The organism is Mesorhizobium sp. B2-1-3 (assembly GCF_006442495.1).
Taxonomy (GTDB): domain Bacteria; phylum Pseudomonadota; class Alphaproteobacteria; order Rhizobiales; family Rhizobiaceae; genus Mesorhizobium.
On the sequence record NZ_VFWL01000025.1, the window covers coordinates 1 to 54,166 of the forward strand.

General features: G+C 62.5%; 60 protein-coding genes and 4 tRNA genes (1 of these 64 cut by a window edge). 38 read left to right on the forward strand and 26 right to left on the reverse strand.

The window, feature by feature from the left end; translation table 11 throughout:
- Positions 1 to 91: 91 nt before the first annotated feature.
- The 3 genes from FJ973_RS28320 to FJ973_RS28330 all read right to left on the reverse strand — a co-directional run bounded on the left by FJ973_RS28320 (position 92) and on the right by FJ973_RS28330 (position 2,299).
- Positions 92 to 700, reverse strand: coding sequence for a transglutaminase-like cysteine peptidase (locus FJ973_RS28320; RefSeq protein WP_140558683.1), 609 nt, complete (start codon positions 698 to 700; stop codon positions 92 to 94).
- Between the two features lie 229 nt (positions 701 to 929).
- Positions 930 to 1,547, reverse strand: coding sequence for a PilZ domain-containing protein (locus FJ973_RS28325; protein ID WP_140493689.1), 618 nt, complete (start codon positions 1,545 to 1,547; stop codon positions 930 to 932).
- 119 nt (positions 1,548 to 1,666) lie between these two features.
- Complete coding sequence (locus FJ973_RS28330; RefSeq protein ID WP_140493687.1) at positions 1,667 to 2,299, reverse strand: PAS domain-containing protein; 633 nt, start codon at positions 2,297 to 2,299, stop codon at positions 1,667 to 1,669.
- A 401-nt stretch (positions 2,300 to 2,700) separates the two neighbouring features.
- Between FJ973_RS28330 and FJ973_RS28335 the strand changes: the two genes are divergently transcribed.
- Together FJ973_RS28335 and FJ973_RS28340 are read left to right on the forward strand one after the other, a co-directional pair.
- Positions 2,701 to 3,459 (forward strand): rhomboid family intramembrane serine protease, encoded by a 759-nt coding sequence (locus FJ973_RS28335; RefSeq protein WP_140522115.1) that lies wholly within the window; start codon positions 2,701 to 2,703, stop codon positions 3,457 to 3,459.
- An 87-nt stretch (positions 3,460 to 3,546) separates the two neighbouring features.
- Positions 3,547 to 3,978, forward strand: a complete 432-nt coding sequence (locus FJ973_RS28340; protein WP_140493682.1) for a CBS domain-containing protein — start codon at positions 3,547 to 3,549, stop codon at positions 3,976 to 3,978.
- Between the two features lie 45 nt (positions 3,979 to 4,023).
- Here the strand turns inward: FJ973_RS28340 and FJ973_RS28345 are convergent, their stop codons facing one another.
- A complete protein-coding gene (locus FJ973_RS28345; RefSeq protein ID WP_140493680.1) occupies positions 4,024 to 4,281 on the reverse strand; it encodes a YjhX family toxin in 258 nt (85 codons plus the stop codon).
- Between the two features lie 279 nt (positions 4,282 to 4,560).
- On the opposite strand from FJ973_RS28345, the gene gatB reads away from it, so the two are divergent.
- Together gatB and FJ973_RS28360 are read left to right on the forward strand one after the other, a co-directional pair.
- The gene (gatB, locus tag FJ973_RS28355) at positions 4,561 to 6,060 is read left to right on the forward strand and encodes an Asp-tRNA(Asn)/Glu-tRNA(Gln) amidotransferase subunit GatB (RefSeq protein ID WP_140493678.1); all 1,500 of its coding nucleotides are present in this window, start codon (positions 4,561 to 4,563) and stop codon (positions 6,058 to 6,060) included.
- A gap of 4 nt (positions 6,061 to 6,064) precedes the next feature.
- Positions 6,065 to 6,559 (forward strand): GNAT family N-acetyltransferase, encoded by a 495-nt coding sequence (locus tag FJ973_RS28360; protein WP_140558684.1) that lies wholly within the window; start codon positions 6,065 to 6,067, stop codon positions 6,557 to 6,559.
- A 57-nt stretch (positions 6,560 to 6,616) separates the two neighbouring features.
- Here the strand turns inward: FJ973_RS28360 and panC are convergent, their stop codons facing one another.
- Positions 6,617 to 7,468, reverse strand: a complete 852-nt coding sequence (gene panC / locus FJ973_RS28365; protein WP_140558685.1) for a pantoate--beta-alanine ligase — start codon at positions 7,466 to 7,468, stop codon at positions 6,617 to 6,619.
- A complete protein-coding gene (panB, locus tag FJ973_RS28370) occupies positions 7,465 to 8,307 on the reverse strand; it encodes a 3-methyl-2-oxobutanoate hydroxymethyltransferase (protein ID WP_140558686.1) in 843 nt (280 codons plus the stop codon). The genes panC and panB overlap by 4 nt, the downstream gene beginning before the upstream one ends.
- A gap of 232 nt (positions 8,308 to 8,539) precedes the next feature.
- On the opposite strand from panB, the gene FJ973_RS28375 reads away from it, so the two are divergent.
- The 3 genes from FJ973_RS28375 (at position 8,540) to FJ973_RS28385 (ending at position 10,069) form a co-directional block, all read left to right on the forward strand.
- Positions 8,540 to 8,938 (forward strand): NADH:ubiquinone oxidoreductase subunit NDUFA12, encoded by a 399-nt coding sequence (locus tag FJ973_RS28375; RefSeq protein WP_140493670.1) that lies wholly within the window; start codon positions 8,540 to 8,542, stop codon positions 8,936 to 8,938.
- 116 nt (positions 8,939 to 9,054) lie between these two features.
- Positions 9,055 to 9,612, forward strand: coding sequence for a DUF2155 domain-containing protein (locus tag FJ973_RS28380; RefSeq protein ID WP_140558687.1), 558 nt, complete (start codon positions 9,055 to 9,057; stop codon positions 9,610 to 9,612).
- A 73-nt stretch (positions 9,613 to 9,685) separates the two neighbouring features.
- Positions 9,686 to 10,069, forward strand: coding sequence for a hypothetical protein (locus FJ973_RS28385; protein ID WP_140558688.1), 384 nt, complete (start codon positions 9,686 to 9,688; stop codon positions 10,067 to 10,069).
- A 12-nt stretch (positions 10,070 to 10,081) separates the two neighbouring features.
- On the opposite strand, the gene aat is transcribed toward FJ973_RS28385, so the two are convergent.
- The 6 genes from aat to FJ973_RS28415 form a co-directional block, all read right to left on the reverse strand.
- Complete coding sequence (gene aat / locus FJ973_RS28390) at positions 10,082 to 10,699, reverse strand: leucyl/phenylalanyl-tRNA--protein transferase (RefSeq protein ID WP_140517639.1); 618 nt, start codon at positions 10,697 to 10,699, stop codon at positions 10,082 to 10,084.
- Between the two features lie 27 nt (positions 10,700 to 10,726).
- Positions 10,727 to 12,070, reverse strand: coding sequence for an acetyl-CoA carboxylase biotin carboxylase subunit (accC, locus tag FJ973_RS28395; RefSeq protein ID WP_140493663.1), 1,344 nt, complete (start codon positions 12,068 to 12,070; stop codon positions 10,727 to 10,729).
- Positions 12,071 to 12,080: 10 nt separating this feature from the next.
- Positions 12,081 to 12,542 (reverse strand): acetyl-CoA carboxylase biotin carboxyl carrier protein, encoded by a 462-nt coding sequence (gene accB / locus FJ973_RS28400; RefSeq protein WP_140493661.1) that lies wholly within the window; start codon positions 12,540 to 12,542, stop codon positions 12,081 to 12,083.
- Positions 12,543 to 12,568: 26 nt separating this feature from the next.
- A complete protein-coding gene (gene aroQ, locus FJ973_RS28405) occupies positions 12,569 to 13,003 on the reverse strand; it encodes a type II 3-dehydroquinate dehydratase (protein ID WP_140558689.1) in 435 nt (144 codons plus the stop codon).
- 145 nt (positions 13,004 to 13,148) lie between these two features.
- Entirely contained in the window at positions 13,149 to 13,952 is an 804-nt protein-coding gene (locus FJ973_RS28410; RefSeq protein WP_140558690.1) for a DsbA family protein, read from the reverse strand.
- A gap of 62 nt (positions 13,953 to 14,014) precedes the next feature.
- Entirely contained in the window at positions 14,015 to 15,406 is a 1,392-nt protein-coding gene (locus tag FJ973_RS28415) for a M48 family metalloprotease (protein WP_140558691.1), read from the reverse strand.
- Between the two features lie 146 nt (positions 15,407 to 15,552).
- Here FJ973_RS28415 and FJ973_RS28420 point away from each other — a divergent pair, with 146 nt between their 5' ends.
- The gene (locus FJ973_RS28420; RefSeq protein ID WP_140558692.1) at positions 15,553 to 16,701 is read left to right on the forward strand and encodes an aminotransferase class I/II-fold pyridoxal phosphate-dependent enzyme; all 1,149 of its coding nucleotides are present in this window, start codon (positions 15,553 to 15,555) and stop codon (positions 16,699 to 16,701) included.
- A gap of 4 nt (positions 16,702 to 16,705) precedes the next feature.
- Positions 16,706 to 17,635 (forward strand): glutaminase, encoded by a 930-nt coding sequence (locus FJ973_RS28425; protein WP_140558693.1) that lies wholly within the window; start codon positions 16,706 to 16,708, stop codon positions 17,633 to 17,635.
- 96 nt (positions 17,636 to 17,731) lie between these two features.
- On the opposite strand, the gene FJ973_RS28430 is transcribed toward FJ973_RS28425, so the two are convergent.
- Entirely contained in the window at positions 17,732 to 20,680 is a 2,949-nt protein-coding gene (locus FJ973_RS28430; RefSeq protein ID WP_140558694.1) for a ribonuclease E/G, read from the reverse strand.
- A 650-nt stretch (positions 20,681 to 21,330) separates the two neighbouring features.
- Between FJ973_RS28430 and FJ973_RS28435 the strand changes: the two genes are divergently transcribed.
- The 7 genes from FJ973_RS28435 (at position 21,331) to FJ973_RS28465 (ending at position 28,931) form a co-directional block, all read left to right on the forward strand.
- Positions 21,331 to 22,581 (forward strand): N-acetylmuramoyl-L-alanine amidase, encoded by a 1,251-nt coding sequence (locus FJ973_RS28435; protein ID WP_140493640.1) that lies wholly within the window; start codon positions 21,331 to 21,333, stop codon positions 22,579 to 22,581.
- Between the two features lie 213 nt (positions 22,582 to 22,794).
- Positions 22,795 to 25,251: a penicillin-binding protein 1A gene (locus FJ973_RS28440; RefSeq protein ID WP_140493638.1), complete on the forward strand. Its 2,457-nt coding sequence runs from the start codon at positions 22,795 to 22,797 to the stop codon at positions 25,249 to 25,251.
- A gap of 113 nt (positions 25,252 to 25,364) precedes the next feature.
- A protein-coding gene (prfB, locus tag FJ973_RS28445; RefSeq protein ID WP_140493636.1) for a peptide chain release factor 2 occupies positions 25,365 to 26,496 on the forward strand; the annotation gives its coding sequence in 2 pieces (ribosomal slippage) (positions 25,365 to 25,430 and positions 25,432 to 26,496; 1,131 coding nt in all).
- Between the two features lie 37 nt (positions 26,497 to 26,533).
- Positions 26,534 to 26,953 carry a GFA family protein gene (locus FJ973_RS28450; protein ID WP_140517633.1) on the forward strand — a complete coding sequence of 140 codons (420 nt, stop codon included), beginning with the start codon at positions 26,534 to 26,536 and terminating at the stop codon, positions 26,951 to 26,953.
- 308 nt (positions 26,954 to 27,261) lie between these two features.
- Complete coding sequence (locus FJ973_RS28455; RefSeq protein WP_140493631.1) at positions 27,262 to 27,633, forward strand: hypothetical protein; 372 nt, start codon at positions 27,262 to 27,264, stop codon at positions 27,631 to 27,633.
- A 126-nt stretch (positions 27,634 to 27,759) separates the two neighbouring features.
- The gene (locus FJ973_RS28460; protein ID WP_140493629.1) at positions 27,760 to 28,128 is read left to right on the forward strand and encodes a GFA family protein; all 369 of its coding nucleotides are present in this window, start codon (positions 27,760 to 27,762) and stop codon (positions 28,126 to 28,128) included.
- A 152-nt stretch (positions 28,129 to 28,280) separates the two neighbouring features.
- Positions 28,281 to 28,931, forward strand: coding sequence for an OmpA family protein (locus FJ973_RS28465; protein ID WP_140493627.1), 651 nt, complete (start codon positions 28,281 to 28,283; stop codon positions 28,929 to 28,931).
- 103 nt (positions 28,932 to 29,034) lie between these two features.
- Here the strand turns inward: FJ973_RS28465 and FJ973_RS28470 are convergent, their stop codons facing one another.
- Positions 29,035 to 29,619, reverse strand: coding sequence for an HXXEE domain-containing protein (locus FJ973_RS28470; RefSeq protein ID WP_210239750.1), 585 nt, complete (start codon positions 29,617 to 29,619; stop codon positions 29,035 to 29,037).
- Between the two features lie 54 nt (positions 29,620 to 29,673).
- Here FJ973_RS28470 and FJ973_RS31655 point away from each other — a divergent pair, with 54 nt between their 5' ends.
- Together FJ973_RS31655 and FJ973_RS28475 are read left to right on the forward strand one after the other, a co-directional pair.
- Positions 29,674 to 29,805, forward strand: coding sequence for a hypothetical protein (locus FJ973_RS31655; RefSeq protein ID WP_263483010.1), 132 nt, complete (start codon positions 29,674 to 29,676; stop codon positions 29,803 to 29,805).
- Positions 29,806 to 29,960: 155 nt separating this feature from the next.
- Positions 29,961 to 30,566: a hypothetical protein gene (locus tag FJ973_RS28475; RefSeq protein ID WP_140494984.1), complete on the forward strand. Its 606-nt coding sequence runs from the start codon at positions 29,961 to 29,963 to the stop codon at positions 30,564 to 30,566.
- A gap of 71 nt (positions 30,567 to 30,637) precedes the next feature.
- On the opposite strand, the gene FJ973_RS28480 is transcribed toward FJ973_RS28475, so the two are convergent.
- Positions 30,638 to 32,221, reverse strand: a complete 1,584-nt coding sequence (locus FJ973_RS28480; RefSeq protein ID WP_181167385.1) for a DEAD/DEAH box helicase — start codon at positions 32,219 to 32,221, stop codon at positions 30,638 to 30,640.
- 203 nt (positions 32,222 to 32,424) lie between these two features.
- A complete protein-coding gene (locus FJ973_RS28485; RefSeq protein ID WP_140558695.1) occupies positions 32,425 to 33,198 on the reverse strand; it encodes an NAD kinase in 774 nt (257 codons plus the stop codon).
- Between the two features lie 318 nt (positions 33,199 to 33,516).
- Between FJ973_RS28485 and FJ973_RS31060 the strand changes: the two genes are divergently transcribed.
- Positions 33,517 to 33,681 carry a hypothetical protein gene (locus FJ973_RS31060; protein ID WP_181167386.1) on the forward strand — a complete coding sequence of 55 codons (165 nt, stop codon included), beginning with the start codon at positions 33,517 to 33,519 and terminating at the stop codon, positions 33,679 to 33,681.
- Positions 33,682 to 33,699: 18 nt separating this feature from the next.
- On the opposite strand, the gene FJ973_RS28490 is transcribed toward FJ973_RS31060, so the two are convergent.
- From FJ973_RS28490 to FJ973_RS28510, 5 genes are read right to left on the reverse strand one after another with little or no spacing between them, the layout of a single operon-like run.
- Entirely contained in the window at positions 33,700 to 34,461 is a 762-nt protein-coding gene (locus FJ973_RS28490) for an MBL fold metallo-hydrolase (RefSeq protein WP_140558696.1), read from the reverse strand.
- Between the two features lie 2 nt (positions 34,462 to 34,463).
- Positions 34,464 to 35,528, reverse strand: coding sequence for an ABC transporter ATP-binding protein (locus FJ973_RS28495; protein WP_140558697.1), 1,065 nt, complete (start codon positions 35,526 to 35,528; stop codon positions 34,464 to 34,466).
- Positions 35,525 to 36,307 carry an ABC transporter permease gene (locus tag FJ973_RS28500; protein WP_140558698.1) on the reverse strand — a complete coding sequence of 261 codons (783 nt, stop codon included), beginning with the start codon at positions 36,305 to 36,307 and terminating at the stop codon, positions 35,525 to 35,527. The genes FJ973_RS28495 and FJ973_RS28500 overlap by 4 nt, the downstream gene beginning before the upstream one ends.
- Before the next feature lies 1 nt (position 36,308).
- Complete coding sequence (locus tag FJ973_RS28505; RefSeq protein ID WP_140517631.1) at positions 36,309 to 37,148, reverse strand: ABC transporter permease; 840 nt, start codon at positions 37,146 to 37,148, stop codon at positions 36,309 to 36,311.
- A gap of 9 nt (positions 37,149 to 37,157) precedes the next feature.
- Positions 37,158 to 38,249, reverse strand: a complete 1,092-nt coding sequence (locus FJ973_RS28510; RefSeq protein WP_140558699.1) for a spermidine/putrescine ABC transporter substrate-binding protein — start codon at positions 38,247 to 38,249, stop codon at positions 37,158 to 37,160.
- A gap of 91 nt (positions 38,250 to 38,340) precedes the next feature.
- Between FJ973_RS28510 and FJ973_RS28515 the strand changes: the two genes are divergently transcribed.
- From FJ973_RS28515 to FJ973_RS28525, 3 genes are all read left to right on the forward strand, one after another.
- Positions 38,341 to 38,955: a TetR/AcrR family transcriptional regulator gene (locus FJ973_RS28515; RefSeq protein WP_140517629.1), complete on the forward strand. Its 615-nt coding sequence runs from the start codon at positions 38,341 to 38,343 to the stop codon at positions 38,953 to 38,955.
- A gap of 205 nt (positions 38,956 to 39,160) precedes the next feature.
- On the forward strand, positions 39,161 to 39,526 hold the full coding sequence (locus FJ973_RS31065) for a hypothetical protein (protein WP_210240119.1): 366 nt from the start codon (positions 39,161 to 39,163) through the stop codon (positions 39,524 to 39,526).
- Between the two features lie 51 nt (positions 39,527 to 39,577).
- Entirely contained in the window at positions 39,578 to 40,147 is a 570-nt protein-coding gene (locus FJ973_RS28525) for a DUF2569 family protein (protein WP_140517627.1), read from the forward strand.
- Positions 40,148 to 40,252: 105 nt separating this feature from the next.
- Here the strand turns inward: FJ973_RS28525 and FJ973_RS28530 are convergent.
- Positions 40,253 to 40,328: transfer RNA gene (locus tag FJ973_RS28530), tRNA-Thr, on the reverse strand.
- A gap of 159 nt (positions 40,329 to 40,487) precedes the next feature.
- Here FJ973_RS28530 and FJ973_RS28535 point away from each other — a divergent pair.
- The 4 genes from FJ973_RS28535 (at position 40,488) to FJ973_RS28550 (ending at position 42,184) form a co-directional block, all read left to right on the forward strand.
- Positions 40,488 to 40,658 (forward strand): hypothetical protein, encoded by a 171-nt coding sequence (locus tag FJ973_RS28535; RefSeq protein WP_140517626.1) that lies wholly within the window; start codon positions 40,488 to 40,490, stop codon positions 40,656 to 40,658.
- Positions 40,659 to 40,874: 216 nt separating this feature from the next.
- The gene (locus tag FJ973_RS28540; protein ID WP_140558700.1) at positions 40,875 to 41,084 is read left to right on the forward strand and encodes a hypothetical protein; all 210 of its coding nucleotides are present in this window, start codon (positions 40,875 to 40,877) and stop codon (positions 41,082 to 41,084) included.
- A 219-nt stretch (positions 41,085 to 41,303) separates the two neighbouring features.
- A complete protein-coding gene (locus FJ973_RS28545) occupies positions 41,304 to 41,609 on the forward strand; it encodes a BA14K family protein (RefSeq protein ID WP_140558701.1) in 306 nt (101 codons plus the stop codon).
- A gap of 215 nt (positions 41,610 to 41,824) precedes the next feature.
- Positions 41,825 to 42,184: a hypothetical protein gene (locus FJ973_RS28550; protein ID WP_140493579.1), complete on the forward strand. Its 360-nt coding sequence runs from the start codon at positions 41,825 to 41,827 to the stop codon at positions 42,182 to 42,184.
- Here FJ973_RS28550 and bhcR read toward each other — a convergent pair whose 3' ends face one another.
- The gene (gene bhcR, locus FJ973_RS28555; RefSeq protein ID WP_140493574.1) at positions 42,185 to 43,006 is read right to left on the reverse strand and encodes an HTH-type transcriptional regulator BhcR; all 822 of its coding nucleotides are present in this window, start codon (positions 43,004 to 43,006) and stop codon (positions 42,185 to 42,187) included.
- A gap of 214 nt (positions 43,007 to 43,220) precedes the next feature.
- On the opposite strand from bhcR, the gene gcl reads away from it, so the two are divergent.
- The 3 genes from gcl to FJ973_RS28575 all read left to right on the forward strand — a co-directional run bounded on the left by gcl (position 43,221) and on the right by FJ973_RS28575 (position 46,932).
- Positions 43,221 to 45,002 (forward strand): glyoxylate carboligase, encoded by a 1,782-nt coding sequence (gene gcl, locus FJ973_RS28560; RefSeq protein WP_140558702.1) that lies wholly within the window; start codon positions 43,221 to 43,223, stop codon positions 45,000 to 45,002.
- Positions 45,003 to 45,023: 21 nt separating this feature from the next.
- Positions 45,024 to 45,821: a hydroxypyruvate isomerase gene (gene hyi, locus FJ973_RS28565; RefSeq protein WP_140558703.1), complete on the forward strand. Its 798-nt coding sequence runs from the start codon at positions 45,024 to 45,026 to the stop codon at positions 45,819 to 45,821.
- A 223-nt stretch (positions 45,822 to 46,044) separates the two neighbouring features.
- The gene (locus FJ973_RS28575) at positions 46,045 to 46,932 is read left to right on the forward strand and encodes a 2-hydroxy-3-oxopropionate reductase (protein WP_140558704.1); all 888 of its coding nucleotides are present in this window, start codon (positions 46,045 to 46,047) and stop codon (positions 46,930 to 46,932) included.
- 46 nt (positions 46,933 to 46,978) lie between these two features.
- Here the strand turns inward: FJ973_RS28575 and FJ973_RS28580 are convergent, their stop codons facing one another.
- A complete protein-coding gene (locus tag FJ973_RS28580; protein ID WP_140558705.1) occupies positions 46,979 to 47,824 on the reverse strand; it encodes an RNA methyltransferase in 846 nt (281 codons plus the stop codon).
- Between the two features lie 197 nt (positions 47,825 to 48,021).
- On the opposite strand from FJ973_RS28580, the gene FJ973_RS28585 reads away from it, so the two are divergent.
- Together FJ973_RS28585 and FJ973_RS28590 are read left to right on the forward strand one after the other, a co-directional pair.
- Positions 48,022 to 48,106, forward strand: a tRNA-Tyr gene (locus FJ973_RS28585).
- Between the two features lie 90 nt (positions 48,107 to 48,196).
- A tRNA-Gly gene (locus FJ973_RS28590) sits at positions 48,197 to 48,270 on the forward strand.
- Between the two features lie 84 nt (positions 48,271 to 48,354).
- Here FJ973_RS28590 and FJ973_RS28595 read toward each other — a convergent pair.
- Positions 48,355 to 48,813, reverse strand: coding sequence for a YidB family protein (locus FJ973_RS28595; protein ID WP_140525527.1), 459 nt, complete (start codon positions 48,811 to 48,813; stop codon positions 48,355 to 48,357).
- A 129-nt stretch (positions 48,814 to 48,942) separates the two neighbouring features.
- On the opposite strand from FJ973_RS28595, the gene FJ973_RS28600 reads away from it, so the two are divergent.
- The gene (locus FJ973_RS28600) at positions 48,943 to 49,200 is read left to right on the forward strand and encodes a GlsB/YeaQ/YmgE family stress response membrane protein (protein ID WP_140525526.1); all 258 of its coding nucleotides are present in this window, start codon (positions 48,943 to 48,945) and stop codon (positions 49,198 to 49,200) included.
- Between the two features lie 237 nt (positions 49,201 to 49,437).
- On the opposite strand, the gene FJ973_RS28605 is transcribed toward FJ973_RS28600, so the two are convergent.
- On the reverse strand, positions 49,438 to 50,325 hold the full coding sequence (locus FJ973_RS28605) for a DMT family transporter (protein ID WP_140493546.1): 888 nt from the start codon (positions 50,323 to 50,325) through the stop codon (positions 49,438 to 49,440).
- A 293-nt stretch (positions 50,326 to 50,618) separates the two neighbouring features.
- Between FJ973_RS28605 and tuf the strand changes: the two genes are divergently transcribed.
- The 6 genes from tuf to rplK all read left to right on the forward strand — a co-directional run.
- Positions 50,619 to 51,794 (forward strand): elongation factor Tu, encoded by a 1,176-nt coding sequence (gene tuf / locus FJ973_RS28610; protein ID WP_140515452.1) that lies wholly within the window; start codon positions 50,619 to 50,621, stop codon positions 51,792 to 51,794.
- A 206-nt stretch (positions 51,795 to 52,000) separates the two neighbouring features.
- A complete protein-coding gene (locus tag FJ973_RS28615) occupies positions 52,001 to 52,483 on the forward strand; it encodes a group II truncated hemoglobin (RefSeq protein ID WP_140558706.1) in 483 nt (160 codons plus the stop codon).
- A 211-nt stretch (positions 52,484 to 52,694) separates the two neighbouring features.
- A tRNA-Trp gene (locus FJ973_RS28620) sits at positions 52,695 to 52,770 on the forward strand.
- Positions 52,771 to 53,170: 400 nt separating this feature from the next.
- The gene (gene secE / locus FJ973_RS28625; protein WP_013531408.1) at positions 53,171 to 53,374 is read left to right on the forward strand and encodes a preprotein translocase subunit SecE; all 204 of its coding nucleotides are present in this window, start codon (positions 53,171 to 53,173) and stop codon (positions 53,372 to 53,374) included.
- Between the two features lie 27 nt (positions 53,375 to 53,401).
- Complete coding sequence (nusG, locus tag FJ973_RS28630; protein ID WP_140501620.1) at positions 53,402 to 53,929, forward strand: transcription termination/antitermination protein NusG; 528 nt, start codon at positions 53,402 to 53,404, stop codon at positions 53,927 to 53,929.
- A gap of 175 nt (positions 53,930 to 54,104) precedes the next feature.
- Positions 54,105 to 54,166: the beginning of a 50S ribosomal protein L11 gene (gene rplK, locus FJ973_RS28635; protein WP_140501622.1), read on the forward strand. 367 nt of this gene lie beyond the right edge of the window; only the first 62 of its 429 coding nucleotides appear in the window; it begins with the start codon at positions 54,105 to 54,107; its stop codon lies off the right edge, out of view.

The following is a 54,166-nucleotide window of genomic DNA, read 5'->3' on the forward strand; positions in this document are numbered from 1 at the left end:
GAGGGTGGGGACTCGACCGGGTTTCTCCTTAGGCGCATCGCGTTGATGCGTAGCGCCTGGTCTCTGGTTCACGCGTGCCGGATCGACGCCTTCAGCGGACGCTGGCGACCGCGTCGGCGCGGCCGTCGTTGATCGTCACCCAGACGCCGGAATTGGTATCCGACTGTCGCTTGAGGTAGGTGTAGTCGGTGTCCGTCCAGGACAGGACCTTGGTTTCCAGATTGTCGAGGATGAATTCGCCGAGGCTGGTGCGCACGGTCAGCACCGCGTGGCCGTCACCGTTCGACTGGCGCGCGACCGTCATCAACAGGTTGCCGGCCGGAACGCCGGCGTCCATCAGCTCGCGGCGCTTTTCTAGCGCGTAGTCCTCGCAATCGCCATAGCCGTTGTCGGGATAGGCCCAATATTCCTCGACGCCGTTGTTTTCCATGTCGGTGCGCGGCTTGACGCGGGTATTGACCGAATTGTTGATGCTGAGGATCGTCGCCCACAGCTTGCGGGTCAGTTCGACCGGCGCCCCCTTGGGTGTCCGCTCGCTGCATTCGCCCGGCATGCGCTGGCAGAATTCATAGTGGCCGACAGGCTGTGTGGTGCGGCCGCCGGTGTGCATATAGGCCGGTCCCGCGGCATATGCTGATCCCCAAGCGGAAAGCTGCATCGCCATCGCCATCAGCAACAGCTTGCCCCTCGTTTTCTTCATTGTTTTTGTCTCCCCGTTCGAGGGAGACATTGCCACAGGTGGATTTATTCGACGCAAAAGCGCGCAGTAGACATTGAGTAAAACGCCCCTAGAATAAGTATCAAATTTGAAACTTTTGAATGGTCAATCGTTTAACGTTTCGGGGACTGAAGTGACTCGAATTGCGCTGTCGTGAAATACAAAAAAACCGGCCGCGAAGGCCGGTTTTGATCTGGACGCTGTTCGGCCTTCAGGCGCGCGGCGTGTTGAATTCCGAATCGAGCGTCTCAGGCCGCTGGATGACGGCGAATTCGATGGCGACGCCATCCTCGAAATGACGCACGATCTGTCCGCGCATGGTGCCGAGCATGACCTGGACGCCGATCGCCGGCTTGACGTCGATCTCGATCGCGGCGCCGGAGAGCGACAGGTCGATGATGCGGCACTGGTACTGACGGCCGTCGGTGAGCTGCAGGATGCTGGTCGGGTTGCGGGGGGCGACGCGCTCGTGGCGGCGGTCTTCCGGCAGATCGAGCTCGTGCTTGTTGGCGAGCCACGTCAATTGCGCGGCGAGCTTGTCCTTCTTGCGGTCCGACGCAATCACCGTCATTGCGAAACCGTCCTGCAAGGTGCGGGTGACGACGCCTTCTATGCGGCCGATATGGTCGACATAGGCGATGACCTTTTCACCGGGCATGCCGATGCGGTCCGTGCGAAACGCGACGTTACCCGGCGACATATCGACGACCTGGCAAGGATGTTCGGTGCGGTCTTCCAGCATGAAGCGCCCGTATATCTTGACCCGGACGCGCTGAAAGTTACGTCTCTCAGCTTGGGACGGCGCGTAGTCGACCGCCGCTGACCTCATGACTGCCTACACCCCGTTTGGCATCCCCGCGCGCCGATGCCAGGGACTTCATCCCAGAACTACAGCAAAGCGGGTTAACAAAGGGGAAAAACGGGCAGGCGGGGCTGTAGGATCGTCAACTATTCCTCGCGCCCGCCATCGAAGACGACGAGGTGGCGGATGCGGCGCGCTCGGCCGAGCGCGGAGATGGTTTCGGGCGCCTCCAGTTCGGCGGGAACAAGCGAGGGAACGTCGATCGCCGGCCGGCTCGCCAGCAACTCTTTTTCGGGATCGATGACACGGATCGAATCGATCAACGCGTCCGTGAGCGGGTCGGCGCCCAGCCAGAACGGCTTCTCCACAGCGCTGATCACGCCAAGGCAACGCGGGTTTTCGACGCCGCCATCCAGCGGTAAGGCAAGCAGTTCGAACTTGTTGGAACGGCCGTTGCGGCTGAAGCCCTCGAACATGATCAGCACGACGGATTTCTGGTCGAACACGCCATGGATCAGCTTCGAGACCAGCCGCTGGTCCTTCTCGCGCCATAGCGAGGGAAAGGAGAACCCCTTGAGTTCGCGGCCATAGGAGGCGCAGAGCCTTGTGCCGGCCAGCCGGAACACCGCTTGCCCACGCGTGTCCCTTTCCAGGATGAAGGTGTCGGCCAGCAGCGACTTGATATCGGCCGGCTCCACTTCCGAGCGCTTCGGGGCAGGGCGTCCATCACGCAAGCGGTTCCAATACTGGAACAGCGTGATCGATCCGTTCTGGTTCATGCTAAGCAGCTCCGCGCATTCTGTCGTCTGATGTCCCATCGGTGAACAGAAGGGCGCCCTCCGATGACCTACATGCGTTGCGGAGCAGGAAGCGTGCCAGCGTCGTTAACACTTGTTCACGGGTCGGGGCCGTTAAGGTTAACAAGTGGTTTACGTTGCGCCCGGTCGAGCCGCGTGGCACACAAAAACCACTCCAGAATCGGTCGTTTCGCGACGATCGGCAGCACTTCAGTCAAGAGTTCGGGGGAACAGGGGACTCGACAGCCGTTCAAGGGAAACCTTGGACGGCTTTCTTTTGATTCGGCACTTTTGATTCGCGCTCGGCGATTCGCCCTTTGTGGTCCGGCGGGCAGTGGTCTAGATGCTCGCAACGACGAATCCTGGACCGAGTGCTAGTGCGCATGAGTGAACCTGTAAGCCCACCGGAAATAGAACAGGCGGATCGCGAGCCCGAGCCGCGTCGCGAGCCGATCTTCAACCTGCCGCCGATCGTGCTGGCGGTGATCGCCATTTGCGTGGCCATCTACCTGTTGCAGCAATACGTGCTGAGTGATGCTCAGCAAATGACACTGCTTTACGATGGGGCCTTCATCCCTGTCCTCTACACCGGCCAATACGGCTTCGACTGGTTCCTGTTCACGCGGCCCTTCACCTATGCCTTCATGCATGGTGGATTTGCGCATATCGCCATCAATATGGTCTGGCTCGCTGCCTTTGGCTCGCCGTTGGCCAATCGGCTCGGAGCGTTCTGGTTCGCGTTGTTCTTCGCCGCGACGGGACTGGCTTCAGTGGCGCTTTTCTGGGCCATGCATCCATATGGCGAAGCGCCGCTGGTCGGGGCTTCCGGTGCGATATCGGGCATGATGGGAGCAGCGGCACGCTTTGGCTTCCGTACGGATCGTTCGGCGGGCAAAGCCGCTTTCGCCGGCCCCGTGCTGCCGATCGCAATGGTGCTGCGCTCGCGTGGCGTGATGATCTTCCTTGCCGTTTGGATGATGATCAATCTTGTCACCGGCCTTGTCGGCTTCGCCCCCGGCGTCGACAGCCAGATCGCCTGGGAGGCTCATATTGGCGGCTTTGTCGCCGGCTTCTTCGGCTTGCGCTGGTTCGACAGGCGTTGGCAGCCGCTCGATTGGGAGACGACCGACCACCGCACTTGAAATGCAACCGATCGCGGCGCACGATGTTCACTCTTACGTGAAAGCCGGTCAGGGCAGGAACCGGTTGGCAAAGTAGAGGAGGACGCCATGACGGTTAAGGCCATTCTCGAGCAAAAAGGCCACGACGTGTTGACGCTCGGGCCGAACGAAAAACTGAGCGAAGCCATCCGCATCCTTGCCGAACACAGGATCGGGGCGTTGGTCATCACCAATGGAGACCGCAAGATCGTCGGCATCCTGTCCGAGCGCGACATCGTGCGCGTCGTCGCCAGGGAAGGCGCTGCCGCGCTCGACATAGCCGTTCGTTCCGCGATGACGCCGAAAGTAAAGATCTGCAACGAGAATCACACCGTCAACGAGGTGATGGAGATCATGACCCGGGGCCGCTTCCGCCATCTTCCGGTGGAAAAGGACGGCATGCTCGACGGCATCGTTTCGATCGGCGACGTGGTCAAGCGTCGTATCGAGGATGTCGAGCGCGAGGCTGAGGAAATCCGCGCCTATATTGCTACCGCCTGAGCGGCAAGCAACCGCCGGCCGCGCAAACGGCCGGCGGGCGATAGGCTACCTGTTGTCGAGTTCGGAGCGGACGAGTTGGAGCCCGCGCCGCGTGATGCGGTAGGGGCCGCCGTCCGACGACGAAACCGCCTTCTTGCGCTTCAGCTTCCGAAACAGGTCGAGATCGACGCCGGGGTAGTGCCAGCCGTCGCGGGTCAGGCATTTGACGGACGCGATCCGCTTCTTCTCACTTTTTTCGATCTCGATGCGTCCGCCCTGCGCGAGCAGGTGCAGAACGCGTTGTTCAATACGCGAAATATCCATGGGAGAGTTTCCGGGAAAACAACAAAAGCCGCCGCCGCGAAGCTTCGCGGCACGGGGTTTCAGGTTTTCTGCCCTGCCTCGCTGCGAGGTCAGGGCCTTACCGGGACTGAGCGTAAGTGGACATCCACTCTCCATTGGGATGGATGGCCTATAGGCGAAAGCGGCGGAAAAGGCCAGCGAGCGGCTTTACGCTTGTCTCGCGAGGCGGTTTGCACTAGCGAAGTTGCAAATCAGGATGTGCAAAACGCACGTTTCCATCGTTCTACTACGCAGGCCACCATGAGCATCATCGATACCCGCACGCCCGACGCGAAACGCCTGATCCCCGGCGCCACCGGCGACTGGGAAATCATCATCGGGCTCGAGGTCCATGCGCAGGTGACATCGGAAGCAAAGCTGTTTTCCGGCGCTTCGACGTCGTTCGGTGCCGCCCCTAACGCCAATGTCAGCCTGGTCGATGCCGCAATGCCCGGCATGCTGCCCGTCATCAACGAGGAATGCGTCAAGCAGGCGATCCGGACCGGCCTCGGGCTGAAGGCGCAGATCAACCACAAGTCCGTCTTCGACCGGAAGAACTACTTCTACCCGGACCTGCCGCAGGGCTACCAGATCTCGCAGTTCAAGCAGCCGATCGTCGGCGAGGGCACGGTGATCGTCTCCGTAGGGCCCGACCGCCAGGGCGAGTTCGAGGACATCGAGGTCGGCATCGAGCGCCTGCATCTGGAGCAGGATGCCGGCAAATCGATGCACGACCAGCATCCGACCATGTCCTATGTCGATCTCAACCGCTCCGGCGTGGCGCTGATGGAAATCGTGTCGAAACCGGACATGCGTTCGGCCGACGAAGCCAAGGCCTATGTTACCAAGCTGCGCACCATCGTTCGCTATCTCGGCACCTGCGACGGCAACATGGACGAAGGCTCCATGCGCGCCGACGTCAATGTTTCGGTGCGCCGGCCGGGCGGCGAATTCGGCACGCGCTGCGAGATCAAGAACGTCAATTCGATCCGCTTCATCGGCCAGGCGATCGATTTCGAGGCGCGCCGGCAGATCGCCATCATCGAGGATGGCGGCACGATCGACCAGGAAACGCGGCTGTTCGACGCCGTCAAGGGCGAAACCCGTTCGATGCGCACCAAGGAAGAGGCGCACGACTACCGCTATTTTCCCGATCCCGATCTGTTGCCGCTGGAGTTCGACCAGGCCTATGTCGAAGCGCTGGCCAAGGAGTTGCCGGAACTGCCCGACGACAAGAAGGCGCGATTGATCTCCTCGCTCGGCCTCTCGACTTACGATGCTTCGATCCTGGTGTCGGAAAAGCCGATCGCCGACTATTTCGAGAAGGTGGCCGCCGGCCGCGACGGCAAGCTCGCGGCCAATTGGGTCATCAACGACCTGCTCGGACAATTGAACAAAGCTGGCAAGGACATTGAAAACGCTCCGGTTTCGCCAGACCAGCTCGGCGCTATCATCGACCTGATCAAGGATGGCACCATCTCCGGCAAGATTGCCAAGGACCTGTTCGAGATCGTCTGGAACGAGGGCGGCGACCCGCGCCAACTGGTCGAGAGCCGCGGCATGAAACAGGTTACCGACACCGGCGCTATCGAAAAAGCGGTGGACGAGGTGATCGCCGCCAACCCGGACAAGGTCGAGCAGGCGCGCGCCAAGCCGACCATGGCCGGCTGGTTCGTCGGCCAGGTGATGAAGGCGACCGGCGGCAAGGCCAACCCGCAGGCCGTCAATGACCTGGTCAAGGCCAAGCTGGGCATCGAGTAACGCCATGTTCGTGCGCACCGCCGGGGATCGCGACCTCGCCGCCATCCGGGCGCTGCTGGTCGAGACCTGGCATGCGACTTACGACGCCATCTACGGCGCCGAACGGGTGACAGAGATCACCGATGCGTGGCATTCGATCGCCTCGCTCGCGGCGCGGCTGGCAAAGCCGAACAGCGAGTTCCTCGTCGCCGACGATGGCCAGCGCATTGGCGGCATGGCATTTGCCGAAGCGGTCGATGGCGGCGGCTTGATCATGCTGAAGCAGCTTTACGTGCAGCCCCGCCTGCAGGGCCGGGGCATCGGCGGCATGCTTCTCGACGAGATCATCGAAAGCTTCCCTGAGGCCCGCGCCATCCGGCTGGAAGTGGAAGAGAAGAACACGCGCGCAATTGCCTTCTACCAGGCGAACGGCTTCGTCCAGACCGGCCGCACCGACAATTGCGGTTCGGCCCAATCCGCTATCCCGGCCCTCGTCTATGAAAGGCCGCTTGCCGCATAGCGGCGGACCTTTTCGGGTGCGCAATCCGGCGGTCGAATTCAGCGGTCGAGCCGCAGCCTAAGTGGTGGAGACGTCCACATTGTCGATCAGCCTGGTCTTGCCCAGCCAGGCGGCGGCGAGCAGGCGGCCCTCGTGCCTGCGGCGCCACGGCGTCAGCGTCCGGCTCTCGCGAGCTTCGACATAATCGATCTTGTGGAAGCCGGCCGCGAGTAGGGCGCGGCTGGCTTCGCCTGTCGCGCCGTTCTGGTCGGCGCCGGCCGCCAGCGCCGCGGCTGCCTTGCGCAGGATCACGTTGAGCCGGCGGGCGATCTGGAGTTCGGCCTCGCCGAGATAGGCGTTACGCGATGACATGGCGAGGCCATGCGCGTCGCGGATCGTCGGCGCGCCGATGATTTCAACGGGCAGGTCGAGGTCGCGGCAGAGCTGCCTGACGACGCACAATTGCTGATAATCCTTTTCGCCAAAGACCGCGACGTCGGGCGACGCCTGCAGGAACAGCTTCGCCACGACGGTGGCGACGCCTTCGAAAAAAGTCGGTCGAAAATCCGATTCGAGCCCGGCGGAGGGACCGCCGACCGAGATTTTGGTGGCAAAGTCGGCAGGATACATCTCACCAACCCCAGGCGTGTAGGCAAGATCGGCTCCGGCCAAAGCCAGATGGTCGAGATCGCGGGCGAGCTGACGTGGATATTTGTCGAGATCCTCGCTCGGCGCGAACTGCGTCGGGTTGACGAAGATCGAGACGATGCAGCGATCGGCTCTTTCAAGCGCGATCCGGATCAGCGACAGGTGCCCTTCGTGCAAGGCGCCCATTGTCGGCACCATGGCGACGCGAAGGCCGTCGCGCCGCCAGTCGCGGATCCGCGCGCGGAGGCCCGCGACCGTGTCGACGACGAGGGGCCGGCTCATCTGTTGTCCTTGCCCAAGGTGGCCGAAAACACATTTTCGGGACCGGGGAATGTCCGGTGTCGTACCTCGCTGGCGTAACGTGCGGCCGCCTGCGAGACCGCGCTGCGCAAATCGGCGTACTCCTTGACGAATTTCGGCACGCGGTCGACGGTGAGCCCGACCATGTCGTCTATGACCAGGATCTGGCCGTCGCAAACGCCGCTGGCGCCGATGCCGATGGTCGGAATGGCGATGCTGCGGGTGATTTCGGCCGCGACCGCTTCGACCGTGCCCTCGATGACCACCGAAAACGCGCCCGCTTCTTCGACGGCGCGCGCATCGGCAAACAGCGCTGCCGCATTCTCGTCGGTCCGGCCCTTGATCCTGTAGCCGCCATCCTTCTCAACGGATTGCGGCAGCAGGCCGATATGGCCCATGACCGCGATGCCGGCATCGACGACCGCGGCGATCTGCCGGGCCATACCGACGCCGCCCTCGAGTTTCACAGCCTGGCAGCCGGTTTCGCCAACGATACGCCGCGCCGAGGCAACCGCTTGGGCAGCCGAATCCCCATAGCTGCCGGCTGGCATGTCGACGACGACGCAAGCCCTGGCCGAGCCGCGCATCACCGCTTGCCCATGCGCGATCATCATCTCCAGCGAGGCGCCCAGCGTCGTTTTGTGGCCATGCAGGACCATTGCGACGCTGTCGCCGACGAGGAGCAGATCGACATGCTCGTCGAGCAGGCGGGCGATGGGGTAGGTATAGGCGGTGAGACAGACGATCGGCACGTCACGCTTTCGGCGGCGAATGGCGTCGGCACCGATGCGAATGTCGGCGGTCGGCGATTTCCTGGCCAATCGTCACCTCCCTCGGCCAACGGTCGGCCGGATACCCGCACGGGGCGCGCGCGCAGAGCTTTAGAAAGGCTGAGGGTGGTTGGCAAGCACCATACGGCGCCGGCAATGCATCACCGGCTTGTGTCGCCTTACCGGCGCGCCATTTGCGCCCTCTTGGCGGCAAGCCCCTTGCCTTCACGAAGGGCTGACGCCATAAGCAGGAAACGGACGCCATCGGCGCGAGGGTTTGAAGATGAAGACTTTCCTTACGCAGTTTTTCACCTGGTGGAACGGCCAGACGCTTGGCACGCGCCTGCACACCTGGCGGCACGGCAGGAAGGTCGGGCAGGACGAGGTGGGCAACGTCTACTACGAAGGCGGTGTCGATTCCGAAGGACGCACGCGCCGCTGGGTCATCTATCGCGATTATTCCGAGGCTTCTTCTATCCCGCCCGGCTGGCACGGCTGGATTCATCACCGCGTCGACGTCGCGCCGCCGAGCGACGATTACAAGCCGCGCGACTGGCAGAAGCCACATCAACCGAACCTGACCGGCTCGCCCTCAGCCTATCGTCCGAAGGGCTCGGTGCTGACCAACCAGCACCGCCCGCAGGTCACCGGCGACTACGACGCCTGGACGCCCGGATCATAAGCGGGCGTCGGTCCTTTATCGCCACAATTGGTGTCTAGCAGCTTGCTCATCAGAAAACGGCGACTAGCCTTTGTGATAGAGAGAATCACCCGGGCGCTAACCACCGGTATCCCTGCATGAGCATTTTCAGCCTGACATCGATGGGCGCACTGATAGTAGCCGCCGGGCTCACCTTTGGCACCGCGGCACTTGCCGCTTCGCCAACGCCGGCCGCACCCGCGCCGGCGCCGGGATCGGACCGAATCACCAACCCGGTCGCCGAATTCGCCGGCATCGACAAGATCACCGGCCGCATCATCACCTTCGACGTCTATATCGACGAGACGGTGCAGTTCGGTGCTTTGCAGGTGACGCCGCGCGTCTGCTACTCCCGGCCGCAGAACGAGGAGCCGAAGACCGATTCTTTTGTCGAAGTCGACGAGATCACGCTCGACCGCAAGATCCGCCGCATCTTCACTGGCTGGATGTTTGCCGAAAGCCCTGGTCTCAATGCCGTCGAGCATGCCGTCTATGACGTCTGGCTGAAGGCCTGCAAGCAGAAGTCGGATGTGCCAGCGCCCGATTCGGCCAAGACCGATGCGGCCAAGCCCGATACGGCCCAGCCGAATGCCACGGCCGCTCCGGCTGCGGCCGAACCGGAAGCCACGGAACCGCCTACGACCAGCACCAACTGATCCTTCGGAACCGCCCTGAGGGCAACGCGTTGGGCCCTGACGGCCACACGATGCGCGCCGGGAGGATTTTCCGATGTCTGCCAGAAAGCGGATCACCGCCAGCATCAAGGAACTGCTTGAGCTCGAAAAGGGCTTCTGGACAGGCGATTCGGCATTTTTCGCGGCCAATGCCGACACCGAGTGCCTCGTGGCATTTCCGCGGATGGCCCAGACCATGAGCAATGCCGATCTCGCCGAAACCGCCGCCGATCCCAAGCGATGGCGTGATCTCGAGATCGATCTCAAGGGCGTGGTCGAACCAGGCAGCGACATCGTCATCCTGGCCTATGAGGCGCATGCCGTGAAGGGCAATGGCGAAGCCTACGCGGCGCTGGTCAGCACCGGCTATGTCCATCGCGTCAACGGCTGGAAGATGATGTTCCATTCGCAGGCTCCGCTGGAAACGAAGGTCCGCTGACGGGCTGGATCATCAGGGGAAAAACACCGCTTCACCCTTCAGCGCGTCGGCCAGCATCTTCTCGTATTTGCCGCGCGGCACGTCGATTGCGCCGAAGCGCTTGAGGTGTTCGGTGGTGAACTGCGTGTCGAGCAGCGCGAAACCGCGCGCCTGCAGGCGTTCGACGAGATGCACAAGGCAGATCTTCGAAGCATCCGTTTCCCGGGAAAACATGCTTTCGCCGAAGAACACCCTCCCCAGGGAGACACCGTAGAGGCCGCCGACCAGCCGCTCCTCGCGCCAGGCCTCGACAGAATGGCAATGGCCGATGCGATGCAACTGCACATAGGCCTCCCGGATCGGCGCGTTGATCCAGGTGGAACGGCGCTCCTCGCGCCTTTCGGCGCAGCCATCGATCGTCGCCTCGAAATCGAAGTCGAAACGGATGTCGAAGAGGTTTCGCCGAAGCGCCTTCTTCAGACTTTTCGGCGTGTGGAAGCGGTCGAGCGGAATGATGCCGCGCGTCTCCGGCCGCACCCAGAACACTTCCGGGTCGGCGGCGCTTTCGGCCATCGGGAAGACGCCCGAGGCGTAGGCCTTGAGCAGAAGGTCGGTCGGGATACGATAGCCTGGCGCGTAGGGGCGAGTCATCGCTTCATTATAGCGGCAAGTCCGGGGCTATTCGCCTTTGGCCAGATATTTTTCCAGCCAGTGGATGTCATAGTCGCCATTGGCGATGTCGGCGTTGCCGACGAGGTCGCGAAACAGCGGCAACGTCGTCTTGATTCCGTCGACGACGAATTCGTCCAGTGCCCGGCGCAGCCGCATCATGCATTCGACGCGGTTGCGCCCGTGCACGATCAGCTTGCCGATCAGGCTGTCGTAGTAAGGCGGGATCTTGTACCCTGAATACACGCCGGAATCGACACGGATGCCAAGGCCGCCTGGCGTGTGGAAATGGGTGATCGTGCCGGGCGAGGGCGTGAAGGTGCGCGGATCCTCTGCATTGATGCGGCACTCGATGGCATGGCCCTGGAAGCGGATGTCTTCCTGCTTGACCGAAAGACCGCCGCCCGAGGCGACACGGATCTGCTCATGCACCAGATCGATGCCAGTGATAGCCTCCGTCACCGGATGCTCTACCTGCAGGCGCGTGTTCATCTCGATGAAATAGAACTCGCCATTCTCGTAGAGGAACTCGATCGTGCCGGCGCCGGAATAGCCGAGGTCGGCGATGGCGTTGGCGCAGATATCGCCGATGCGCGAGCGTTCCTCGGCGTTTAGCGCGGGTGAGTTGGCCTCTTCCCAGACTTTCTGGTGGCGACGCTGCAAGGAGCAGTCGCGCTCGCCGAAATGCACGCCCCGGCCAAAGCCGTCGCCGAACACCTGAACCTCGATATGGCGCGGCTTTTGCAGGTACTTTTCAATATAGACGGCGTCATCGCCGAAGGCCGCGCCTGCTTCCGAGCGGGCCGTCTGCAAGGCGACTTCGAGGTCGGCCTCGGTATGCGCCACTTTCATGCCGCGTCCGCCGCCGCCGGCCGACGCCTTGATGATCACGGGATAGCCGATCTCTGCGGCGATGCGCTTGGCCTCCTTTTCCTCGGTCACCGCACCATCGGAGCCGGGAACCACCGGGATGCCGAGGCGCTTGGCGGTGCGCTTGGCTTCGATCTTGTCGCCCATGATGCGGATATGGTCGCCGGTCGGACCGATAAAGGTAATGTTATGCGCGGCCAATATGTCGGAAAACTTGGCGTTCTCCGACAGGAAACCGTAGCCGGGATGCACGGCGTCGGCGCCGGTGATCTCGCAGGCGGCGACGATCTGGTGGATATTGAGATAGCTGTCGCGCGATGGCGGTGGCCCGATGCATACGCTCTCGTCGGCGAGCCGAACATGCATGGCGTCGGCGTCGGCGGTCGAATGCACCACCACCGTCTGGATGCCAAGCTCCTTGCAGGCACGCAGCACCCGAAGCGCGATTTCGCCGCGATTGGCGATGAGAATCTTCTGGAACATTAGGGCCGCTCTACTCGATCACGACGAGCGGCATGCCGTATTCGACCGGCTGTGCGTCCTCGAACAGGATCGCCGTCACCGTGCCGGCGCGCGGCGACGGGATCTGGTTCATCGTCTTCATCGCTTCGATGATCAGCAGCGTCTGCCCTTCCTTGACGTTCTGGCCGATCTCGATGAACGGCTTGGCATCCGGCGAGGGCGCCAGGTAGGCGGTGCCGACCATGGGGGAGGCCACGGCGTTTTTCGACACGTCGGCCGCGGCCGGAACGGCTGCGGTGGCAGGTTGGGCCGCTGGCGCCGGCGCAAAGGCCGGCTGCGGCGCGGCTATCGCGTGAACCGCCGGCGCCTGCCGCGATACGCGCACCTTCAGGTCACCCAGCTCGACTTCGATCTCCGTGAGATTGGTGTCGTTCAGTATGCCCGCGAGGTCGCGGATCAGCTGCTGGTCAACACCGGTCTTCTTTATCGACATTTTCGAGCCTTCTGTTTGTTGGCCGGTCATAGGCGTGCGGCCAGCGCCTGAAGCGCCAGCGTGTAGCCGAGCGGCCCAAAGCCACAGATCATGCCGACAGCGACCGGCGCGACCATGGAGACGTGGCGGAATGATTCCCGCGCATGGATATTGGAAAGATGGACCTCGGCGACCGGCAGCGGCGCCACGGAACGAATGGCGTCGTGAATCGCGATCGACGTGTGGCTATAGGCGCCGGGATTGATGACGATGCCGACGGCCTTGTCGCCGGCTTCCTGGATCCAGTCGACGAGGTCGCCCTCGTGGTTCGACTGGCGGAAATCGATTTCGAGCCCGAGCGCCGCGCCGGCCTCTCTGCAGTCGTCCGCGATGGTGGCAAGCGTCTTGCCGCCATAGATGCCAGGCTCGCGCTTGCCGAGCGCGTTGAGATTGGGACCGTTCAGGACGAAAACCGTTTTCAAAAAATGCCGACCTTTTCCGGCACCGGCGTCAAACCGGCGCTGGGCCCTCTATAATGGGCATAGACGCCCGCGGAAAGAGCGCAAGTGCGTTCTTTCACTGTCCACAACAGGCGGAAATGCGCCCGTGAAGAAAACCCGCGGCCGATCAAAGCGCGGCTTTCGCCGCCTCGATCTTCTCCGCCAGGACTTCCTGTCCGAGCGCCCCGAACACGACCTCGTTGCCGACGACATAGGACGGCGTTCCTGTGATCGCCAGCTTGTTGGCGAGATCGTAGGTCTTGGAGAAGGCTTCGGTGATGGACGGGTCCTTCATCTTTTCACGCAGCGTCGCTTCGTCGGCGCCGAGCGAAAGCGCGACCTTGATCGCCGCCGCCTCGGTGGCACGTCCCTGGCCGCCGAGCAGCGCATTGTGGAACTCGCCGTACTTCTGCGGCATCATCAGGTGGAAGGCCATCGAGACGACGCTGGCCTTCTGCGAATCCGGGCCGAGGATCGGGAACTCCTTGAGCACGAAACGCAGGTCCGGATCGGCCTTGGTCAGCGCCTGCATGTCTTCGATGGCGCGTTTGCAGAAGCCGCAATTGTAGTCGTAGAACTCGACGATCGTGACCTTGCCTTTCGGGTTTCCGACCACGCCGTCGAAGGAGGAGTTGAAGATCTGCTCCTTGGCGCCCTTGATGACGCCGAGATGGGCAATGCGCTGCTCTTCTTTCTGCTTGGCCTCGAGCGCATCCTGGACTTCCAGCAGCACTTCCGGATTCTTCAGGAGATAATCGCGGATGATGCCTTCGACCTCGGTGCGGTCGATCTTGGTATCGTCCGCTGCCGTCTGTAGCGGTTGCGCCGCACCGGCTTCCGCGATTTGCGGGCTGCCGGCCACGAAACCGAACGCCAGCATGGCAAGGGCTATCGCAACTCCCGTGGTGCCCAGCAGCAGTGCCTTTTTCATCGTTCCGTTCCTTTGCCTGTTTTCTGGCCTGGCTGCGTCGCAGCGCACGGCCGGAAGGTTCATTATACCTTGCCCGACGGCTTGTAGTTTATGATGTCCTGGGCGCGAATCCATCGCGGCTCGCCGCGTTTGAGTTGCTGCTGCGCTCGCATGGCGAAGATCTTCGCATCCTTGTAGTTACCGGAATAGAAATGACCCTCGGCCGTGGCAAGCTCGGCGCCTGGTATGTCTCCCAGTTCGCCATAGGCCTGCGCCAGATAGCGGTATCCCACGGAATTTTCCTTGTCGCGTCGCAAGCCGTTGTTGATCTGCACCACGGCCTTTTTCAGAGCGTCTGGGGTGCCCGTCGCCATCAACGCCTGGCCGAGCGAAACCGGCAGCAATCCGGATCGCGCCTTGTCGAGGCTGACCGCCTTGGCGTAGGCATCGGCAGCTTCCTTGGGCTTGTTCGCCTTCATCAATATATCGCCGCGCAATTCCTGGAAATAGGCGTTGCCGGGCTGGGCCTTGATCAAGGCGTTGGTCTTGGCGAGTGCGGTGGCGATGTTGCCGAAAAGATAGGCCGATTGGGCCTCGCCATACTGCGCGGCAAGGCTGCCCTGCATCTTTCGCATCAGCCGCGACGCGGCGGCCTGGCCTTCCATGTAGACAGCGATCTTCACCCGCATCATGTCGTGGCGCAATTGCAGTGCCGGCGCATCGACCTTGTCGAGATAGGGGCTCTGCTTGACCAGCACTTCGAGGTTGGAGATTCGATCGCGCGGCATTGGATGGCTGATCCGGTAGGGATCGACCTGCGCGCCCGACAGCGACAAGGCCGTCTGGAAACGCTGAAACGTCTTCAGCATGCCCATGCCGGACTGGCCGGTGGCGTTGAGATAGGTGATCGCCGAGCGGTCGGCCGTCATTTCCTCGGTGCGCTGATAGGCGAGAATGCTGCGCTGCGCCATCTCGCCGCCGCCAGCCGCCACGCCCACGCCGGCGCCGGCAAGTCCGCGGCTGTTGGTGGTCGCCCCGGCGACCATGGCGCCGGCGCCCAGCAAGGTTGCGATGATGGCCATCGTCTTGGCGCGCTCGAGCTGGTCACGCAGTTTCTGCTGGTGGCCGCCGGCGATATGGCCGGCCTCGTGGGCGATGACGCCGATGATCTCGTTGGGCGTTTCGGCTTCCATCAAGGCGCCCGTGTTGATGAACAGCCTGCGTCCGGTGACGAAGGCATTGAAGCTCTGGTCGTTGACCAGGACGATGTCGATGCCGTCATTCGCCAGACCGGCGGCCTTGAAGATCGGGCGGGCGTAGTCGCGCACCAGCGCCTCGATCTCGGCATCGCGCACCACCGGCACGTTCTGGGCCAAGGCGCTGATGGAACCAGACACCGCGACGGCGACGCCAAGCGAAAGCGTCGCAAGGACGCGCGCTACCCAGGCAACCATCGATTTGGGTCGGCTCAACATGACGTGTCCACTGGTAGACGAGCGGGCGAAAGATGAAAAGTCGGCACCGGAAAAACTTCCTCAACTTGTGATCCTCACACCAATCGGGCATTTGTGCGGCGCATGCGCCAGGACGTGGTGCGCTCAATCGTCGGATCGAGGTCAAAATGGTCGTTTCGCTCTCACGCCGTGGCAATGTCGAACCCTTCCACGCCATGGATGTGCTGGCCGAGGCGAACCGGCTGAGAGCGACGGGCGCGCCGGTCATTTCCATGGCCGTCGGCCAGCCGTCCGATCCGGCTCCGGCCCGCGTTCGTGCCGCGGCGGCCAGGGCTTTGCAGGACGGGCGTATTGGCTATACCGATGCGCTGGGCCTGGCTGGATTGCGCAAGGCGATCGCGGAACACTATGGGGATCACTACGGGCTTGATGTCGCGCCCGACCGGATCGCGGTCACCACGGGATCCTCGGCCGCCTTCAATCTCGCCTTCCTGGCAATGTTCGATCCCGGTGACCGCGTCGCCATCGCAGCGCCCGGCTACCCCGCCTATCGCAACATCATGGCGGCGCTGGGCATCGAAGTGATCGAGATAGAGCTCGGCGATGCGGCATATCTTCATGCCGCTCACCTGGAGACCGCGCATCGCGAAAAACCGCTGAAGGGCGTGCTGTTCGCAAGTCCCGCCAACCCGACCGGCGCGGTCATTCCGGCCGATGATCTCGCGGACCTGGTCCGGACTGCGGAGGCGCTCGGCATTGCCGTCATCTCCGACGAGATCTACCACCGGCTGGCCTATGCGGCGCCCGACACCACGGCACTCGCCTTTGGCACCGGTGTCACGGCGATCAACTCCTTCTCGAAATACTATTGCATGACCGGCTGGCGCATCGGCTGGATGGTGCTGCCGGAAGCGCTGGTGCGGCCCATCGAGCGCATTGCGCAGAGCCTCTACATCTCGCCGCCGGAATTGTCGCAGGTCGCTGCAATCGAGGCCTTTGCCGCTACCGAGGAGCTGGAAGCGGTCAAGGGTCGCTATGCCTGGAACCGCGAGCTCCTGATGAAGCGTCTGCCGGAGCTCGGCTTTCCGCTGGCCGCACCGATGGATGGCGCCTTCTATGCCTTTTGCGACGTCACCCGGCACAGCAATGACAGCATGGCTTTCGCCCGCAAGATGCTGGCCGAGGCGCATGTCGCGGCCACGCCCGGCCGTGATTTCGACACCCAGGCCGGGCACCGCACCATGCGTTTCTCCTATGCCGGCAGCCATGACGACATGGTCGAGGCATTGGCGCGCATCGAACGCTGGCTGAGGTAGATCCATGCCGGAACTCGAGCACGCCCTGGCCGAAGTCGCGGTCGAAATGGCCGAACGCACCGATCGCGGCGAGGTCGCCACCTATATCCCGCAGCTCGGCAAGGTTGATCCCAAGAAATTCGGCATCGCAGCCGTCACCAATGACGGCCGTGTGCTGATGGCGGGCGACGCCGACCAGCCCTTTTCGATCCAGAGCATCTCGAAAGTGTTCACCTTGACGCTGGCGCTGGGCAATGTCGGCGACGCGCTGTGGAAGCGGGTAGGGCGCGAGCCTTCGGGCAATCCGTTCAACTCGATCGTGCAGCTCGAGCATGAGAACGGCATTCCGCGCAATCCCTTCATCAATGCCGGCGCCATTGTCATCTCCGACATCCTGCTTGCCGGCCACCAGCCGCGCGAGGCGATCGGCGAGATCCTGCGCTTCATCCAGTTCCTCGCCGACGACGAGACCATCATCATCGACCGCGAGGTGGCAGCGTCGGAGCGCGCCACCGGCTATCGCAACTTCGCGCTCGCCAACTACATGAAATCCTTCGGGAATCTTCATCATGCGCCGGAGCTGGCGCTCGGCGTCTATTTCCATCATTGCGCCATCGCCATGAGCTGCCGGCAGCTGGCGATGGCCGGCCGGTTCCTCGCCAATGGCGGCAAAAATCCGGCGACCGGACATTCCGTGGTGTCGGTCGAGCGGGCACGCCGCATCGGCGCCATGATGCTGACCTGCGGCCACTATGACGGCTCCGGCGATTTTGCCTTCCGCGTCGGCATTCCGGGCAAGAGCGGCGTCGGCGGCGGCATATTGGGCATCGTGCCCGGCGTCGCCTCGCTCGCCGTCTGGTCGCCCGGCCTCAACGCCAACGGCAATTCCAAGCTGGGCTCGATCGCCCTGGAGAAGCTCGCCAGGATGATGAACTGGTCGATCTTCGCGCCGTAACGCTCTGTCGGAAAAGCTGGATATGAAAAATCCCGCACCGTCTTTCGACCGGCGCGGGATTTTTTGTTCAGGAAGTCAGTTCAACGGGCTGAAATCTCAGAAGAAGCCTTTCCGCTGCCACCAGCCGGCGCGCTTCGGCTTCTCTTCGGTCTTGGTTTCCGGCTCTTCGGCGACGGTCGAGGAAACCACCGGCACGACCGGCGCATCGATGGCCGCCGGCTTGCGTCGTGACGGACGGGCCTTCGGTGTTTCCTCGGCGGTCGCTGCCGCTGCCTCGTCCGATGGCGTGGCTGGCGTCTCGGCGGGTGCCGGAACGGCCAGTTCAGCGATCGGCTCCTCGGCGACAGCCTCGGCGGCTGCCTTCTTCGGCTTGGCTGCGCGCCGCGGCTTCTTGGGCTTCTCGGCGGTCGTCGCCTCGTCGCTCACTGGAGCCACCGGCTCTTCCGCAGCCACGACGGTTACCGGCTCGATCGCAGGCTCGCTTTCGGAAGCATCGACCCCGGAAGGTTCGGTCGCTTCATCGGCGCTTGCCTCGGCCTCGCCTTCGCCGTCCTCGCGCCGGTTGCGCTTGCCGCCGCGCTTGCCGCGGCGACGCTTCTTGCCCTGGCCCTCGTCGGATGCTTCCGCCGTTTCGGCAGTTCCGGCCGCGGGGACCGGAGCCTCGTCGCCGGCTTCCGCCTCGTCACGGCTCAACAGGTTTTCCGATGTGGACAACTCGTCGGCCTGCGCCAACACGGAAGCACCGTCGGTGTGGCCATGTTCTCGATCGCGATCCTTGCCGCCGCGGCGTCTGCGACGCTTGCGGCGCTTGCGGTCGCGGCCTTCGCCCTCTTCGCCGGGCCTCTGCTGGTGCTGACCTTGCTGCGGCTGACGCGGCTGTTCGGCCTGGGCCGGTGCTTCGTCTTCCTCCTCGACGATGGTCTCATCCTCGAGCTCTTCCGGTTCGACATAGGCCGGCAGGGTGCGTGCCTCGACGAAGCCTTCAGGCTTTTCGGCCAGCGCGCCGCGGAAGATCGCATAATGCTGCGAACCGACCGTGTCGTCGGCCTCAAGCGTGATGGTCAGGCCGAAGCGGCTTTCCAGTTCCACCAGCGTGCCGCGCTTGTGGTTGAGCACATAGAGCGCGGTCGCCGCGGGCGTGCGAACTGTGATGTGGCTGCGCGAATCCTTGAGCAGGAACTCCTCGATCGCCCTGACCACCATCAGCGCGACAGACGAATCGGAGCGCACATGGCCGGTGCCGCCGCAATGCGGGCAAGGCTTCATGGTCGATTCCAGCACGCTGGCGCGGATGCGCTGGCGCGACATCTCCATCAGGCCGAAATGCGAGATGCGGCCGACCTGGATGCGCGCGCGGTCGTTCTTGAGATGATCCTTCAACCGCTTCTCGACGGCACGGTTGTTGCGGTTCTCCTCCATGTCGATGAAGTCGATGACGATCAGGCCGGCAAGGTCGCGCAGCCTGAGCTGGCGGGCGACTTCCTCCGCCGCTTCCAGATTGGTGTGGAGCGCGGTGTCCTCGATCGAGTGCTCCTTGGTCGAGCGGCCCGAATTGACGTCGATGGCGACCAGCGCCTCGGTCTGGTTGATGATGATGTAGCCGCCGCTCTTCAGCGTCACTTGCGGCTGCAGCATGCGGTCAAGCTGCGCCTCGATACCGTTGCGCACGAAGATCGGCGTCGTATCTCGGAACGGCTGAACCACCTTGGCGTGGCTCGGCATCAGCATGCGCATGAAGTCCTTGGCCTCGCGGTAGCCCTCTTCGCCGGAGACGAGGATCTCGTCGATGTCCTTGTTATAGAGGTCGCGCACCGAACGCTTGATCAGGCTGCCTTCCTCGTAGACGAGGGCAGGGGCCGTGGACTGGAGCGTGAGATTGCGCACGTTCTCCCAAAGCCGCATCAGATATTCGTAATCGCGCTTGATCTCGGCCTTGGTGCGGCTCTCGCCTGCGGTGCGCAGGATGACGCCCATGCCTTGCGGCACTTCGAGATCGGCGACCACTTCCTTGAGGCGCTTGCGGTCCACAGCACTGGTGATCTTGCGCGAAATTCCGCCGCCGCGCGCCGTGTTCGGCATCAGCACGGAATAGCGGCCGGCAAGCGACAGATAGGTGGTGAGCGCTGCGCCCTTGTTGCCGCGCTCTTCCTTGACAACCTGCACCAGCAGGATCTGGCGGCGCTTGATCACTTCCTGGATCTTGTACTGGCGGCGCATCGGCTTACGGCGGTTGCGCGCTTCCTCCAGGGCATCCTCGGCGCCGACCGATTCGACCTCGTGATCGTCCGGATGCGAAGACTGAACCTCTTCCAGCATGCCGCGATCATCGTCGCTGGATTCACTGCCCTGTTCCGTCAGCGGGACGGGTTCGGAAATCACGTCGGCGTCGACGGAGGCGGCGATCGACGTCGGGCCGCCCTCGCGGGTCTCGCCTTCGTCCTGTCCGGACGATTCGTCGCTCTGCTCGGGGGAGGCTTCGCCATGATTGGATGCATCCGCGGCCTGTTCCGGGATATCGGCCGCATGTTCGATGGTTTCCGAACCGTGGGAAGTGTTCTCCGAGACGGCGTCGTTGCCATTGTCGGCGTCGCCTGCCTCGCCGGCCGTTTCGGTTGCCTCGTCGGCATCGGCCCCGCTCGCATCGCGCTTGTGTTCTGCGCGGTCGCGGCCCTTGCCGCCGCGCCGGCGCCCGCGCCGGCCGCGATCGCGGCTCTGGCGGTCGTCGCCTTCGCCGTCCTCATCGTCCTCGTCCTCGGCTTCCTGCGCTTCGGCGCGCAGCAGCGCCTGACGGTCGGCGACGGGGATCTGGTAGTAGTCGGGGTGTATTTCACTGAAGGCGAGGAAACCGTGACGGTTGCCGCCATATTCGACAAAGGCTGCCTGAAGGGAGGGTTCGACGCGCGTTACGCGGGCGAGATAGATGTTTCCTTTGAGCTGCTTCTTGTCCTGTGATTCAAAGTCGAATTCTTCGATACGATTACCGCGTACGACGACAACGCGTGTTTCCTCCGGGTGGGAGGCGTCTATCAGCATTTTGTTGGGCATTATTTCGTTTCCCCCCGGCAGCCGTCAGCCGCAGCTTGCGGCGCAAGGGCCGCTGCTGTGTGTCTGGATGAATGTGGGTGCCGGATGTCTGAATGTCCGCCGGACGGTGCCTGCGCGCCATGGCGGTGCCGCCCGCAGCCATATTGGCGCGGTTTGATGCGGACCTTTCCATGATTGCGCTTGAAGCCATCGTCACCAGCAGAACCTTTTGAACCAAAGCCCGGAAACCGGACCAGCTTGTTTGCTCATACAGAGCCGGCGCGGGACAAACCCGGCCGTTTTCCTCACGCAGGCGATTCCCCCGCCACGGGCGCACACCTGCGAAATTCGTCGCGATCACCTGAACCCTTCTCGCATGGAGCGAAAGGAGCCGCCTTTCGTCTCACCTGTAGCGGGAAGCTGCGGAGGAGGGCGGTTCCAGGATTGCAGTGATCCACTATCGCTTTTATGATTTGGCGGGTTGGAAGGCAACCCCGATTTCCGACGCCGGCAAAAGCGGTTCCGCCACGTAAGCACGGGTCCGGGCCTCGCGTGAAAAGGCTTGGTTAACCTTCTCTGGATACCAATCGTTAATCGAGTTCGCGGCCTAACCGGCACTTCGACTACATGACCGGGCGCCTTGGCGCCAAACCGGGAGCGACTGCAAAGAGATGGGACTGGCAGGCTTCACAGACAAGGGCAGTCGTGCCGGCGGCCGTTTGCTCGCGATCTTCTGCCTCCTGCTGTCGATGACCATCTCGTTGGTCGCCAACGCCGCCGATGCCCCGCTCACGGCAACCGGTTACAAGATGGCGGGCGATGCCACCAAGATGCGCATCGTCATGGATTTCGACCGTGAGCCCGACGTCAAATGGTTCCTTTTGCGCGGGCCCAATCGTCTGGTCATCGATCTGGCGAATACGAAGTTAGCCATCGATGCCAAGGATTTGAAGCCTCGCGGGCTGGTCAAGGGCGTGCGCCTGGGTGAGTTGGAGGCAGGCGTGTCGCGGCTGGTTCTCACCGGCAAGGGGCCGTTCGCGGTCGACAAGCTCGATGTTCTCAAGAACGAGGACGGCGCGGGCTACCGCATCGCCATCGACATGTCGGCGGCCTCCGAACGCGAGTTCGACACTGCCCTTGCCAATCAGGCGCTGACCACCGGTTCCACGGTTTCGACCGACAAGGGCGGGCGGGTCGGCACCGGGCCGGTCTCCAATCCGGGCCATCGCTTCACCGTCGTCATCGATCCGGGCCATGGCGGCGTCGATGGCGGTGCCGAGGGCCTGAACGGCACCGTCGAAAAGAACGTCACGCTGGCTTTCGCCACGGAACTGCGCGACAAGCTCGCCGCCGTCGGCAGATACGATGTCTTCATGACGCGCGACACCGACGAATATTTGCGGCTGGACGACCGCGTGCGCATCGCTCGCCAGCATGAGGCCGACCTGCTCATCTCCATTCATGCCGACACCATCAGCCTCAAGGGCATCCGTGGCGCGACCGTCTATACCGTTTCCGACAAGGCTTCGGATCCGGAAGCGCAGGCGCTTGCCGACCGTGAAAATCTCTCGGACCAGTTCGCCGGCATGGTGATCAAGGACGACAACAAGGAAGTCACCGATATCCTGATCGACCTGATCCGCCGCGAGACCCACACCTTTTCGATGAGTTTCGCCCACACGCTGGTCGGCCAGTTGTCGACCAGCGTCGGCCTCATCAACAATCCGCAGCGTTCCGCGGGATTCAAGGTGCTGAAAGCGCCTGACGTCCCCTCCGTGCTGGTCGAACTAGGCTATCTCTCGAATGCCAAGGACGAGGCGCAACTGCTCGACGCCGACTGGCGCGGCAAGGCGGCGCAAAGCATCACCAACGCCGTCGCGCTGTTCGCTTCCGCGCGTGCCGGAACGGGAACCGGGGGCTGAAATGCCTGACGACGCCTGCAACCACAGGCAGCGTTGCGCGGCGACAACACCCGACGCTTTTATTTCCGACTCACGGCCGCGAAATCCGGCCTTGCCGTATTTTGCCCACATGGTAGCGACATGGGTTTTCGATTACGGGTTGGGACCGGCTCGAATGCTTGCGCGGAAGGCGGCTTCGTTTAGGAAATTCCCGAACCAAGGACTGGAGCGGGCATGATTCGTCTCATTGGCTATTTCTTCGGTATCGGCACGACGCTGGCCCTGCTGGTCGCGGCGGGGGTTGCCATCTATATCGGGCATTTGTCCAAGGATCTGCCCGACTATGAGGTGCTGGCCAAGTACGAGCCGCCGGTGACCACCCGAATCCATGCCTCGGACGGCGCGCTGATGGCCGAGTACGCGCGCGAACGGCGCCTGTATTTGCCGATCCAGGCCATCCCCGACCGCGTTAAGGCGGCCTTCCTGTCGGCCGAGGACAAGAATTTCTACAACCACCCCGGCATTGACGTGACCGGCCTGGGCCGCGCTATCATCGTCAACCTGCAGAATTTCGGCTCGGGCAGGCGTCAGGTTGGCGCCTCGACGATCACCCAGCAGGTGGCGAAGAATTTTCTGCTGACCTCGGACCAGACCTACGAGCGCAAGATCAAGGAAATGATCCTCGCCTTCCGCATCGAGCAGGCCTATTCCAAGGACCGCATTCTCGAACTCTACCTCAACGAAATCTTCTTCGGTTTCGGCGCCTATGGCGTGGCGGGTGCCGCGCTCACTTATTTCGACAAGTCGGTGAACGAGCTGACCGTGGCCGAGGCCGCCTATCTGGCCTCGCTGCCCAAGGGGCCGAACAATTATCACCCCTTCAAGCATGCCGACCGCGCGCTTGAGCGCCGCAACTGGGTCATCGACCAGATGGTCGAGAACGGCTACGTTACGCGCGAGGAAGGCGACAAGGCCAAGGCGGAGCCCCTCGGCGTCACACCGCGCCGCAACGGCACCTATCTGTTCGCCGGCGAATACTTCACCGAGGAGGTGCGCCGCCAGATCATCGCCCGCTACGGCGAGAACGCGCTCTATGAAGGCGGCCTGTCCGTCCGCACCACGCTCGACCCGAAGATCCAGCTCATCGCCCGCAAGGCGATGCAGAACGGCTTGATCAAATACGACACGCTGCGCGGCTACCGCGGGCCGCTAAAGACGATCGACGTGTCCGGCGACTGGGGTGTGCCGCTGGGCAATGTGAAGGGACTGGAAGACGTTCCCGAATGGAAGCTCGCAGTCGTGCTCGACAGTTCGGCATCCGGCCTGTCGATTGGCTTGCAGCCGGCACGCCAGGCGTCGGGCGACATCGTCAAGGAGCGCGTCGAAGGCACCGTCAGCAAGGAAGACATGGGCTTTGCCATGCGCCATGTGGTCGGCGGCAAGACGGTCAGGGCCAAGTCGCCGGCCGATGTGCTGAAGCCGGGCGACGTCGTCTTCGTCCAGAAGAACGAAGGCTCCGACGACGCCTACAGCCTGCGCCAGGTCCCCGAAGTGGAAGGCGGCCTGATCGCCATGGATCCACACACCGGCCGCGTGCTGGCCATGGTCGGCGGCTTCTCCTACGCGCAGTCGGAGTTCAACCGCGCCACCCAGGCCATGCGCCAGCCCGGCTCTTCGTTCAAGCCGATCGTCTATTCCGCGGCGCTCGACAATGGCTATACGCCGGCGTCGGTGATCATGGACGGGCCGATTACCATCCAGAGCGGCAACACGACCTGGACGCCGAAGAACTACGACGGCACGGTCGCCGGTCCGGCGACCCTGCGCTCCGGCATCGAAAAGTCGCGCAATCTGATGACTGTGCGCCTCGCCAACGACATGGGCATGAAGCTGGTCGTCGAATACGCCGAGCGCTTCGGCGTCTATGACCATCTGGCGCCGTATTTGCCGATGGCGCTGGGCTCCGGCGAGACGACGGTGATGCGCATGGTTTCGGCCTATTCGATCATGGCCAATGGCGGCAAGTCGATCAAGCCGACATTGATCGACCGTATCCAGGACCGCTACGGCAAGACCGTCTTCAAGCAGGACGAACGCGGCTGCGAAGGCTGCAACGCGGCCGAATGGCAGAACCAGCCCGAACCTGAGCTTGTCGATAATTCCGAACAGGTTCTCGATCCGATGACCGCCTACCAGATCACCTCGATGATGGAAGGCGTCGTCCAGCGCGGCACCGGCGCCACCATCGCCGAGCTCGGACGCCACATCGCCGGCAAGACCGGCACCACCAACGACGAAAAGGACGCCTGGTTCATCGGTTACACGCCAAACCTCGTCGTCGGCCTCTATATGGGCTACGACACGCCGCGCGGCCTTGGCCATGGCGCCACCGGCGGCGGCCTCGCCGCTCCTATCTTCAAGGATTTCATGCGCGTGGCGCTGGATGGCACGCCCAATGTCGACTTCAAGGTTCCCGAAGGCATGAATCTGGTCGCCATCAACCGCAAGACCGGCATGCGGGCCAATTCGGGCGATCCCGGCACCATCATCGAGGCCTTCAAGCCGGGCACCGGGCCAGCCGACAGCTATTGGGTGATCGGCATGGGCGCCGACGGGTCCAATGCCTCCGGCGGCGCGCTGTCGCCTCAGGCCAACCAGGCCATCCAGTCGGGCGGCGGCGGCCTCTACTGACGGGTATGCATGCAGGATTGGGCCGGTCCAATTTGCTTTACAGGCGGCGGCGCCGTCCCTATGTATCGCGCCGACCAGGCGTCACTTTCAGCAACAGGATAAAACATCAGGCCATGCGCGCGGAAACGCAGAATATTGTCGACGAGATCAGGCAGGCAATTACCCTGCTGAGGAGGCATCTTTGACTGGGATCAGGCCATAAAGCGGCTTGAATATCTCAACGTCCGCGCCGAGGACGCCAGCCTCTGGAACGAACCGCTGGAAGCGCAGAAGCTGATGCGCGAGCGCCAGGGCCTCGAGGAAGGCATCGCGGCGGTCAGGGGCCTGACCCAGGCGCTGGAAGACAATATCGGCCTGATCGAACTCGGCGAGGAAGAGGGCGACGAGAGCGTCGTTGCCGAGGCTGAGGCAGCGATCCGCTCGATGCAAGGCGAGGCGAAGGCCCGCCAGGTCGAGACGCTGCTGTCGGGCGAAGCCGACGCCAACGACACCTATCTCGAAATCCACGCAGGCGCCGGCGGCACCGAAAGCCAGGACTGGGCCTCGATGTTGCTGCGCATGTACACGCGCTGGGCCGAGCGCCGCCGCTTCAAGGTCGAGGTGCTGGAAGTGCATGACGGCGAAGAGGCCGGCATCAAGTCTGCGACGCTGCTGATCAAGGGCCACAATGCCTATGGTTGGCTGAAGACGGAATCCGGCGTCCATCGCCTGGTGCGCATTTCACCCTATGACAGCAACGCGCGCCGGCACACATCCTTCGCCAGCGTCTGGGTCTATCCCGTCATCGACGATACGATCGAGATCGACGTTTCCGAATCCGACGTGCGCATCGACACCTATCGTTCGTCCGGTTCAGGCGGCCAGCACGTCAACACCACCGATTCGGCGGTGCGCATTACCCATCTCGCCACCGGCATAGCGGTCGCCTGCCAGGCCGAACGTTCGCAGCACAAAAATCGGGCAAAGGCCTGGGAGATGCTGCGCTCGCGGCTTTACGAGGAAGAGCTGAAGAAGCGCGAAGCCGTCGCCAACGCCACCGAAGCATCGAAGAGCGACATTGGATGGGGTCACCAGATCCGCTCCTACGTGCTGCAGCCCTATCAGCTGGTGAAGGATCTGCGCACAGGTGTCGAAAGCACCAGCCCGTCGAGCGTGCTCGATGGCGACCTCGATGACTTCATGGAAGCCTCGCTGTCGCAACGCATCGAGGGTGGTGCTGGGGAAGCGGTGGCGGACCTGGATTAGGGCCGGCGCCTACAGTGCCACACATTTGGATTGGATGATGGCTCGCAAGCTTGTTGGAAAGTGCTTCTGCGGCGCGGTGCACTATGCGGTCGCTGACGAGTTCCTGTACGCGGCGAATTGCCATTGCTCGAACTGCCGGCGCACGACAGGTTCGGCTTTCAAGCCCTTCGCGGGCATCGAACGCGCCAAGTTTGTCCTGACCAAGGGCCACGACATGTTGCTGGTCTTCGGCGACGACAACGGCCATGACGCGCACTGCAAGCGGTGCGGTTCGCTGCTCTATTCGGTCGTGCGCCAGGGCGCCTTCGTCCATGTCGCGATGGGAACGCTCGTCGACAACCCGAGCATCCGCCCGACCGAGCATATCTTCGTCGGTTCCAAGGCGCCATGGTACACGATCAGCGACGGCCTGCCGCAGTATGACGAACACGTGATCACAGGACCTGCTGGCGAATAGGCCGGAACTTCTCTCGCTGAATCTCGTTATCTGCGATCCCGTCTGCTGGGCATGGTTGTGCCTGCCTATCCAATCGAGAGACGGCGCCTGTTTTCTGTTGCCGATGCGCGGCATTCAGCCTGCGACATCGGCATGCAGTGGTTTCTTGCGCCGACTCACAAATCGGCCCACCATCCATGGTCGAGGGGAGACAAAAGCATCTATGGCCGGGCGCGGCAGAAATGCCTGCTGACGATCCGGCCGCTGGGAAGACACGTTTCAGGAACGGGCAAGCGAAACGCTTGATGCTCGTCGAAAGGAGCGCTTCCATGTCTGCTGCCCCATCAAAATCGGCTCGGGCCGCGGTGGGCCGACTCATGCTCTGCCTGCTTGCAATCGCAGCGATTGCGTTGCCGATGGCGCCTGCCTTCGCCCACGACGCCAAGCCTACAGCGGCGAAGCCGCTGGGTTGGAGCTATCCATTCGCATGCTGCGCTAACTACGATTGCCGCACGGCCCATACGGGCGAGGTTTTGGAAAAACCCGAGGGTTATGTGATCGCCGGCACGGGGGAAGTTGTCCCCATGACCGATAAGCGTGTGAAGGACAGCCCGGACGGCGAATTCCACTGGTGCGCGCATCAAGCGGGTCTCGACGCGGGTAAGACGATCTGCCTGTTCGTGCCGCCGCGTTCCTACTAAGCCCGAAAGGCGCAGCGGCGACCGGCCCGGACCGCGATGGGCGGGGGCCTGCTGACGGACGGTTGCCAGGACCGCTCCTTTGTGTTGCGTTGCCTGCGGGCGGCGGACAAGGGAGAGGTGACGTCCATGACCATCAAGGGAAGCTGCCACTGCAAGGCGACGATATTCGAGGTTTCGCAAGCGCCGCAGACGCTGACGCAGTGCACTTGTTCGTTCTGCTCGAAACGCGGCTCGCTTTGGGCCTACTACACTCCTGCGCAGTTCAAACTCCTCACGCCGCAGAAGAATGTTTCCTTCTATCAGTGGGGATCGAAGACCGTTAAGCACGGTTTTTGCGACACCTGCGGCTGCGGGACCTTCACCGAAACACCGGACTGGTCGAGCGGAGAGCCGGATTTCGACAATCCCAAGATCAGCGTCAACTCGCGGTTGTTCGACGATTTCGACCTGGACAAGGTCGAAGTGGTGGCCATCGACGGCAAGAATCTCTGGTAGATTCCTGGACGCCCAATCGGGAAAATCGTGCCCCGGGGAAAAGCCGTTGCCGGTGTTTTCCCGTTCCGCTTTTCGCCGCATTTCATGGTACAAGTCGCGCGAAGGGCTGATTTGGCGCCATCGCAAGGCGTGACTTGGAGAGGGACAATCCTATGAAGAAGACCGTGCTCGTCGTCGTGGCGACGGCTGTGCTGGTGAGCGCCTGCACCACCACCGATCCGTATACCGGCGACCAGAAAATTTCCAACACGGCGGCCGGTGCCGGCCTCGGCGCCTTGGCCGGCGCCAGCCTTGGCCTGCTTGCGGGCGGCAATGATCGTCGCAACGCGCTGATCGGCGCCGGCATCGGGGCGCTGGCCGGCGGCGCCATCGGCGCCACCATGGACCAGAACGAAGCCGAACTGCGCCGGCAGTTGGAGGGCACAGGCGTCAGCGTCACCCGCTCCGGCGACCAGATCATCCTCAATATGCCGTCCGATATCACCTTCAACGTCGATCAGGATGCGGTGAAGCCCGGCTTCTACCAGGTGCTGAATTCGGTCGCGCTGGTGCTGAAGAAGTTCAAGCAGACCACGGTCGACGTGTTCGGCCATACCGATTCGACCGGCGGCGACCAGCATAATTTCGATCTGTCGCAGCGCCGCGCGCTGGCGGTCGCCAACTACCTGGCTGGCCAGGGCGTCGATTCGCGCCGCTTCGCCGTCACGGGATTCGGCAAGACCCGTCCGGTAGCGTCCAATGCCACCGCCGAGGGTCGCGCTCAAAACCGTCGCGTCGAGATCCAGCTTTCGCCGCTCACCTGAGCAGCATCGATCAGAATGCAAAAACGGCCTCGCAAGGGGCCGTTTTTTGTTTGCAAAATGCGACCGACGGCCAGGCCTGCGGCCCCCGGGTTCTTCCATGATCTTACGGTGAGGTCGGCTTATCGACCGTCGCTCGTTGGGTCAGGCGCTGCCGCCGGACGACATGGGCAACGATCAGTCCATGAATGAGCAGCCCGACCGCAAGTCCAAGGATATGGAAGCCCGTTCCCGAACCGGAAAGCGTCAGGATCGACCAGATGGATGCGGGTACGAACAAGACAATTGCGGTGATGAGCCCGGGGTTGTAGCTGCGCATCCTGATGGCCTGCGCGACGTGAACCAAAGCGTTGATCAGGGTGGTGTAGGCGGCGATCAGCCCTATCCCGGCATTGACCGTGACAGCGAGGGTGAAAACCAGGGAGTAGATGCCCCATACACCCGGTACGTTGATCACAAAGACATCGAAGCGGGTAAGCAGCGGCGCCCCGCCGCCGAGCATCTTATTGACGAAAAGCCGGAACCGGTCCTCGGCGTGCTCCTCGTATTGGTGGAGCATGTAAATCGGGATCAGCAGGAAGACGGCGAGCTCGGCTGTCTCCAATCGAGCAGCCAGCCCGATCGCCACCACGCACAGGGTGAGGCCGGCGAGCACGCCACCATAGACCCAATCTTCCACCAGACGCTTCATCACGCCACCTTCGGCGAGGCCGCGCGTCCTTGCAACACACGACGATATCAGACCTTGGCAACGATGCGCATGAAGGCCGGCGTGTCGTCGCCGAAGCCAACGGTGGTGTCGCTCGGCGATGACGGCAACAGCTTCACCGGCCGCGACCGCCGCGCTCAGATTGAGATTGGCGTGCCAGAGAATTAGCCAGTCCTAAATAACCGCTTTCCCGCAGCCATGGAAAGGAATAGCATCGTCGCTGTTCCGGAGGGGATGAGGCGGTACACTTGGCCGCGCAATAAGCATTTTCTTTTTCAGCCTCGGTCTTGCACGGCCAGATCAAAAAAATCTGGGAGGAATGCATGACAAGAACAGCCAGCCTTGGGCGCTGCGGCGTCTTCGCTTTAACAGGTCTTGTAAGCGCATGGTTGGGCGTCGCGGCGGCTCGAGCCGAGGATGCCAACAAAGCTGACATCGAGGCCTTGAAAAAGTCGCTCGCCAAATATGAGGACTACACCGCGGCTGTCCGCGACCTTTATCTGTCGACGGTCGGCTGCGTCTACTATAGCGGAGAAAAGATATCCGGAGCGATGTACTACCCGAAAGGCGCCATGGGCATCCATTTCGTCAACGTCCCAAGTGTCGGCCAAAAACTCGACCCGATGCGCCCCAATGTGCTGATCTACGAGCCGACGAAAAACGGTCTGCGCCTGGTCGGGGCGGAATGGCTTGTGCCGCTGACGCCGGACGTCAAAGAGCCACCGAAGCTGTTTGGCCAAACCTTCATGGGTCCGATGGAGGGACACTATCCGCTCATCCCGAGGGAGTTCGTCCACTACGATCTTCACGCCTGGCTGGGTGATAATCCGAACGGCATGTTCAGTCCGACGAACCCGAACGTGAAATGCAACAAGGCCGAGTTTCCGATGTTGGAGAAACCGACCAAGATGATGCCTGGGCCGATGTAACGGCCAGCCCAGCCAGGAGCTTGCCGGGAGGGCAAGCCGGATGGCCGTCTTGTCTTGGAACCACTCGTCGGTCAGCCCTTGGCGACGATGCGCATGAAGGCCGGCATGTCGTCGCCGAAGCCAACGGTGGCGTCGTTTTCGTCTTCTCGGTTGCGGGCAGGGCGACGGTCATCGCGCTGCGGCCTGGTGTCGCCGCGCTCCGGTGCACGTCGCTCGCTGCGCGCCGCGGAGCTCTTGCGCTCGGAATTTTCCGAGCGGATAGCGTCCTTGCGCGTGCGCCGCTCACCAGTGCCGGCGACCGTTTCCTCGGTCGCGACCGGCTGTTCCTCGCGCACGGTTTCCGGTGCCGCGTCTTCGCCGTGCTTGGCCTGGCGTCCGCCTCTCTTGCGCTCGCCCCTGTCCTTGCGGTCGTCGTCCTTGCGGCCGGCGCGCCGCGGCGCACCGCGGCCACGGCGCGGTGCTTCGTCCTCGCCTTCGCTGGCCACCACCGTCGACAGGTCACCGTCATGCCACTCGATCTTGGTGCCGATCAGCCGTTCGATGGCGTCGATGTACTTGGTGTCGGACTTGGTCGCGATGGTGAAGGATTTTCCGGAGCGCCCGGCGCGGCCGGTACGGCCGATTCGGTGGACGTAATCCTCGGCATGGATCGGGACGTCATAGTTGAAGACGTGGCTGACATCGGGAATGTCGAGGCCGCGCGCGGCCACGTCGGAGGCGACCAGATACCGCAGCTTGCCGTCGCGGAAATTGGCCAGCATCTGCATGCGCGCGCGCTGGTCCATGTCGCCATGCAGCGCGCCGGCGTCGAAGTCATATTTCAGCAGCGAGCGGAACAGCTCCGACACCTCGATCTTGCGGTTGCAGAAGATGATGGCGTTCTTCAGCTCCGCATCCTCGGCCTTGATCAGGTTGCGCAGCGTCTCGCGCTTGTCCCAGGGTTTGGAACCGGACTTCACCAGCCGCTGGATGATGTTGGTCGCGGCGGAGGCGGCCTTTGAAACCTCGACGCGCACCGGCGCGTGCAGGAACTTTTCGGTCAGCTTGGTGATCTCGGGCGGCATCGTCGCCGAGAAGAACAGCGTCTGCCGGGTGAAGGGGATCATCTCGCAGATACGCTCGATATCGGGAATGAAGCCCATGTCGAGCATGCGATCGGCTTCGTCGATGACGAGGATCTCGACGCCGTTGAGCAAGAGCTTGCCGCGCTCGCGGTGGTCGAGCATGCGGCCGGGCGTCGCGATGAGCACGTCGGCGCCACGCTCCAGTTTCTTGTCCTGTTCGTCGAACGACACGCCGCCGATCAGCAGTGCGATGTTGAGCTTGTGGTTCTTGCCGTATTTGATGAAGTTTTCCTCGACCTGCGCCGCAAGCTCGCGGGTCGGCTCCAGGATCAGCGTGCGGGGCATGCGGGCGCGGGCGCGGCCCTTTTCCAGTCGTGTCAGCATCGGCAGCACGAAGGAGGCCGTCTTGCCGGTACCGGTCTGTGCTATGCCAAGCACATCCTTGCCCAGAAGCGCGTGCGGAATGGCGCCGGCCTGGATCGGCGTCGGCTTGAGGTAGCCGGCGTCGGTGACTGCGGAAAGGACCTTCGGCGATAGGCCGAGGTCCGCGAAAGTCAACGCTTCTTGAGCGGTCTGGGTGTCTGAGGACAAGTTCTGGCTGTCTTTGGCTGTTCGGGGAAGCGCAACGGCATCCGTCGCGGCAGGCGCCGCGCGCCCGCAAGATCATCACTGCAACTAGGCGCAAGCCCGCGATTTGTCAACACAAACGGCCGGCAATGGCTCGATTGTGAAGTCGTAACCTTAATTACTATGTGTGATCCGGCCGCTTATCCGCGCGCCGGCTCAATATCGGGTCAATAACGGAACTGTTCCGCCAGTATGCGTTCGTTCCACGAGTGATTGGGATCGAACAGCAAAGTTGCGGTCGCCGTCGCAGATTCCCTCACCGTCACGGAAGCTACGGCCTTGACCTCCGTATGGTCGGCGGCGGCGTTCACCGGCCGCTTTTCCGCCTCTAATATGTCGAAGCGCACGGTCGCCTTGTTGGAAAGCAAAGCGCCGCGCCAGCGGCGCGGGCGAAACGGGCTGACGGGGGTAAGCGCCAGCAGCGGCGCGTCGAGCGGCAGGATGGGCCCATGCGCCGAAAGATTGTAGGCGGTGGAGCCAGCCGGCGTGGCGATCATCACGCCGTCGCAATTCAGTTCCTCGAGCCGTACCTGGTCATCTATGGTGATGCGGATCTTGGCCGTCTGATAGGACTGGCGCCATAACGCCACTTCGTTGATGGCCAGCGCCGAGACGGTTTCGCCATCCGAGGTAACGGCCTGCATCTCCAGCGGACGGATCGTTTCGGCGACCGCGGCCGCGATGCGCTCGGCGAGACCTCCGGAACGATATTCGTTCATCAGGAAGCCGATGGTGCCACGGTTCATGCCGTAGACCTTTTTGCCGGTTCCCATTGTATCGCGCAAAGTTTGCAGCAGGAAACCGTCGCCGCCCAGGGCCACGACGATATCGGCTTCCGCGACCGAATGCTGGCCATAGCGCGCCGACAGGCTTTCCAGCGCCGCTTTGGCGTCAGGCGTGCCGGACGAGACGAAGGCGATGCTGTTGGCGGCTTTGCTCATGGCTCCCCGACGGTGACCGGTTGGCGGCTGGGCCGGGGTAGCATGGGCGGGCCTGTGTGCAAAGAGAGCCCACAGACGTGCGGTTCGAACCGGCAGTCGCGAATCATATCAGGGAACGAGCCAATGTGATGGTTAAGGCCGGGCTTAAACTCTCGTAAAGCCGCATCGATCATGTTAGCCGGCATGGTGGCGTGGGGGCGCCCACAGCGATTTTATGCCTTTCAGGATACGAAAGACGCTGTGGCACTTTTGATCGTGCGTGAATCCTTCGAGAGTCGAGCCCGATTCCGGGGACACGCGCCAGCCGGGACCAACATATTGCTGGTAACACGCCTGATCATCATCTCCGTCGTGCTGGGAAGCTTCGCGCTTGTCTTCGCCGAACTGGTGCGCCGCTCGGAAGAAACAAGCCTCAGGCCCTTGCCCACGGCCTCGCGCTGCGGCGATGCTGCCGGAATGCCTTGTCCGCAAAGGGCGCTGTAGATCAAAACAAGCTGATTGTTAGGAGCGTGGTTGCAGATGGCAGCCGGCCTGGCGTTTCTGTGCCAGATACTCGTCGATCAGCTGGCGATAGCGCATCTTGCCGAAACTCGGGAAATGGCCGCCATGCACGACCGAGACGTCGAGGTCGCGCATGGCAAGCAGCGTCTGCAAATAATCATCGATATCGGAATGGTAGACGTCGTCGATCAGCGGGCCGTCATAGATGATGTCGCCGGAAAGCAGGATGCGGGTCTTCTTCTCGTACAGAGCGATACCGCCTGGCGAATGGCCGGGCGTGTGGATCACCTCGAAGGCGCGATCGCCGAGGTCGACGATATCGCCATGTTCGAGCAGGCGGTCCGCCGGGGCGGGCATGATGCGATAGCGCGCCGTATCCCAACCTTGTGGCTGGCGATCGAACATCTCTTCATTGGCGTAGCGGTCAGCCACCGTCCATTCGTTGCGCGGATCGGTCAGAATCTCCGCCTCGGCGCGGTGCACGCAGCGGTCGGGAAATTCATGGTGGCAGCCTATATGATCGAAATGCGTGTGGCTGGCGACGCAGGTGAGCTTGCGCTCGCTGACCAGCGGCACATGGCGCCTGAGGCTGAAATGGCCAAGCCCGGTATCGAACAGCAGGTCGCGGTCGCGACCGCGCACATGCCACATATTACAGCGGAAGAACGGTTTGATCCATGGCTCGTGGATCAGCGTGACACCGTCGCCCATGCGGATGGTTTCGTACCAGTCAGGTGCGTCGACGACCGCAAGCATGCCCATGTTCAATCCGTCAGCAGGATGATCTTGTCTGTATCGCAGGAAACCGAGACCGTGTCGCCCGGCTGCACGACGGACGTCGCGGGCAGTTTGGCGATGAATTGCAGCGTGGCGTCTTCAGTGGAGACCGCGAGCACGCGCTTGAAGCTGCCCTGGAAAACGACATCGCTGACCTGCGCCTTGCCCAGCTTTGTGGCGCCTGAGGTCGCGCCCAGGGCAAGGTGCTCCGGCCGGATGGCCAAGGCAACCGCCGATCCCACCGGCAACGCTCCGGACGCCGAGACCGGCCCGACCTGTGTTGCGACAGTGCTTGTCCTGTCCATCATCTCCGCCACCGTTCCGCGAAGAATGGTGCTCTCGCCCATGAAAGTCGCCGAAAAGCGTGTCTTTGGGCGCGCATAGACGCGTTCGGGCGGCCCTTCGTCCTCGATGCGGCCGTCACTCATCACCACGCAGTGGTCGGCCAGCGCCATCGCTTCTTCCTGGTCGTGGGTGACATGGATGAAGGCGGTGCCGACGCGCTTCTGGATCGCTTTCAATTCGTCCTGCATCTGCCGGCGCAGTTTGAGGTCGAGCGCGCCGAGCGGCTCGTCGAGCAGCAGCACCGCCGGCTCGATCACCAGTGCGCGCGCCAGCGCTACGCGCTGCCGCTGGCCGCCGGAGAGCTGGTGCGGCTTCTTGTCGAAGGCGGCATCCAGCCCGACCAGCGCCAGCGTCTCACGCGCCCGCGCGGCGCGTGCCGCGCCATCGACGCCTTGCATGCGCAGGCCAAAACCGACATTGCCGCCGACGCTCATATGCGGAAACAGCGCATAATCCTGGAACACCGTCGTTGTCGGGCGCTTTGCCGGCGGAACGGCGGTGCAGTCCTCGCCTCGGATGAACACCTTGCCTTCGCTCGGTGTGACGAAGCCGCCCAAAATCGACAAAAGCGTCGTCTTGCCGGAGCCCGACGGTCCGAGCAGGATGGTGTAGCTACCGGGCTCGATCCGCAGCGATACGTCTTTCAGCACCGCCAGCTGGCCGAAACGGTGCGAGACCCCGCGGATGTCGACCAGGGGCGCGCTCATGCCGGCTTCCTCCGCAGCAATGTCAATTCGAACAGCACCACCAGCACGATGGAAACGGCGAACACCAGCGAGCCGACTGCGTTGGTCTTGGGGTTGAGGCCAGAGCGCAGCAGATTCCAGATTTCGACCGGCAGCGTGGTTTCGAAGCGTGTCAGCAGGAAGGAGATCACGAATTCGTCCCAGGAAAAGGTCATCGACAGGAAGAAGCCGGCGAAGATGGCCGGCGCCATGACAGGCACAGTAATCAAGAGCAGCACTTTCCATTCCGGCGCGCCGAGATCGCGCGCGGCGCGCTCGATGTTGATCTGGTGGTCGCCCATCTGGCTGTAGACGATGGCGAAGCAGAGCGGCAGGTTGATCACGACATGGCCGATGCCGGCGGCCATCAGCGATTTCGGCACGCCGGCCCAGTTGAACAGCACCAGCAGCCCCATGCCGATGATGAGATAGCTGACGGTAAGCGGTAGCGTGATCAACCCTCGCAGCAGGGCCGAACCCGGCAGCACGAAACGCGCGAACGCCCAGGCGCTGAGGAAGCCGAGCGTGACGGCCGCGAGCGACGAAAGGACGGCCACCAGCAGCGAGTTCACCAGCGCCGAGGTCAGCCGCGCATCGGACAGGACGGCCTGGTACCAGCGTAGCGACGGGCCGGTGAAGGGCGGGATGGGAAAGGAGGTTGCCTGCAGCGAGAACAGCACGAGCACGACCACCGGCAGGAAAATGAAGCCATAGATGGCGATCGCGTAGAGACAGAAAGCGGTTCGGACGATCCGGCGCATCTCAGGCCCGCTCGATCTTCAGCCAGCGGGCGCAGGCGAGATAGGCGATGGTCACGACCGCCATCAGGATGATCGAGAGCGCCGAGGCCAGCGGAAAGTCGCCGCGCCGGCCGATCTGCATCATCACCAGCTGCGGCATGACCAGCTCGTTGTTGCCGCCCAGAATCTGCGGCGTGATGTAATCGCCGATGCACAGCACGAAGGTTAGGAAGGCGCCGACCATGATGCCGGGCAAGGTCAGCGGCAGGATGACGTGCAGGAAGGTGCGCACCGGCCCGGCGCCGAGATCAGCGGCGGCCTTGCGGTAGCTCGGACTGAGCTGCTTCAAATTGGCGAAGATCGTCAGCGTCAAAAGCATGACGAAGAAATGCACGAAGCCGGTCACGGTGGCGAAGCGCGTATTGGCGAGCTGCAGCGGTTCGCTGGTCAAGCCGATGCCGGTCAGCGTCCGGTTGATGACGCCGTTCTGCGCCAGCACCAGAAGCCAGGAATAGGAGCGCACGACATAGGACGTCCAGAACGGCAGCACGGCCAGCATCAGCGCCAGCCGCTGCCAGCGTTCCGGCACCTGTTCGGCCAGGATCCAGGCGAAAGGATAGGCGAGCAGCACCGAGACCACGGTTACGATTGCCGTCACCTCCAGCGAATTCACCATCGCTTGCCAATAGGCAGGATTGGTGAAGAACTGGCTGTAATTGGCTGATGTGAAGCCGCCGCCCTCATGCGACGTCAGGCTGGAAAGCCCCATGGCAATGAAAGGCAACACGAAGAACAGCAAGGTCCAGCCGAGCGCCGGCGTAACCAGCGCCCAGGGCAGGGCCTTGTTCGCGGTGCTGCTCACGACGGCCGTCTACTGCGCCTGCAGCATCTCGGTCCACATGTCCTGCATCTTCTTGTCGAGGTCGGCGTTCGGCGCCGGATAGGCCTGGGCGCGGGCAAGGAATTCGGGCTGCTCGTCGAAGCGCAGAATCTTCTTCTGGTCGTCGGTGAGTGCCGCCTTGCTGTTCGCCGGCATGCCCCAATAGCAGGAGGATGTGGCAAGACGGGCCTGGCCTTCCGGGCTCATAATGTACTGAATGAATTTCAGCGCCACGTCCTTGTTCTTGGAGTCCTTGAACATGGCGAGCGACTGCGACCACAGCACCGCTCCCTCCTTGGGGATCGAGAAGTCCAGCGCCGGGTTCTCCTTGGCCAGGCCCGCCGTCACCCATTCGCCGCCGCCGACCAGAATATCGACTTCACCGGTGGCGAGCGCTGTCTGGCTGGCGGTCACCTCGCCGACCAGCTTGGCGTTGGCCTTCATCTTGAGCAGTTCGGCCTTGAGGGCGGGAAGATCGGCCTCGGTGAGTTCAGCCGTTTTCTTGCCGATGGCGAGTGCCGCCATGCCGATGACCGGCAGGTAATAATCGTAGATGGCGACCTTGCCCTTGTACTTGTCGCTTGTCAGCGACGCCAAGGATTGCATGTCGGCCGGGTCGACCTTGGTCTTGTTGAAGCCGATCGTGTTGTAGCCGAACTTTTCGGTGATGCCGTAGCGCTTGCCGCCGACCACGGTAGAGTTGTCCATCTTCACCTGCGGAAAGAGGTCGCCCAACGGCAGCTTGTCCTCCGGCAGCGGCTCGAACAGGCCTTTTTCCACGCCGCGCGGCACGTCGATGCTGTCGATCACCATCACGTCCCAGTCGCCGGGTTGCGACTGTTCGACGATGGCGAGCCCCGCGCCGGTGCCCTCGAATTCCTTGACGTTGACCTTGACGTTGTTGGCCTCTTCGAAGGGCTGCAGCAGCGCCGGGTCGGCATGATCGCACCAGATCAGGGCGTTGAGATCGGCGGCCTGGCTGGCGCCGGCTGCTGAGAGCACCAGCGCCGTGGCGCCGCAAGCGGCGCCCAGATGTCTCTTCAGGATTGAAAGCGGATTGTTGGCTGCGGATCGTGCGGACATCGAGTGTTCTCCCTTGCCTTTGTGGCTTCTTGCAAAAAGTTGAACCAATTCTAAAATTGAGTCAATTCTGTTTTTGTGGCAGACAGCCGGTATGAGTGGATTGAGGGCAAGGCAAAAGGCCGACCGGCACCGCCGCATCATCGAGGCGGCGGCCGAGCTTTTCCGCGAGGCCGGCTATGAAGGCGCCAAGATCGAAACGATCGCCGCCCAGGCCGAAGTGTCGATCGGGACGATTTACAATTACTACCAGAATAAGGGCGACATCCTCGGCGCCATCGTCTCCATGGAGGTCAACGAGGTGCTGAATGCCGGGCGAGGCGTGGTCGACAGCCCACCGGCCAATGTCGGCGATGCGCTGGACACGCTGATCGGCATCTATATCGAGCACTCCTTGCACTATCTCAGCAAGGAGATGTGGCGCCAGGCGATGGCGATCTCGACGCAACTGCCCGACAGCCCGTTCGGCCAAGCCTACACGGCGCTCGACCGCGCTCTGACGCAACAGATCCGTGCCCTGATCGCAAGGCTGCAGGAGATCGGCCTGGTGCGGCGCGACATCGACGGGCAGGCGGTGGGTGAGCTGGTCTTCAACAACATGAACATGATGTTCATCGAGTTCGTGAAGCGCGACGAGGCAAGGATAGCGGAACTGCGCGCGGCGATCCGACGGCAGAACCGGATCCTGGTGGCGGCGATCGGGGTGTGAGGATGGAAGCGACCGCGGCATGAAACCAGCTTCCGCTGCCAGTGTGACTGACGATGAGTGCCAACGGCGGCGCCCGTCTACACCGCCGGGCCCCGCGCACGGTATGGCCTAGCGGCTTGACGTTGGGGGGGATTGACAGCGTAGCCGCTGGACCTAGCGATCCCTTCGAAGCATCGACTGAAGGGAAAGCAGACGCGCGGCCGCAGTGGCGCAGGTAAAATCAGTGATCGGTCGGATCGATCTTTGTCAGGCGCTCTCGCGCTTCGGTCACGCGCCGCTGCGCGGACCTTATCCTGCTGCAGAGCGCGAGATTGATGCCGACGCCACAGTCTCCGTCCAGCATTTCTTCCGCTCGTTTGAGGGCGAGTTCCGCTCGGCCAATTCGCTGCCTGGCTCTGGCCAGTTCTATGTCCAAGAGTTCGATCATTGTTCCGCTACAGAGTTTGCGGTCCCTTCGATCGTTAACCGTCTCCGGCCGGGTTTGGTTCCGGGTTGGGGCTCGAGACACAGGACAGCAGGAGAAAGTCGCCGCTTCGGCACCGACCTCATTGCACGCGAAGTCGCCTCTTGAGTTGAATTTGAAATCTGATACAACTTATAGGAGTGCGAAGGGGAGAGGTTAATGGGGACGTTTTCAATCTGGCATTGGGCGATCGTACTGCTGATCATCGGCGTGCCTGTTTTCTTTGCGGTTCGCTCAGCCGTGAAGCCGTCACAGGGCCCGGCGGCTCTTGTAGGATTCGGTGGCTGGCTTATGCTGCTTGCGATCGGTCAGGTTTTGTCGCCGCTGCGCACGCTCGCCGACTTGGCCAATTCGGTCGAGGGTTACCGGCAACTCTTGCCCCTGCCAAATGGGCTGCTTGCGGTGTATAGCGAGGTTGCCCTCAATCTGGCATTTCTGGCGCTTCAACTGGTTGTGCTCATTTCGATGCTGCGGCGAAGCCGACGCTTTCCACAATTGTTTCTGTTTCAGTGGATTGCGATACCGGTTGTGCTCGTCCTGGACACGATCTTGATCTCATCAACTCTAGGCGTCCCGGTGAGCCAAATCTTTGCTGGAGATGCGCTGATGACACCCGTTCTGTCGTTCATCCTCACCGGAGCCTGGGTCGCCTACGTCTACAAATCCGTCAGGGTGAAGAACATGTTCTGCGGCGAAGTGGCAGCCGGCCAGGTCGCGACGGCCGCCTAGCGAGAGTCCGCTGGGTTTCGGAGGACACTTCTTCGTTTCGCGAGATCTGGTGTTCTTATAACGGGCTCTGGGTGGCCTGCCACCCGAAGCTCGAAGAGCGAAGGGTGGTGCCCCCGGCAGGAATCGAACCCGCGACCTTCGGTTTACAAAACCGCTGCTCTACCAGCTGAGCTACAAGGGCATGCGGCACCGGTTAGCCATATTTGCGGCGCCAGTAAAGACAAATGTCGGTTTTGAGGCGCTCATGAACGCTGCCGGGCAACAGACACGGCATCCTGAAAACGGCCAATTCGCTTCCTATATCCTATGGCAGGTGCAATCGCTCGGGCGAGGCCGTCGCATGATCAGATTTGTCATCATCCTGCCGATCGTCGTCATAGCCTGGATGCTGCTGGTGAAGCTCATCAGGAACCTCAAGAACGCCAATATCGACTGGACCGGCGTCACCACCATCATCGGCTTCATCGCGCTCGCCTTCTGGCTGCGCCATGTCACGGGCATGGGGTGGTGAATAGTAGTCAGTAGTCAGTAGTCAGTAGTCAGTAGTCAGTAGTCAGTAGTCAGTAGTCAGTAGTCAGTAGTACTCACTACTCACTACTCACGATTCATCCCATCTCCGGCCTTGCCGAAAAAAATCTCCTCCACCTTTCGAACCTTTTCCCGCGCCGCGCCGACTGATGGTCAGAGGCGAATGGGTCGCCTCGATCAAAAGATCCAGGAGATCATCATGTTCCAGCGCACTCTCGTTTCAGGCCTCGTTGCCATTTTCGTCGCCACCGGCGCGCTCGCCGGCACCGTCGGCACGTCGTCGGCCCACGGCATGCACGGCCACCATCATCATCACCACCACCATCACAAGAAGCACTTCAAGAAGTTCTGGTGGAAGCACCACAACCATCATCACCACAAGCACGGCAAGGTGATCATTTTCCTTTGATGGAGGGACCCAATTCTCCCGAAAGGGCGGCTTCGGCCGTCCTTTTTCGTTGGGCGAAATGGGACCGGTCATCAATGTCTAGCCAGGCCCTTGCAGGCCGCCGTCAGCACGACCTCCTCGGTTCACGTTCAAAAAAGATTCGAACCTTTTTCTTGTGCCGAACGACAGATGATCAAGAGGCGGATGGGTCGCCTCTCCAAACGAAGCAAGGAGATCATCATGTTCAAGCGCGCACTCGTTTCCAGCCTCATCGCCACCACCGTCGCCGCCACCGCTTTGGTCGGCACCGTTCAGTCCTCGGCGGCTCATTCGCATCACCACCACCATGGCATCGGCATCGGCATTGCCGCCGGCGTCGGCGGTTTTGTCCTGGGCAGCCTGCTTGCCCAGCCCCGCACCGTCTACGTCGACGAGGGCGGCGGCTCGTGGCACGTCCGCCGCTGCTTCGATCGCTATTCGAGCTACGATCCGGACTCCGACACCTACATCGGTTACGACGGCTATCGCCATTACTGCCGTCTCTGAGAGGAGGAGCACCGTTCAGCACCAGAAGAGGGGCTCAGGCGAGCCCCTTTTCTACGCTTGGATGGCGGCACACCTGTTGGATTAGCCGACTTTCACGGAGACGCCTGAACCCTCGGTCATCGGCTTTTGTCGATGCGATCGGCAATGTACAGGCATTTCCCGAAGGCCTAATCTGCTTGGCGATAATCTGCGGGCGATATGGGGGAGGGTGATCCTTGGACGAGCAGGACCCGAAAGAGGAACAGGTCGAGATTATTTTCCGCAACGGCACGGTCACGGCCGTCGGCATCCTGCTGGCGTTTTCGCTGGGATTCATCACGCATTGGGCCGCCAATCCGATCCCGTGGCAGACCTATCATCTCGTCGCCGTGCTGCCCATCCTGGCCGGCATCGCCTTACAGATGCGGGCACTGTCGCTTCTGCTCGACACAAAGTGCCTGCGGCTGAGCGCCTATGAACGCGCCAACCGCATCTTCATCACCGGCCTCGTCTTCACCGCCTGCGGTGTCGGCATGGCGATCCTGCTCGATTTCTTCGATCTTGCGAGCAGAAGCGCGCTGCCCGGAGCAGGTTGATCATCCGGTTTGCACGCCGCCGATCATCTTTGTGACCTCGGCCGCGGCGCTGTGCACCAGCGGGCCGATCTCGGCCAGCCTCTCAGGCGTCACCCGAACGGTCGGCCCCGACACCGAGACACCGCCGATCGGCTCGCCGAATTCGTTGAAGATGGCTGATGCCACGCAGCGCATGCCTGGGTGCCGTTCCTCGTCGTCGACCGACCAGCCGCGCAGCTTGATCGTCGCGAGATCATGCGCGAGGGCAGGGATGTCGGACAGCGTCCTGTCGGTAAAGCGCTGCAGGCCGGCCTTGCGCAGGATGGCTCCGACGCGCTCCGGCTCGAGATGGGCCAGCACCGCCTTGCCGATGCCGGAGGCGTGAAAAGGGCTGCGCGTGCCCGGTCGGAAGAAGGCGCGAATTGCCTGGTGCGTCTCGACCTGGCTGACGAACACCACGCAATCGTCCTCGGCGACGCCGAGATTGGCGGTCTCGCCGGTTTTCTCCATCAGCTCCTGCATGACGATGCGCGCGCGGTCGACCAGCTTGCGGCGGCGCAGGAACGCCGCGCCCATCCGATAGGTCTCGACGCCGATCGACCAAAGCTGGTCCGAACTGTCGAACTCGACCATGCCGTGGTTTTCGAGCGTCGTCAGCATACGGTAGGCGGTGGAGGCAGCCAGGCCGCTGTGAGCCGATATCTCGCTCAGCGACAGCCCGCTGCCTTCGGCAACGATGGCCAGGATGCGCAAGGCCCGGTCCAACGACTGCACCGAAGCCGCTTCCGACGGGCCGTTGAAGGCGCGCGGCCGGCCGCGCTGGCGTTTTTCAGCGGTTTCCATTTACGCCATCATGCCCGATTTTCCCGAACGGACAATGAAAAAGTTTTTCACGCGTTCTGCATTGCCACTATTTGGAAAACAAAAAGAGAAAGGAAATCAAATGACAACGGCAGTTTCTTAGAAATGAAAAAATATTCTGAAAAAATTGAAAAATAGCGGGCTTGCTGACATTCTCGGTTATCCAACAATCACAACCCTGTGGAGGGTCGGAACAATGGCCAGGATGCGCGCTGTCGATGCTGCGGTTCTCGTTCTCGAAAAGGAAGGCATCGCCTGCGCCTTCGGCGTGCCGGGCGCGGCGATCAATCCGCTCTACTCGGCCCTGAAGGCGAGGGGCACGATCCGCCATGTGCTGGCCCGTCATGTCGAGGGCGCGTCGCACATGGCCGAAGGCTTCACCAGGGCCAAGGCAGGCAAGATCGGGCTCTGCATCGGCACGTCCGGCCCGGCCGGCACCGACATGATCACCGGGCTCTACTCGGCCGCAGCCGATTCCATCCCGATCCTCTGCATCACCGGCCAGGCGCCGCGGGCGCGGCTGAACAAGGAGGATTTCCAGGCCGTCGACATCGCCGCCATCGCGTCGCCCGTCGCCAAATGGGCGGTCACCGTCATGGAGCCTTATCTCGTGCCGATGGCGCTTCAGAAGGCATTTCACCTGATGAGGTCTTCGCGCCCGGGACCGGTGCTGATCGACCTGCCGGTCGACGTCCAATTGGCCGAGATCGAGTTCGACATCGACGCCTATGAGCCGCTCGCGCCGTTCAAGCCGGCGATGACGCGCGCCCAGGCCGAGAAGGCTCTGGCGATGCTCAACGCCGCCGAAAAGCCGCTGATCGTCGCCGGCGGCGGCATCATCAATGCCGATGCGTCGGACCTGCTGATAGAATTCGCCGAGATTACCGGCGTGCCCGTCATCCCGACGCTGATGGGCTGGGGCGCGATCCCCGACGACCATCGGCTGATGGCCGGCATGTGCGGCCTGCAGACCTCGCACCGCTATGGCAACGCGACGATGCTGGAAGCCGACTTCGTCTTCGGCATCGGCAACCGCTGGGCCAACCGCCACACCGGTTCGGTCGATGTCTACACCAAGGGAAAAAAGTTCATCCATGTCGACATCGAGCCGACGCAGATCGGCCGTGTGTTTGCCCCGGATCTCGGCGTCGTCTCGGATGCGGGCGCTGCGCTGAAGATGCTGCTCGACGTCGCCACCGAATGGAAAACGGCCGGAAGACTGCGCGACTGGTCGGGCTGGGCGAAGGAATGCCAGGGCCGCAAGAAGACCATGAAGCGCAAGACGCATTTCGACCAGGTGCCGCTGAAGCCGCAGCGCGTCTATGAGGAGATGAACAAGGCGTTCGGGCGCGACGTCACCTACGTCACCACGATCGGCCTGTCGCAGATCGCCGGCGCGCAGTTCCTGCATGTCTACAAGCCGCGCAACTGGATCAATTGCGGCCAGGCAGGCCCGCTCGGCTGGACACTGCCGGCAGCCCTTGGCGTGCGCGCCGCCGATCCCGACCGCACCATCGTGGCGCTGTCGGGCGACTATGACTTCCAGTTCATGATCGAGGAACTGGCGGTCGGCGCGCAGCACAGGCTGCCCTACATCCACGTCGTCGTGAACAATGCCTATCTCGGCCTGATCCGCCAGGCGCAGCGCGGCTTCTCGATGGATTACGAGGTTAGCCTTGCTTTTGAGAACATCAACCGATCGGACGATCCCGAGGCCGGCTACGGCGTCGACCACGTCGCTGTTGCCGAGGCGATGGGCTGCAAGGCGGTCAGGGTGCGCAAACCGGAAGAATTCGCCGGTGCCTTCAAGGAGGCGCAGCGGCTGATGAAGGAGCATCAGGTTCCCGTAGTGCTCGAATTCATCCTCGAACGCGTCACCAATATCTCGATGGGCACCGAGATCGACAAGATCACCGAATTCGAAGACCTTGCCGAACATCAAGAGGATGCCCCGACAGCGATCGTGATGCTCGACTAGGACGGAAGAAGGACAAAAAGAATGCCGCGTTTTTCAGCCAATCTTTCGATGCTCTTTGGCGAGCATGACTTCCTCGAACGTTTTGACGCAGCTGCCCGCGCGGGCTTCAAAGGCGTTGAATATATAGGCCCCTACGACCATGCGCCCGAGGTGGTGGCCGCGCGGCTGAACAAGAACGGTCTGACGCAGGTGCTGTTCAACCTGCCGGCCGGCGACTGGGGCAAGGGCGAGCGCGGTATCGCCGTTTTGCCGGACCGAGTGCCGGAATTCCGCCAGGGCATCGCCAAGGCGATCGCCTACGCGCAGGCGCTCGGCTGCTCACAGGTCAATTGCCTGGCAGGCATCGCGCCCGCCGGCGTCGACCGCAAGGTGCTCGAGGATGTGTTTGCCGAGAACCTCGCCTTCGCGGCGGAGAAACTGGAGCAGGCCGGCATCAGGCTGCTGATCGAGCCGATCAACACGCGCGACATTCCAGGCTTCTTCCTCAACTATTCCGACCAGGCGCTGGCGCTGATCGACCGCGTCGGCTCGAAGAACCTGTTCCTGCAATACGACATCTACCACATGCAGATCATGGAGGGGGATCTCACCCGTACCATCGAGGCAAACCTCGGCCGCATCGCGCATATCCAGCTTGCGGACAATCCCGGCCGTCACGAGCCGGGGACGGGCGAGATCAACTATCCCTTCCTCTACGAGCATATCGACCGCATTGGTTATTCCGGCTGGGTCGGCGCGGAATACAAGCCGAAGGCCGGAACTGAGCAAGGGTTGGGGTGGTTCCGGGAACTGGCCGGGCAGGGAAGCGCGGCGGCTTAGCTGTCGAAATCGAACTCGCGTTCCTTCACGCCCTCCTCTGGCCTGTCGGCCATCTCCCCCACCAAGGGCGGAGGTTGGATGTCACCGGCGGCTTCGCTAAATTTTGAACCGGGAAAGTTGGGGCCAGCGCCGAAACTGCCAATCTCCCCACCTGTGGGGGAGATGGCCGGCAGGCCAGAGGGGGGCGTGAAGGAACGCAACCTCAACAAGACGGAGAACCACAATGGAAACCATCGGCTTCATCGGCCTTGGCATCATGGGCGCGCCGATGGCGGGACATTTGCTGGACGCCGGCTACACGGTGATCGCCAGCGACCACCGCTCCAGGCCACAGGCCGAACTGGTGGCCAAGGGACTGAAAACTGTCACCGGCCATGCCGCCGTGGCGAAGGCCGCCGATATCATCATCACCATGGTGCCCGACACACCGCAGGTAGCCGAGGTGCTGTTCGGCGACAACGGCGTCGCATCAGGTCTTTCCAAAGGCAAATTGGCCATCGACATGAGCTCGATCTCACCGATCGAGACCAAGGTCTTCGCCAAAAAAATCAACGAACTGGGCTGCGACTATCTCGATGCGCCGGTCTCGGGCGGCGAGGTGGGAGCCAAGGCCGCATCGCTCACCATCATGGTCGGCGGCGAGGAGAGGGCGTTCGAGCGCGCCAGGCCCGTTTTCGAGAAGATGGGCAAGAACATCACCCTGGTCGGACCGAACGGCGTCGGCCAGACCACCAAGGTCGCCAACCAGATCGTCGTCGCGCTGACCATTGAAGCCGTCGCCGAAGCGCTTGTTTTTGCTTCAAAAGCCGGCGCCGACCCCGCCAAGGTCAGGCAGGCGCTGATGGGCGGGTTGGCCGCCTCGCGCATCCTCGAAGTGCATGGCGAACGCATGGTCAGGCGCACCTTCGCGCCGGGTTTCCGCATCGAACTGCACCAGAAGGATCTCAACCTCGCCCTGGAAGGCGCAAGGGCGCTCGGCGTCTCCCTGCCCAACACGTCGACCACCCAGCAACTGTTCAATTCCTGCACGGCCAATGGCGGCGCCAGGGAGGATCACTCGGCCCTGGTCAGGGCGCTGGAGCGGATGGCCGGGCATGAGGTAGGGCAGTAGGAGCCGCCCGTTCCGGCCGATTTGGAAACCCTACTGCCGTACTGCCCTACTGCCTCAAGAATTTCCGTGCCGCATAAAGGCTTACCGCCGCCGCGTTCGACACGTTGAGCGAGCGGATGGCGCCGGGCATGTCGAGGCGAGCCAGTGTCGTCACCGTCTCGCGCGTCTTCTGGCGCAGGCCCTTGCCTTCCGCGCCCAGCACCAGGGCAAGCTTGTCGCCGGCAAAGCTCGTTTCGAGTTCGGCCGGGCCGTCCGAATCGAGACCGATTGTCTGGAAGCCGGCCTCGTGCAGTTGCGCGAGCGCGTCGGCCAGGTTCTTCACCTCGATCTGGTCGATATGTTCGAGCGCGCCGGAGGCTGATTTCGCCAGCACGCCCGATTCCTGCGGGCTGTGGCGCGCCGTGGTGATCAGCGCGCCGGCATCGAAAGCGACCGCCGAGCGCAGGATGGCGCCGACATTGTGCGGATCGGTGATCTGGTCGAGCACCAGCACCAGCTTTGTGTCGCCAAGAGCGTCGAGTCGCTTGGGCTTCAGCGGCTCGGCCTCGATCAGCACGCCTTGATGCACGGCATCCGAACCCGTGATCTTGTCGATGTCCCTGGGTTCGACCAGCTCCGCCTTGAAGGGCAGGGCCGCGAAGTCGGCCAGTCCCAGCCGCTCGGCGGCATTGCGCGTCACCAGCATTTTCCGGATCTTGCGGCGCGGATTGTCGAGCGCCGCGCGCACCGTATGCAGGCCATAGAGCCGCACCAGCCCGTCGGCTGCGTTCTCGCCCGGCGGCATCGGCTGGCGCGGCCGGAATGCCGGCGCGCCGCCGCTCTTTTCGTCGCGGTGTGCACGACGCAGCTTGGCGTAGTGGGTGTCTTTCGGGGTGCCGGTCTTGTTGCTCATGGCCGGCTTCTATAGCGGTCTCCGGCGGCCAGGGATATGGCCCGTCGCCGCAGCCGGCGAACAACATCGAAAAACCCTTCCCACGCGGTTGACACCCACTGGCCTTGCCGCCATAAGGCGCTTCGCTGATTTCGGAGAAGTGATACTCGGGTCCGGATCGGCAAGAATGCCTCGTTGCATGGCTCCGGCGGCAGACTGGAGAGGTGCCCGAGTGGTTAAAGGGGACGGACTGTAAATCCGTTGGCTTAGCCTACGTTGGTTCGAATCCAACCCTCTCCACCACTGCCGGCCCGGAAGCCCTGAAACGTGAAAGCATCGGAGGCGAAAAGCGCATGGCGCTTTTCCGTGGAATCCGGTACTTCAGTGCACGGCGCGGGTATAGCTCAGTGGTAGAGCAGCAGCCTTCCAAGCTGAATATGCGGGTTCGATTCCCGCTACCCGCTCCAGATTTCCAACCCCATGCCATCGGTAAGCTGAAACGCTGCACGGCCAGGTCGCGCAGCGCTGCAGAGGATGGCAGTCCGCTCGCTTCAGCTGTTGAAGGCCGACGCGACCTGGTGTTGCTGCGGCACCTGGCCGTTCGGCGTCAGCTTGTCGACGATGCCAGGCAGGGCTGCGGACAATTGCTTGAGCAGTTCCTGCTCGTCGAGTCCCGTCCGTTGCGCGATCTCGCGGATGACCTGCGGTCCGATAGCGTTGCCCAGGTCGTTGGCGTTGATCGGTTGGTTCTGGCCGGTGCCGACCCAGGAATCGGCGACGTTGCCGTGGCCGGAGTTCTTCAATTTGTCGAGCAGGCCGCCCAGTCCGCCAAGCAGGCCGCCATCGCCGGCCGTGGTTTCACCGGGCTCGGCCGGTACGGGAGCTTGGGGTTGCTCCGGCTGTTCGGCACTCCTGCCGCTGAGCATCTTTCCGACCAGCAGCGCGCCAAGCGCGATCATCAGGGGTTTGGTGATGTTGCCGCCCGGAACGGCATTGTCAAACAGTCCCATCGTGGATCTCCTTGTCAACCAAGCCCGTCCCATCGTCACAATGACGCAATCGGGCGGAATTTCAAGCTGGCTTGAGCTTTTGACAATCATATGAAAATGATGGACGCGGCAGGGGATTGGAGAGGAAAAATGTCAATCATCAGCTGGATTATTCTGGGAGTCATCGCCGGCTTTCTTGGCAGCAAGATCGTCAACAAGAGCGGCCAGGGCATGATCATGGATATCGTGCTCGGCATTGTCGGCGCCATTGTCGGCGGCCTGATCTTCAGCGCTTTCGGCGCGTCGGGCGTGACCGGTCTCAACATATACAGCCTGATCGTCGCGGTGGTGGGCGCCGTGGTCGTGTTGTGGGCCTACCACCAGTTCGCCGGCAAGCGGCCGATTTAGCACCAGTCCCATTCCGACAGTTCGGGATGGGATTTCTACCTGTCCGCTCGTGCATGAGCTTCCCCGAAACCGGATCCCGCACTCGGGTCATGCGCCCGTCCTGTCCTTCATCGGCGGTGTTTGCCACCGCGGAGCGCCGTCTGGCGCGTCTTATCTGACCCTCTTGAGGATATCGCGGACAGCGTGTTGAGCTTGCGGCGAGACCCCCGGCGATAATCGGCCGCAACTGGAGCCGACTTAGGCGACGACAGTCAGCCGGCGCCTGCGCTGGTCAAGCGAGACGATGGCCAGTCCGCTGCCGACAACCAGAAGGATGCCGCAGATCGCCAGCGCGTTCGGGAATTGTCCGAACACCAGCAGGCCCGAAATCATCGCCCAGACGGTGAAGCAGTAGTAGAACGGCGCCACCGCGCTGGTCGGCCCGACGCGATAGGCCATGAAGATGAAGAAATGGCCGAAGATCAGGAAAAACCCGGCTCCGGCCATGAGCAGCAAATGATGTGCTCCGGGCATGATCCAGCGCTCTGAAACCAGGTGTGCCGCACCGGCGCCGATCAGCACCACGACGACGGCGGAAATCGCCACGATCATTCCCGGCACCTCGGCCGGAACCCGCCTGCCGGTGAGATCGCGCGCGGCCGACAATGCCGCGTTGCCGAGCGCCAGCAGGGCATAGACCGAGATGCCCTGCATTGTCGGTTGCGCCACCATCAGCGCGCCGATGAAGCCGAGGCCGATCAGCGCCATGCGCTGGCCGCCGATGCGCTCGCCGAACAGGATAGAGGAGCCGACCAGCATCAACAGCGGCGTGACCTGTCCGAGCGCGGTGGAATCGGCAATCTGCATGTTGGCGAGCGCCACGACGTAACAAAGGATGGCGGCCAGTTCGAGCAGGTTGCGGTGCAGCACGCGCTTGTCGAAGATCAGCGGGATCTGTTTGCCATAACCAAGCGCAAACAGCAGCGGAAAGCCCCAGAGCGCTGCCGCCGCGCCGCGCAGGAACAGCACTTCATAGGACGGCAGGCCCGCCGTAGCGAGCTTCATCATCGTATCGTTGACGAGATACGACCCGGTCGAGACGATCATGAACAGAGGGCCGCGAACGGCTGTCGGGATGAAATGCATCGGTGCAGGAAATCAGAGCGGGAACACCGCCGCAATGGGCCATGAAGCGCCGACAAATCCGACAGCGACCGACGAGCGGGGCGCGGGAGGCCGGCGCGATTGCGCAGGGGTTTAGGCCATTCCATTTCACGCGACACGTTCCTATATCAGCGCCATATCCCCGCAATCGGATCACGGGTTCGGGCCGAGTGAGAAGGCGCCCGGGCAAAAGACGCTTGTGTTTTTTGGCCTTTGTCGCTAATCGCCCCGCATTCGACTGAACTGAAGGTCCAGGCCGTCCAAGGAAAGAGACTATGGCAAAAGGTAAATTCGAGCGCACCAAGCCGCATGTGAACATCGGCACGATTGGCCACGTTGATCATGGCAAGACGTCTTTGACGGCAGCGATCACCAAGTATTTTGGCGAATACAAGCGCTATGACCAGATTGACGCGGCGCCGGAAGAGAAGGCGCGCGGCATCACGATTTCGACGGCTCACGTTGAGTACGAGACGGAGAACCGCCACTACGCCCATGTCGACTGCCCCGGCCACGCCGACTATGTGAAGAACATGATCACCGGTGCCGCGCAGATGGACGGCGCGATCCTGGTTGTGTCGGCCGCCGACGGCCCGATGCCGCAGACCCGCGAGCACATCCTTTTGGCTCGCCAGGTCGGCGTGCCGTCGATCGTGGTGTTTTTGAACAAGGTCGACCAGGTCGACGATGCCGAGCTGCTTGAGCTGGTCGAGCTCGAGGTTCGCGAATTGCTGACCAAGAACGAGTTCCCCGGCGACGACATTCCGATCGTCAAGGGTTCGGCGCTGGCGGCTCTGGAAGATTCGGACAAGAAGATCGGCGAGGACGCGATCCGCGAGCTGATGGCTCAGGTCGACGCCTACATCCCGACGCCTGTTCGTCCGCTGGACAAGCCGTTCCTGATGCCGATCGAGGACGTGTTCTCGATCTCGGGCCGCGGCACGGTCGTGACCGGTCGCGTCGAGCGCGGCGTGGTCAAGGTCGGCGAGGAGCTGGAGATCATCGGCATCCGTCCGACCACCAAGACGACCTGCACGGGCGTCGAGATGTTCCGCAAGCTGCTCGACCAGGGCCAGGCGGGCGACAACATCGGCGCGCTGCTGCGCGGTGTCGACCGTGAAGGTGTCGAGCGCGGCCAGGTTCTGGCCAAGCCCGGTTCGGTGAAGCCGCACAAGAAGTTCGTGGCCGAAGCCTACATCCTGACCAAGGACGAGGGTGGCCGTCACACGCCGTTCTTCACCAACTACCGTCCGCAGTTCTACTTCCGCACCACCGACGTGACCGGCATCGTGTCGCTGCCGGCCGGCACCGAGATGGTGATGCCTGGCGACAACATCACGGTCGACGTCGAGCTGATCGTGCCGATCGCCATGGAAGAGAAGCTGCGCTTCGCCATCCGTGAAGGCGGCCGCACCGTCGGTGCCGGCATCGTCGTCACCATTAAAGAGTAATCGACACCGGCATCAGCCGGATCGAGAAGGAAGGGCGGTCCTCGGGCCGCCCTTTTTGTCGGCGACCGAAGGTCAGCCGTTGGCATGCCGGGGCCGACACGCGGTCGAACGGTAGCCGCGTCATCGAACTGGCCATCGAGGCAGGTTGAGGCTTGCTCGATTTTTCCGCTATCGTCGCTGCAGGCGGCGCTGGGCGGAGGTCAAGTATGAGCCAGGATGTTCCGACACTGTACGAATGGGCCGGCGGCAGCGAAGCGCTCAACCGGCTGACGCAGACCTTCTATGACAAGGTGGCGCGGGATCCGGTCGTCGGGCCGGTGTTCAAGCATATGTCGCCCGACCATCCCGCCCATGTCGCGGCCTTTATCGGCGAGGTTTTCGGCGGGCCGAAAACCTACAGCGAAAAATTCGGCGGCCACCGCGAGATGGTGATGCATCACCTGGGCAAGCATTTGACGGAGGAGCAGCGCCGCCGCTGGATCAACCTGCTGGCCGATGCCGCGGATGCCGTCGGGCTGCCTGACGATCCGGAGTTCCGTTCCGCCTTCATGGGCTATGTCGAGTGGGGATCGCGGCTCGCCAGGATGAATTCCAATCTCGGCGAAACGTGCGACCCGGAGACCGAGCCGATGCCGGCCTGGGGCTGGGGCGTGCCCGGCGGGCCTTACCGGGTCCCGGACACCAAATAGCGTCCAACGGATACACGGGCCGGCAGGCAAGATCTCCGCGAACAGCATGCCGGCGCACTTGAGCATGAAACCGGAGATCGATGGCGGCGGGCTGGTCGTCGACCATCCCGATTTCCGGGAAAGGGGATGAAGGCGCGTTTGCTTGCAAACCGCTCTTTACAGAGCGCGCGGAAGCTTTTAGGAAGCCCCTGCTGCGCCGAGGCGCACGTGTACGGGCATAGCTCAGTTGGTAGAGCGGCGGTCTCCAAAACCGCAGGTCGTAGGTTCGAGCCCTGCTGCCCGTGCCATTTCGAGAAATGGCACGCCAAAACAAAAACTCAGCCATTTCCTAAATGGCCATCAGAAACGATATTTCTGCGGGCTGCCCTTTGAAAATCGGCGACCGGCTTGCCATATTAGGCTGATTGAGGCATAAGGGCGCCATAGCCGGGACGGAACGACTGGATGGTTCCGAGGCGGCGTTTGGTCATAAAGCGGACACTTGCCACTTGCGTGGATCAAGAATCGGTTTTATGTAGACGAAACAGACACGCGACGCGTGGAGCTGGGAAGCCGGCTTTACGCGTCTGATTTGCATGGGCGAAATGATTGCGCTGATTCGGCGCGAAAATGGACCCAGGCGGCACGTCCCGGCCAGCGGGATCATCCAGGAGACCCGGCCAACGGGTCTTGAAGACAGAGCGGCATATGGCTTCGAAAACCACAAATCCTTTCGTCTTTCTCCAGCAGGTTCGCGCGGAGACCGCCAAGGTGACTTGGCCGTCGCGACGCGAAACGATGATCTCGACGGTGATGGTTCTGGCTTTCGCTGTGATCGCGATGATCTTTTTCTTCACCGCCGATCAGCTCATGGGCCTCGCGGTCGAACAGATTCTGGGCATTGGACGCTAAGTCCGGCGATTACGGAGAAGTCGTGAAATGACTACGCGCTGGTACATCGTCCACGCCTATTCGAACTTTGAGAAGAAGGTCGCCGAGGACATTGAGAACAAGGCCAAGCAGAAGGGCCTGTCCGCCGATATCGAGCAGATCGTCGTGCCGACCGAGAAGGTCGTCGAGGTTCGTCGCGGCCGCAAGGTCGACGCCGAGCGCAAGTTCTTTCCGGGCTATGTGCTCCTGAAGGCCAACTTGACCGACGCCGTGTTCTCTCTGGTCAAGAACACGCCGAAGGTCACCGGGTTTTTGGGCGACTCCAAGCCGGTGCCGATCACCGAGGCCGAGGCGCAGCGCATCCTGAACCAGGTGCAGGAAGGCGTCGAGCGGCCGAAGCCCTCGGTTACTTTCGAGATCGGCGAGGCGATCCGCGTCTCGGATGGCCCCTTCGCGTCCTTCAACGGCTTCGTCCAGGAAGTGGACGAGGAGCGGGCGCGGCTCAAGGTGGAAGTTTCGATCTTCGGGCGCGCCGTGCCTGTCGATCTGGAATTCGGACAAGTCGAAAAAGGCTGATCCGAAATCCCTGGCGCCGTTCCGGTGGTCAGGGGAGGCGGCGCGGCAACGCGCGGCCTGAGAACGGTGGGAGGCGAATGCGGCTTTAGCCGGCCGCAGGAACCGCACCACCAGACTGCAACAGCCGGTGTTTTCCCAGATCGAGGGGCCGGCATAGACAAAGGCAGGAATAGAGATGGCTAAGAAAATTGCAGGCCAGCTCAAGCTCCAGGTTGCCGCGGGCTCGGCTACGCCGTC

Bases quoted from the DNA above. Each gene is read 5' to 3' on its own strand.
- FJ973_RS28320 (WP_140558683.1), bottom strand. From the start codon at position 700: ATGAAGAAAACGAGGGGCAAGCTGTTGCTGATGGCGATGGCGATGCAG.
- FJ973_RS28325 (WP_140493689.1), bottom strand. From the start codon at position 1,547: ATGAGGTCAGCGGCGGTCGACTACGCGCCGTCCCAAGCTGAGAGACGT.
- FJ973_RS28330 (WP_140493687.1), bottom strand. From the start codon at position 2,299: ATGAACCAGAACGGATCGATCACGCTGTTCCAGTATTGGAACCGCTTG.
- FJ973_RS28335 (WP_140522115.1), top strand. From the start codon at position 2,701: ATGAGTGAACCTGTAAGCCCACCGGAAATAGAACAGGCGGATCGCGAG.
- FJ973_RS28340 (WP_140493682.1), top strand. From the start codon at position 3,547: ATGACGGTTAAGGCCATTCTCGAGCAAAAAGGCCACGACGTGTTGACG.
- FJ973_RS28345 (WP_140493680.1), bottom strand. From the start codon at position 4,281: ATGGATATTTCGCGTATTGAACAACGCGTTCTGCACCTGCTCGCGCAG.
- gatB (WP_140493678.1), top strand. From the start codon at position 4,561: ATGAGCATCATCGATACCCGCACGCCCGACGCGAAACGCCTGATCCCC.
- FJ973_RS28360 (WP_140558684.1), top strand. From the start codon at position 6,065: ATGTTCGTGCGCACCGCCGGGGATCGCGACCTCGCCGCCATCCGGGCG.
- panC (WP_140558685.1), bottom strand. From the start codon at position 7,468: ATGAGCCGGCCCCTCGTCGTCGACACGGTCGCGGGCCTCCGCGCGCGG.
- FJ973_RS28375 (WP_140493670.1), top strand. From the start codon at position 8,540: ATGAAGACTTTCCTTACGCAGTTTTTCACCTGGTGGAACGGCCAGACG.
- FJ973_RS28380 (WP_140558687.1), top strand. From the start codon at position 9,055: ATGAGCATTTTCAGCCTGACATCGATGGGCGCACTGATAGTAGCCGCC.
- FJ973_RS28385 (WP_140558688.1), top strand. From the start codon at position 9,686: ATGTCTGCCAGAAAGCGGATCACCGCCAGCATCAAGGAACTGCTTGAG.
- aat (WP_140517639.1), bottom strand. From the start codon at position 10,699: ATGACTCGCCCCTACGCGCCAGGCTATCGTATCCCGACCGACCTTCTG.
- accC (WP_140493663.1), bottom strand. From the start codon at position 12,070: ATGTTCCAGAAGATTCTCATCGCCAATCGCGGCGAAATCGCGCTTCGG.
- accB (WP_140493661.1), bottom strand. From the start codon at position 12,542: ATGTCGATAAAGAAGACCGGTGTTGACCAGCAGCTGATCCGCGACCTC.
- FJ973_RS28410 (WP_140558690.1), bottom strand. From the start codon at position 13,952: ATGAAAAAGGCACTGCTGCTGGGCACCACGGGAGTTGCGATAGCCCTT.
- FJ973_RS28415 (WP_140558691.1), bottom strand. From the start codon at position 15,406: ATGTTGAGCCGACCCAAATCGATGGTTGCCTGGGTAGCGCGCGTCCTT.
- FJ973_RS28420 (WP_140558692.1), top strand. From the start codon at position 15,553: ATGGTCGTTTCGCTCTCACGCCGTGGCAATGTCGAACCCTTCCACGCC.
- FJ973_RS28425 (WP_140558693.1), top strand. From the start codon at position 16,706: ATGCCGGAACTCGAGCACGCCCTGGCCGAAGTCGCGGTCGAAATGGCC.
- FJ973_RS28430 (WP_140558694.1), bottom strand. From the start codon at position 20,680: ATGCCCAACAAAATGCTGATAGACGCCTCCCACCCGGAGGAAACACGC.
- FJ973_RS28435 (WP_140493640.1), top strand. From the start codon at position 21,331: ATGGGACTGGCAGGCTTCACAGACAAGGGCAGTCGTGCCGGCGGCCGT.
- FJ973_RS28440 (WP_140493638.1), top strand. From the start codon at position 22,795: ATGATTCGTCTCATTGGCTATTTCTTCGGTATCGGCACGACGCTGGCC.
- FJ973_RS28450 (WP_140517633.1), top strand. From the start codon at position 26,534: ATGGCTCGCAAGCTTGTTGGAAAGTGCTTCTGCGGCGCGGTGCACTAT.
- FJ973_RS28455 (WP_140493631.1), top strand. From the start codon at position 27,262: ATGTCTGCTGCCCCATCAAAATCGGCTCGGGCCGCGGTGGGCCGACTC.
- FJ973_RS28460 (WP_140493629.1), top strand. From the start codon at position 27,760: ATGACCATCAAGGGAAGCTGCCACTGCAAGGCGACGATATTCGAGGTT.
- FJ973_RS28465 (WP_140493627.1), top strand. From the start codon at position 28,281: ATGAAGAAGACCGTGCTCGTCGTCGTGGCGACGGCTGTGCTGGTGAGC.
- FJ973_RS28470 (WP_210239750.1), bottom strand. From the start codon at position 29,619: ATGAAGCGTCTGGTGGAAGATTGGGTCTATGGTGGCGTGCTCGCCGGC.
- FJ973_RS28475 (WP_140494984.1), top strand. From the start codon at position 29,961: ATGACAAGAACAGCCAGCCTTGGGCGCTGCGGCGTCTTCGCTTTAACA.
- FJ973_RS28485 (WP_140558695.1), bottom strand. From the start codon at position 33,198: ATGAGCAAAGCCGCCAACAGCATCGCCTTCGTCTCGTCCGGCACGCCT.
- FJ973_RS28490 (WP_140558696.1), bottom strand. From the start codon at position 34,461: ATGGGCATGCTTGCGGTCGTCGACGCACCTGACTGGTACGAAACCATC.
- FJ973_RS28495 (WP_140558697.1), bottom strand. From the start codon at position 35,528: ATGAGCGCGCCCCTGGTCGACATCCGCGGGGTCTCGCACCGTTTCGGC.
- FJ973_RS28500 (WP_140558698.1), bottom strand. From the start codon at position 36,307: ATGCGCCGGATCGTCCGAACCGCTTTCTGTCTCTACGCGATCGCCATC.
- FJ973_RS28510 (WP_140558699.1), bottom strand. From the start codon at position 38,249: ATGTCCGCACGATCCGCAGCCAACAATCCGCTTTCAATCCTGAAGAGA.
- FJ973_RS28515 (WP_140517629.1), top strand. From the start codon at position 38,341: ATGAGTGGATTGAGGGCAAGGCAAAAGGCCGACCGGCACCGCCGCATC.
- FJ973_RS28525 (WP_140517627.1), top strand. From the start codon at position 39,578: ATGGGGACGTTTTCAATCTGGCATTGGGCGATCGTACTGCTGATCATC.
- FJ973_RS28535 (WP_140517626.1), top strand. From the start codon at position 40,488: ATGATCAGATTTGTCATCATCCTGCCGATCGTCGTCATAGCCTGGATG.
- FJ973_RS28540 (WP_140558700.1), top strand. From the start codon at position 40,875: ATGTTCCAGCGCACTCTCGTTTCAGGCCTCGTTGCCATTTTCGTCGCC.
- FJ973_RS28545 (WP_140558701.1), top strand. From the start codon at position 41,304: ATGTTCAAGCGCGCACTCGTTTCCAGCCTCATCGCCACCACCGTCGCC.
- bhcR (WP_140493574.1), bottom strand. From the start codon at position 43,006: ATGGAAACCGCTGAAAAACGCCAGCGCGGCCGGCCGCGCGCCTTCAAC.
- gcl (WP_140558702.1), top strand. From the start codon at position 43,221: ATGGCCAGGATGCGCGCTGTCGATGCTGCGGTTCTCGTTCTCGAAAAG.
- hyi (WP_140558703.1), top strand. From the start codon at position 45,024: ATGCCGCGTTTTTCAGCCAATCTTTCGATGCTCTTTGGCGAGCATGAC.
- FJ973_RS28575 (WP_140558704.1), top strand. From the start codon at position 46,045: ATGGAAACCATCGGCTTCATCGGCCTTGGCATCATGGGCGCGCCGATG.
- FJ973_RS28580 (WP_140558705.1), bottom strand. From the start codon at position 47,824: ATGAGCAACAAGACCGGCACCCCGAAAGACACCCACTACGCCAAGCTG.
- FJ973_RS28595 (WP_140525527.1), bottom strand. From the start codon at position 48,813: ATGGGACTGTTTGACAATGCCGTTCCGGGCGGCAACATCACCAAACCC.
- FJ973_RS28600 (WP_140525526.1), top strand. From the start codon at position 48,943: ATGTCAATCATCAGCTGGATTATTCTGGGAGTCATCGCCGGCTTTCTT.
- FJ973_RS28605 (WP_140493546.1), bottom strand. From the start codon at position 50,325: ATGCATTTCATCCCGACAGCCGTTCGCGGCCCTCTGTTCATGATCGTC.
- tuf (WP_140515452.1), top strand. From the start codon at position 50,619: ATGGCAAAAGGTAAATTCGAGCGCACCAAGCCGCATGTGAACATCGGC.
- FJ973_RS28615 (WP_140558706.1), top strand. From the start codon at position 52,001: ATGAGCCAGGATGTTCCGACACTGTACGAATGGGCCGGCGGCAGCGAA.
- secE (WP_013531408.1), top strand. From the start codon at position 53,171: ATGGCTTCGAAAACCACAAATCCTTTCGTCTTTCTCCAGCAGGTTCGC.
- nusG (WP_140501620.1), top strand. From the start codon at position 53,402: ATGACTACGCGCTGGTACATCGTCCACGCCTATTCGAACTTTGAGAAG.